The sequence below is a fragment of the Microcoleus sp. w1-18aA5 genome (genome assembly GCF_036701705.1).
In the GTDB taxonomy this organism is placed as follows: Bacteria; Cyanobacteriota; Cyanobacteriia; order Cyanobacteriales; family Microcoleaceae; genus Microcoleus.
Window position 1 is genome coordinate 1 of sequence record NZ_JAUPTE010000054.1, and the last position, 43,113, is coordinate 43,113.

Consider the following 43,113-nt stretch of genomic DNA (forward strand, 5'->3'; position numbering starts at 1 on the left):
GAGTTGGTTCTGGAATCGGAATCAGAGTTGGTTCTGGAATCGGAATCAGAGTTGGTTCTGGAATCGGAATCAGAGTTGGTTCTGGAATCGGAATCAGAGTTTGGGTTGGGGTTGGTTCTGGTAGAGCAGCATTCAAGATAAGAATGTAATCACCGAAAGTAGCTATAGTTTCTTGGGGACTCTCTTCCAGGAAAGGAGAATAAGGCTCGTTGCCACTAGCACTGACACTAATATAATAAGTATCAGTATATGGGGCACTAAACGAAATAAATTGTTCATCAAAGTATGTTGAGCTATCGCTAAAGGCAAGCTTTAATCCCTGTGAATCATAAATCCAGACTGAGGCATTCAAAAGTGAATTAATTTCATTCGTTACTAATTTGACGTTAAGAATGTCATCTTGGTTGAGTTGAATTTTATAAAAATCAACATCATGTTCTGGTAATTTACTTGGGTTATTGCCAATTTTACCAGCAATCTTAACACCACCTTTACTGAGCTCAATTAAATCTGTGTCCAAAGCTGTAGCAATTGTTTCACCTTCCTTATCGATATTTGTAACTGAAATTTCTGCTTTTTCAATTTCTTTACTGAAGGCTTTATTATCACCATCGCTGCTAATGTCAATTAATTGCCCAGCAGTACCAATTGTTTTATCCCAAGCACGAAAGCTGAGTGAGGCAGCCCCGACAAATTCAGGATTAGGAATAAACCGTATTTTACTATCGGAAGCTAATAATAAAGCTGTACTTGTAGAAATAGATGCTATGTCTTGCCAAGTATCACCATAGTCAAGTGAGTATTGCCATCTTCCATTGCTACTGTCTGCAGAAACAATAGCGATCGCTTTTTGGGGATTACCATCATCATCGATGATTGCATTGTCCGGAAGTATTTCAGCAATAGTATTTCCTAGTGGACTGATATTAGTGTTACTAATCGCATTAAGCTGACCAACTGGAGACTGAGACTGTAGAAAACGGGGATCTGCGTTAGTAATGTGGAATTCTACAGTTTCAGTATTAAAGCTAAATGGAGTTTGACCATCATTTTTGGTGACATCAGCAGTTAATCCAGCAGTACCACTACTACCATCCCAAGCCTTAAAGCTAAAACTTGATCGACCAACAAAGTTTAAGTTGGGAACAAAACGAATTTTATGACTGCTATCTAATAATAAAGCTTTTGTCTGGCTTACAGTACCAATGTTGCTCCACCCTTCTCCATCACTGAGCGAGTATTGCCATATTCCATTACTATTGTCTACCTGAGTAACTGCAATAGATTTGGTTGTTGCATCCTCATCATAGAAAATGTTAGGTAATAAGTCCGCTATGGTTTCACTACTATCATTAGAATTGTTGTGACTAATAGTTCGGAGAATGAGTGGCTCTTCTGAATATGATGCTATATAAGGTGCAGTATTGGTGGTTGTAATAGTTGCAGTACGAGTTTCTGAGCTAAATGGAGTTGTGCCATCATTTGCAGTTGCATCAAGGGTTTCTCCTGCGTTCCCATTTGTTTGATCCCAAGCTCGAAAAGTAAATGAGGAGTTTCCGATATAACCCTCATTTGGAACAAAGCGGATTTTGTAATCGGGGTTAAGAAGACGGGCAGCATTTTCAGTAACATTGCCGAAATCTATCCAATTATCAATTGTAGATGAAAATTGCCATTTTCCATTACTGTTATCTACTGATGTAACAGCAATAGCTTTTACAGCTTTATCAGGGGTGAGATATTCTACTTGATCCGCACTATTAATAAAGTTATAGGTTCCATCCTGAATTGCACCAGACGGAACTAAAGAGTCAACAGAAATGCCTGACGCATTAGTATTTTTATAGCTAATACTAGGCATCTCTGGGGAATAACTAGCGGTAAAAACTGGGGCAGAATTGGTAATATCAACAGTCGCTATACTTTCAATAGCACTGTAGGGGGTTTCTCCTCCATTTTGAGTAATAGAATTAGTAAACAAAGCTCCCCTTCTATCATCTCGATTTTCCTGATTTGTTTGATCCCAAAGTCGAAATTTGAAACTAGAAGAACCAACATAGCCCATATCTGGCGTGAAACGTAGCAGAATATCTGGACCAAGTAGGAGAGTAGAATTATCACCATCTAACTTATCAATGCTTTGCCAAGTTTGCCCATCATTGCTTGAAAACTGCCAAGTTCCGTTGGTTTGATCAACCTCCGTGATCGCAAGGCCTAAGATGTCATTATCTAAATCTCCCATTAAAGGGGGACGATCTAAATTAGACAGACTATTAGCACTAATTAATGAAGCAATTGAATAGGTGGGTAGTGGCTTTGAGTCAAGATAAATCGTATTACTTTGGTTATTGTTAAGAAAAATTAAATCTTTTGAGTTGACTAAAGTTGGTGCCTGGTTAATAGACTTAAGACCTGTACCCCAAACATAGTCTCCAGGTGCAGCAAAAACATTGTCAGGATTGTCAAACTTAGTGGCTCGACCTACTAAAGCCATTCCTAACTTGTTGCTAGGGTCGAATAGTAATTCATTAGGAAAATAATTGAAACCATTTGTAGCTGCACCTTGACCATTGGCTTTATGCCAAATAGCTGGAGCAACATCAAAGTTAAACTCTGGAGCGTTGTTGAGAGATTTTCCATACTTAGTAACCCAAGCAGTGCTGCCAACCTCAGAGGCAACTGTTTTGCCTAAAACATAGACATTCTTATTTTCATCAACTGACAGTCCTGTAACTGACTGCTCAGTCTTAAAAATTTTTGAAGACCATACTCCTAGCTGCTGTGGATTGTAAGCAATAGCAGCAGAGTTTGTTGTGATATACGTTATGCCATTAGCAGTTTCTAAATCAGTGACAATGTCATAGTTATTAATAGGAGCAGTTTTACCATCGACAATATCATAGTAATCTATGTTGGCTGGTGGTTCATATTGATTTGAACTTGATAGTTCAACGTTCGCTACCCAGATAGACTTTGTAGTGTTTGCACGATTACGTAGGACATCATATCCACCAACATCTATACCAAGCTGTCCATCAGTTGTTCTAAAACCAGCAACTGTAAAAGAGCCTGGCTTACTAACTGTAATTTTGTTTAAAACGCTGCTATATCCAATATCAATAGAATTAATGACTTTAAGGTTGCTATCATAAACAACTACTTTGTTATCTGGTATTCCATCATTAGAAATAGCGTTATTTATATTAAAAAGAGCATAAAGATTTCCATTGATATCCGTATCCATATCAACTGGATAGCGAAGCCCTACTGAAGAATCTGAAACATCGGTGGTGAGAAAGTCTCCAGTTGCGAAGTTATATTTGCCTAGCACACCAAATTCATCAAAAGTATCAGTATTGAAAGCTCTGAAGCTTACATAAACTGTATCAGAGTTTGTTTTCGCCCAAGCTATTTTAGCTCTTGTATCGGATACTGATGATGCTAGAAGAGTCTTTCTGTTAACAACTCCTGTTTTAACATCGACACTTGCCAGCCAGGTATCATTATATCCACCTTCAAATTTTTCTCCTTCTGATAGTATTCCCGTGGTGTTTCCAACTAAAAAAATGTTTTTATCGCCTAGAACAGCATCATGTAAAATCATACCAACATTATCAGGTGTTTTAGCTGGTGCTGAGGGCAATGTTGGATCTAAAAAGGTCGCTGGATAGTTTTTAATTTCCAGGCTCCAGGTGTTAATTGGAGGTTCGAGCAATAAAGAAACTTTAGCCGTTGCTGTTTCAGTACTGAAAGCAGAGTTACCGCCTGTTCTGGTAATGTTTGTGTAAGTTCCTGATTGAGCTTCATCGCTGAGATCCCATGCTCGAAAACTAAATTGAGATTTTTGCCAGCTATTGTCGCCAGGTACCTGAAGTAACTTAATTTTCTCAAGATCTGGATTAAACCGGACGCGATCGCTAGGCTTAAGCAATAAGGCATTACTATCACTGACTACTGCAAAATCCTGCCAAGTTTGTCCGTTATCCAGTGAATATTGCCAGGTGCCAATGCGGTTATTATCAATATCGGTGATTGCAATAGCATCCACAGCGATATCCGCATCGTCCAAACCTCCATCAGGAATGATTTCTGCAATTAAGTTGCCGTTGTTTGCGTTGGGGATAAGATCAACGCCATCTAAATCAAAATTATTGGTTACATTAATTTTTGGTGCAACGTTGAAATATTTGAGTAGAGCATCTCCAGTAATATGCTGATTTACTTTCTCAATGAGATAAAGCGATTCTCTTGTATTCTGATCTCGTAAGAAAAAGTTTTTAAGCGTTAGATCTAACGATGATGAAAAAGTTCCGTCTTGATTTAGATCAATAATTAAATCTTGACCTTGGCGAATAAAGTTTTTAACTGCTGAAGTGTCCAGTCTTGTTGCTAGCTCCTCGCTTAACTCAACAGGAAGTAATACCTGATCATTATCACTAGCAAATCCATCATAATCTTCAATGACCGTTCCCCCTGAAGATACAGAATCAATTATGTAAGTATCATTACCTGATGGATAATAAATGCTGGTATTTGAATAACCTCCATTTAGATAGTCTGCCTCTCCGTCTGCGTAAAGAAAATCATCACTGCCTTCTCCATAGAGAAAATCCTTATTCTCCCCACCATAAAGGGTATCGCTCTCTTCTCCACCATAGAGAGAGTCTATTCCTTGTTTACCATAGAGAAGATCCTCACCTGCATTACCATAAAGTGCATCATCCTGGTTTCCACCTTTTATTAGGTCGTTATTATCTCCACCGTACAGTGAGTCATTGCCCTCGTCTCCGTACAATTCATCATTACCGGCTTGGCCATAAAGGCGATCGTTACCTTCTTCGCCATATACATAATCGTTAGATGTATCGAAACCATCATTACCCGCGATGCCACCATAGAGGAAATCGTCCTTTAAGCCTCCGTATAAATAATCAGTAGCTTGCCCTCCATAAAGATAGTCAGCACCACGTGCACCATACAGAGTATCAACGTCTTCCTCGCCCCATAGCTCATCAGCGTCATCTCCTCCATCAAGCAGATCATTGTTTAGACCACCCTTTAGAACATCGTTCCCTCCGTCTCCATAAAGATTATCTGCACCCTCTCCACCAGAAAGGAAATCTCTATCGGAACTGCCATGAAGGGTATCACTATCATTTTCTCCACTAAGAGTATCTATGCCTATACCACCCTCTAAAACATCATTTCCGATATCACCACCCAAAAGATCATTTCCTGCTTCACCATAGAGAAAATCATTATCTTCTCCACCAGCAAGTTGATCGTCGTCCTCACCCCCATAAAGGGTATCGTTCCCTAATCTACCATTAAGCTTATCTTTATCTGTCTTATCAGGATTATTGCGATCTAGACTACTGCCATCTCCTCCTCGCAAGAGATCATTACCCTTGCCACCATCTATATAATCATCTCCGCTGCCACCGTAAAGACCATCGTTATCAGGTTCATTGGGATCATTCACTATTGCGAAGTAGAAGTCATCCGAATAACCATATAGATCATCACGTCCACTCCCCCCATGAAGCTGATCGTTGCCACTGTCACCAGTCAAATAATCTGAGCCATCACCTGCATTGAGGTAGTCGTTTCCACGACCACCAGATAGCTTATCAACTCCTCCCCCACTACTTAGATTGTCACTCCCACCATTACCCTTGAGGGTATCCTCCCCAGTGCTGCTGACAAAAACATCATCAGCATCTACGCCCTCTAACTTAATTCCCTTGGCCAAGAGTTCTTGTTTAATTAACTCCGACCAATTTTTGGTTTTAAGAAGTTTTAAAGCGTTCTTTGATTGAAATATACGATCTTCAATATCCCCTCTGTTTCTATTAAGGATTTCAAGCTTTTTTTGAGCAGTAGTTGTTTTGTTATTAGTTATATTTAATATCTCAGTGTTGAGTTGAAGTATTTCAGAGTTTCTTCTATCTAGTCCATTTAGAATATTATTGTATTGTTTGAGAACCGAAGTTTCAGTATTAGGATCATAGAGGGTTGGATTATCAACTAAACCTAAACCAAATACATCTTTGGCTTTGTTCAAAAGCTTTCCTGCTGTACTTCTAGAATTGGTGAAGTCAAGTTCAGCTACTGCGTTTTCAAGCTTTTTAAGTTCCTCAGCTACAGCAACCTTAGCCTTTGTTACAGCTTTTCCTACAGGACTATTAGAATTAAATGGATCAAGCTTAGCGAGTGCATCTTCTGCTGCCTTAATTACCTTGCCTGCTGCCCCATTAGGATTAGTAGGATCAAGTTCTGGTAATGCTCGACGTACAGGACTATTAGGGGTAGATGGGTCTAAATTGCGTGCTCCTTTTGCAGCCGCATCTTTAACTGCTTCAGCACCATCTCCAAGCACCTCACCTGCTTTTTCAGCAAGTTCTGCTGGGCTAAGAATTTTGATGTCTAAAGCCTTCTTAATATCATCAATTCCATCTGTGAAAGAATCTTTAATCTTTTCTATGCCCCGCGTTAACTCGGCTACTTTCGAGTCAACGACATCTCCTGAAATTTGTCCAAATTCTATAGGAAAACCCTTAAGATCAGGAGTTTGTGGTGAAAATACATTAGCTCCCAGAATTTTAATGGAGCCACCAACTGTAGGACTGCCAAGCCCAAAATTATAATTAAAAGATTTTAGTCCATCAAATTCATTTAAACTAAGTTTACCATCATTATTTGTATCATTAAGATCTATTCCCAGATTGAGCTTCATACCTGTGAATATATCAATTGATGCAACCGCTAGTTGGAGACCGGCTCCAACAACAGGACCAATGCCAAAATTAAATTCTGGTACATCCTTACCTTTTATAATATTGTCTGTGAAAGAAATTCCTTGCTTTATGTTATTACTCTTAAATCCAGAAGTGTCAAAGCCGAATCCCAAGTTTGTACTTATATCAAATGTTCCACCAATTGAAACTCCTAGAGGCCCAATGACTGGGACAATCTGAGTAATAGTGCCCTGAAGCTTAAACTCAGGAAGTCGATAATTAAAAAGATCTACAGGTTTTCCAAGTAACATATTTAAAACTGTGTCGCTTGGATTTTGTAATAAGGGTATTGACAAGCCTCCCTGCAAAGGTAGAGTGTTGCCAATTAAACTTATGTTAGGCAAGCCGCTTTTTACAAAACTACCATTAGCATCAAAATTTATTGTACCCAGAGGAATTCCAGCTTCAGGATTAATACTGTCTAGAAAATTAAATGTTTCTATTCCTTTAACAATTAATGAAGGATTAAAATCTATATCCTGAGTTTTGGCGACAAAGCCAATAACATCCAAAACAGAAATTTCACCTAGTTTTCCATCATAGCTACTAATAGCTCGAAGACCACCTCCAAGTTGTTCAGATAAGTCACTTAATAGTGGAACAGGCTTTAGGAGGATATCAACTATTGGTTGTATGGGTTTAATGATTTTCCCTAATGTATCTTTGATTTTCCCTAAAAAGCTTTCGGCTCCTAATAAACTCTTAGTGTCGAGAGTGATATCTTGTAGAGCAAATCCTCCTCCAGTAGGCTGAACGAAACCGGAGATACTTGGTAAGAAACCCTTAACATCATCAGGAACCTCTGTTCCTGGACTTAGTGTGAACTTAAATCGATTTGTAAGACTAGCATTTTCAAAACCTATATCAAATGTATCTTTTCCAAGATTCGTTTGGAGAATGCTCTTTATCTTAGCCTCAAGAGCACTAACTTCCATAGCCTGCTCAATTTGAATACGTTGTCCGTCAATTTGAATAAACGCCGTATCATCTTCTACCTGAATACCTTTCAAGTCTTGGGGTGTCAACTTAATTCCCTGGACAACTGCTGAGAAAATTGCCCCTTCATCACCTTGAGCATCAGATGTATTAATTCTGGAATCAAGAAAATGCCCAATCTCTTCTAGAAGCACTCTTGCGATCGCTTCAGAGTTACTGGCATTTGCTTCTAGATAGTTCTGGGAAAGGTAAATCTTATTCGTCTGAGCAGCGTAAGCCCCATTTGCGCCTTGTAGAACATTGCCGCTTTCAATCTGGATTGTGGGCAGTTGGGTAAAAGATCCCTCTGCCCAGGCTTGCCTGAGTGCTTCTGCTTGCTCCTGGTTGAAGCGATCACCAAACGATACTTCAAGCACATTTGAGAACTCGTCACCTTCAGCAAAGGCTCTCAGCCAGTCCTTTGTCAATAGAACAGCCTGGTCTAGTAGTGATGTTGTGGGAACCATAAATTTCTCCTGCTCAAAGATATAGATTTGTGGGGTGAGTTACAACTAACTCGGAAGAGGGCAAATATTTGTAACCATAATTGGTGTTTCGCAGGCTACTGATCGCTCTGGCAAGCTTGCACAGCGATAGGTTCGCTAATTCCGGTTCTCACGTTTTAGAGTTCCAAGTCGTAGCTAGCTTCCCGGTTGAGTGGGCTGCAATAGCTGTGAATGCAAATCAACCGTTGTTCATACATCAAGTTTTTGGCGTTGCTGAATTACAATATGAATCGCTGTGGGACTGGAACATCCTTAAATTTGAGGTAGTGGATCAACAATCTAACTGAATGTTCTAGCATTACTACAGATTTATAATAACAAAGTGTCTTGCGATGAAGCCTTCCCAAATAATGTCGTAGACGTGTGTTTTCTCCTTCCACTCGGATCATATAAGTCTTGCTCACAATCTGATCGCCATCTGGGATGAACATTGGATAGACTGGTCATCCATCCGTAACGTAAAAATAGCACTGCCATGTCTTCACAATTGCCCACAAAGGACGAAATGTTTCAGCACGCACGATCGCCTAAAACCCATGCTAAATTTCCTTCTGGGAAGTGATTAACTGCTGTCTGGAGCCAGATGCAAGTTTTTTAACAGCCGACAAAAGTTTCAAGTTCGTTCCTCAAGTTCACATACTTGCGGTATCACAGTAGGATTATAAGCATCCGGTAGTAGCTCTCCAACAATTTTACCCGTTTGATTATGGTAGTGTGATGCACTCCTTTAACCCTCTCAATAGCTCGCTCATCCCATACCATTGACATACATTTTTAGGCATTCCTGCCTCACATCATCACTATAACTCTATGCTTTGCATATTTGTCAAGAAATTGCCGACCGCAATCGACACAAATATGATGAGTGCTTATCTCTCTGGATTCCATTTTTGCGGATATGATTTGAGCGGCATTCAGGACATTTCATAAAAATTTACCTTATTATCCATCATGCTCTCGTATTGTAATTCAGCAACGCCCCTTTTTTGTGTAATGCTCTCCCCACTCGTTTGGGAAACTAAGTGAATGGGGAACAAGCCCTGCATAGCCTTACTGCCATCCCAGTCCACCAGGCTCTTCCTTACTCAAGGTGTTAAGGGTCAATTGCTCTGGCAAGACCACTAAACATCAGATTCGAGATGCCGATCGTCCAATGGAACTTCAATATTCGCATTTGCGCGTTGCCGTCGATCGCGGAGGCTGTGGCAACCGATGCACGTGCCGCATTTATTCCCAGCCAACAAGTGCCTGGAGACGAACGTACTGGAGATTTGAGAAAAGGATGCGATCGCTCTGGCTAAGCTCCTGAGCGTAGAGAATATAGATGACTTTGCCTGAATATTCAGACATCTAAACATTCAAACATCTAAATATTCAGATGTTTGTGCTGTAAAATCTAGTTGATGAACTCAGCAGGCTTACCTATGATTGTCACAATCGCCTCATTTAAAGGCGGAGTCGGAAAAACTACCACCGCGCTGCACTTAGCTGCTTACTTGCAAACGAAAGCACCCGCGTTGTTGGTAGATGGCGACCTCAACCGCAGTGCCTTAGATTGGGCTGCTCGCGGTTCTCTCCCCTTCAAAGTAGTCGATGAAAAGCAAGGCGTGCGCTATGCCAGGGATTACGAACATATCGTCATCGATACGCCTGCACGACCAACCCCAGAAGACTTAAAAACTCTAGCAGAAGGGTGCGACTTGCTGATACTGCCCAGCTCACCCGATGCTATGGCCCTGAGCGCTATGCTGCAAATGGTCGAGGCTCTCTATTCTCTGGAATCCAATTACCGCATTTTGCTTACGCTCATCCCGCCCGCTCCGAGTAAAGTCGGGGCTGAATCTCGGGCAACCATCGAAAAAGCAGGATTGCCCATTTTCCGGTCTGATATAAGGAGGCTGGCGGTATTTCAAAAAGCTGCCCTCGCCGGGGTTCCCGTAAACGCCATCAAAGACCCTTATGCTAAAGCTGCTTGGGGGTGCTACACCGCTGTTGGAAAGGAAATACTACCATGAGCCGCTTTGATGATTTGCTAAAAGCCAAGAAACTCAAGCCTGGGGAACCCGACGTTTCTCCCAGCACCGCGCTATCCAAAAGCAAAGACCCCAACTTTGTCCGCACTACCGTTTATCTGCCAAAAATTCTGCACCGCCAACTTAAATCCGCAGCAGCGCAGTCCGGCCAGGAAATGAGTGAGCTAGTGGAAAAGTCTGTAGCTAAATACCTCCAGCAGTTCAATCCCGACGATAACATTTAAGCATTTAGATGTTTGAATGTTTACATCTGAGAGTGCGATCAGCCCAGAAAAAGCCCGTAGATCAATCCCTGGAACTGTTTAATCACGACGAACAATACAAACATTTAGATGTTCAAATGCTCAAACATTTGAACATCTAAATAAATCCAAGTACAGACTAGCGTTCGAGTCCAGGCTAGTCAAAGGTTATAGGATTGCAGTCCAAAAATGAAGCTAACAAAAAAGCCCCAAGCATCGCTTGGGGCTAATAGATTATTCTTCGTCGTCGTCCTCATCATCAAGATTAATCATCCCTTCAACCAATTTGCTTCGGTCAAAGCTCCTGAGTTCTTTTTCAACAATGCGCTGGGTCAAATCGAGAGCGGGTTGCATGATTGTAATCTTTTCGCGTAAGTCGTAGAACTTCCTTTTAGTTTCAAGGCTGTGTCCCATTGCTAGAATCGAGCCTTGTTTTTCGGCGTCTGATAGACCAAGCTCTTGACTGTAAGTTTCAAACGAGTGACGCAATTTCTGGGGAGACATACAAATTCCGGCAAATCGCCAAAAAATATGTTTAACTTTTTTTCCAAAACTTGATGAATTCAGAAGTTTGCCATTTTTGTCCTGGAGAAAGAGAAAATTATGTTTCTGCTCTTTAACCAAAATCTTACGCCACTTATTAATCCACATTTCAAGATAGTCATAAAATCGGGTGCCATCTGGGAAAGTTATATTGTTGAGAGGAATGGCAAGTTCTCCGTATGTGTCCATTGTTTTGTAATCTTCAGGCCAGAGATAATACTGAGCCTGATTAGGGTTTTTCATCTTTTCTACTGACACAAATAACCCATCTTGAAATCCGCCCTTGAGCAAACTTTTACCGATTTCTGCCTCATAATATTCCTTGGCTCGTCGCGGAGGACAGGAAACCATCAGAGCAATAATGATAAATCTCTGAAAAGACCTCGCAATCCCTGTATCCATCCGGGGAATCTTGTCGATTTGAGGCCGTCCACCTCTGTAGCGGTTACTTCGTTGATAATGTTTCACCTCAAGAGTTGCTTCAAAGCGAGTTTTTTCTAAAACCTCTATAATTTGAGGATAAGGGACAACTAGAGAGCGCTTCTCACTTGTTGTTTTAGCTTGTTTTCGAGTCTCTCTTTCATGAACTCGACGACGAGCCTTAAGAACATTAATTAACGGAATTTTATCAAAAGTATCTCGACTCTTCAAATCCTCTGAGCTAACCTGACCATAATAAGTGAATTTGGCAAGGTTAATAATGGCGTTGTAGTTCTGGACTACCGACGCATGACTAACATTTCCCCACTCCACATATTTCTCAATTAAGTTCGCAGCTTCTTTACCCAGTTCCTCAGATGTCTCAGTGGCCACTGCTTCTTTGTACATCCTTACCCTGTGAGCTTGCAAATTTCCCTCCTCTAAACACTCGGTAAGCTTGAACTTCATTTGAATAAAAGGCACAACTTTGGCTAGCGTCACCTCTGCCAAAATGAGCTTCTTCTTCCGAAACATCCAGCCAAGTAATCGACAGACGTGTTGTACGTCTGCTTCCAATGTGGCGTGCTTAAGTCTTAGCTTTTTCTCCATGAACTCAGCGAATTCCATAATTTCTCGGTCAAATTCGGGATTGGCTAAATACCAATTTGGCTCCACCTGAGCAAAAGCAACCTGGAGCATGGATAAACCCACCGGAGATAAAACCAATCGCCAATCCAGCCAAATTTTGGCAACTTGCTTTTTAGGAACAGCGACAAAATCTGAGTCCAAATGTCCAAGCAGTACAGTTTCGCTATATTTTCGCAATCCGGCACTAAAATCTTTCATATCCTCCCGCTTTCTACCTCCAGGTGCTTCCTTGAGGCAGTAAATAAGTTCAAGGTTTTCCGGATCTGATTGGAACCACTTTCGCGAAGTGGCAAATTTTAGCATATTATTCAGGTGAAACTTGAGCTGTTTTCGCTTGTTAGCTTCTTTCCAACCTTGCTCGTCAAAGAAATGTTCCGCATTTTGCAACACAATTTTTAAATCGGAAATCGGTCGTTGTTTGAGAAAAGAGAGCGCATTTGCCCTTTCCCCTTCGGTAGCTCGCTCCTTCTGAGGAACTGGCCCGCCTAAATATGGAGCGATTACGCGGGTGATCACCGTGTAGCTCATCGGGATGTAGCTAGGAGACTTAGACTCTAGTTGCCCTAAAAACTTCTGCCAGAACTCGAATAAATTCTGGGGTACCGCTTCTGGTAATTCTTTCTCATCCACAGGAGTGGGAATTGGGTTAGAATTAGTGATAACTCTATGACCCTGATGAGGGAGAATTTTGTAGGATGCGTCTTGACCTGTTGGTAGCTTTTGTTTGTCCATATGAACTCCTTCGTTATGCTGTAAGGTTTGCAGATGATAAAGTCTTATATATATTATATAACTTTATCGACGTTTTGTGAAGTTCCTGATTTTGGTATGGACGGGGAAGAATGAGGTGCGAGCGAACTATTACTCTCTGATAATGACGTAGAAATCCTCTCTTTGATTGACTTGTAGAGATTTGAGACAAACAATTATTTTTGAAAAAGTTAGATGGTATCCGTTATATAACTATCTAACGTCGAAATTTAAAGCGTTTATACGTATAAACAAAAGTTATGTAAGTTAAGGAGTATAGCTTTTAATATCTTTCTCAATTAAGTGGTTATATAAAGGATTTGACTCGTTAATAATTTCAAAAAAATACAATATTTGTTTATACCTATAAACAAACAGGTTTATTAGCAAGGATTTGAGGAAATGAAAAAATCAAAAAAGAAGCAAAATACTGAGCGACCAAAATATTCAATAAAGCAAGCGCATCCGGGGCAGCAGTGCCTCCGTAATGTACCAATTTTTTACGACGAAAAGAAGCAACCAATATCCCTTACTCTGACTCCCACTGCGATTAAAAAACTCGCAGAGTTGGCATTAATGGTTGAAGATTCGCGCAGCCAAGTTATTGAGCAGTTGTTGAGGAATATTACGCCTACACAAGCAAAGAAAATTATTGCCAAAAATCAGGATATAACTGTTGAGTAACACTTGTGTCGTCATATAGATAATTGATATCTGTTTGTGTTCAGCAGTTATATTGAATCTACAACAATTAAGTGCGACTCTCTGCGTCAGCTATTGTTTATATCTTGCTGAAGCTGGACCAATTTCATGTCTTAGATGGAGAAATACCAATTTTTGGTTTGTGCTAGATAAGAAGGAGGCAAGTTGTCATCTACCACAGTAAATTCAGCATTTGAATGAGTTGAATTATTTAGGAAAAAGGTCGAGATCCTTTACTTCTCCCTGCCTTTACACTAAGCGAGCTAGTGAGTAAGATTGACAAAAATACAAAAGGGGTGGCTATGTTCGATCACTCTCAATGGTTTTTGGCTGGTATGTCGATCGCACTTTCGCTTCAGCTTCCGTCAGCCAGTTGCAGCAGTCGTGCCCGTTGGCAAAGCCCTACAAACAGCACAAACTAACAGTAGCAGCGTTAGCAGCGTTACAAAAAAACTATACGAAGAAGCTGAAAAACTTTACAAACAACGGACGCCGGAAGGTTTTAGAGGTGCGATAGCCAACTCGAAAGAAGCATTAAAGCTGTTTAGGGCAGAAGGTAATGGCAGAGGGGAAGGTATTCTCTACTTCATCGGTTTAGCCTATTCACAATTGGGAGAAAAACAGAAAGCGCTAGAGTATTATAGCCACTCCCTTTCCTTGGCACGGGGTGAGGGCTCTAGCATTGACGAAGCTACCAGCCTCACGGGCATCGGCTTAGTTTACCCGCAATTGGGAGAAAAACAGAAGGCGTTAGAGTATTACAGCCAGTCTTTTCCTCTTAGCCGAAGCGTAAGTGATCTCCACCAAGAAGGTATTACCCTTTACCACATCGCAACTAGGGCTTACTACAGGAATCGCAGTCAAGATATCTAGAGTCGGGTAAAACTGACCTGACTGCACCAATGCCAGAAACCGGGTTAGGAGCAAAGATTCTGCCTCTAAACCGATATTTAGCGAACCAAACCCGGTTTCTTGATGCTTGTTGAGAGTGGTGCAATATCTCAGGCGCTCGGGATAATTGAGAATGGTGCAATATCTCAGAGCGATCGCACTTTTGCCTCGCACTAGCTTTACGGGATTTCTTCAGCATTATCGCTGCTTGTACCTGCTGTTTTGTCTTTCTCTATCAGCCATTCTACAAGGATTAACGCAATACTGAACGCACAGCCCAGGTAAGGGTCGATACAAATTTGACCGATTTGCAGGAGAATTTTAGCAATTAGGATTAAGAATTTAGCGCTGGGAGGAGCATTTAGCATTTTTCGGTTCTCAAATTGTTTATATTAACTGTTTTAACAAGCGTCAAAATAGCTGAAAATGGAATATTTTTATCGTTAAATACCTGCCAAAAATCTAATAAATAAATCAAAATAATCAAAATATTGATAATTAGACGGTAAATAACCGTAAATAGCACTAAATAAGAAATGCGGCTTATCCCTGCCATTCTAAAAAACCAATGCTATGCTTTAAATAACAATATAGAAGATATTGGTTAAGGAACCTGGTTTCTTAAAGAAACCCGGTTCCTGGAGAACTTTATCGCTCGAACCCACTCGGAGGTATTTTATGAATGAGCAAAAATCATTTATAGATTTTCTTGAAGATATCGCGACAAATATTTTCCCCGAAACCGCTTCCGCTGAGCAAAAATTATGCTTTGGGCTGCGGTTTCATCCCGATAATCGCAAACTCGAACATACCAAGATTGCGGAATTAATCAAAACAGAACTCAACGGCGGTTTTTCGGAAAGTTCAATTAATCCAATTTTGGGCGATGTCATTAAAAAAATTAAGGATAAATTCGGCGCGCAAATGCAAGCGGATGGTATCGATATTGCCAAGCTGACACCGGGGAGAGGTAAACCAAAAGAAGCTCCTTGGAAAATTGTTTATGGCTGGTTTCGCATGAAGTGGATTTGGCAAAGTTTGGTAGAGAAAGCTAACAAGCATTGTGAGTGGATTGATTTTCTCAATCCGGAACTCAGGAATGGAATAGTCATCCCGCAGCCGCGCCAGCAACGACAGCTTCAAGTTAAGGCTCCTTATTTGATGCGAATTGAATTGCAGCATTCCAGTCGTAATTTACTGCTGCTGAATCAAGGAGGGGAAACTAAATATGTGTTGACACCTTCGATGGCTTTTGCACCTAAGTGTCAGCTTGATGGTAAAGCGATGTGGATACCTCAAGATGGATCGATTTTGCATGAGTATAACAAAGGGATTGAATTTGATACTCCGGGTAAAGAGGAATTTGTCGGGATTGTGTTGGATGAAACTTTAGATTTTGATTGGTTGGATTTGCGGGATGATAACCACGCTCCGACTTGGGATGAGACGCGGCTTTCTCAGTTGTGGAGTTATTTGGAAGGTAAGGAAAATTGGCAGGTTTTTTATCAGTGTTTTGAGGTTGTTGAATAGGACAACGGTTGCTACCGATGACCCGCCAGGTAATCAATTCCCTGGCTAATAGCTAAAGTCGGTTTAAACCGACTTAAAAGATTGAACAATTAGCTCTTTAGTGCTCTTGAGAGGACTTGCGCTATGAGCGAGAGATTTGAATGCTGGCGGGTGATGGGACAAATGAAAAATATCGATCTACCGTCGTTTCATCCGGGTACATCAAAAACTTTGTGTAAAAATTATAAACTCCAAATGAAACCCAGCATGGACGAACAACGGATACAAGCTTATCGCGAGCTAATTTTATCTCTCCTTAATTGCCCTGATGGACAGGAAAGCGAATTATTGCAGGCAAATCAGGATTTATTAGATGAGGGATTCGTGCAGGAATTGTTAGAAGTAGCAAACGATTTGAGAATAGAGGAAAATTTTAACAATGCTAATTGGTTGATGAATATTGCTGGGTTGTTGCTTGGGGTATATAGTATTCCCTCAAGTTCAGCGATGCGAGAAGAATATATTGCATTCCTGCAAGAGTTGTTAGATGCAGAATACGAAAGTAATGGTAATTCCCAAGCGGTCTATGAGGTCTTGCAACGGCATCTCAATAAACTAGATGCACATTTTGCCCAAATCTTACAGGAATATGCGACAGCCTGGATTTCCGAACAACCAGAAGATGCAGAAGTGATTGTCGCCTTAATTAAAAATATCAGTAATGACATTGAAAAATTCCCCCTGGGAAACATCGCCAACAATAAAGAAATTGCCATTGCTGGCTATACAGTTGGCCTGCAGAACTGTGAGAAAAATACCGAAAATTGGGCGCTGACGCAACATAATCTTGGGGTTGCCTACAGTAACAGAATAAAAGGGGACAAAGCTGACAATCTTGAGTTTGCGATCGCTGCTTGCACCCATGCTTTGGAAGTTCTCACCCCACAAGCCTTTTCTCACCATTGGGCGCTGACGCAAAATAATCTTGGGGTTGCCTACACTAACAGAATAAAAGGGGACAAAGCTGACAATCTTGAGTTTGCGATCGCTGCTTGCACCCATGCTTTGGAAGTTCTCACCCCACAAGCCTTTCCTCACCATTGGGCGATGACGCAACATAATCTTGGGCTTGCCTACACTAACAGAATAAAAGGGGACAAAGCTGAGAATATTGAGTTAGCGATCGCTGCTTGCACCCATGCTTTACAAGTTCTCACCCCACAAGCCTTTCCTCACCATTGGGCCGCGACGCAAAATGATCTTGGGGTTGCCTACACTAACAGAATAAAAGGGGATAAGGCTGAGAATATTGAGTTAGGTATCGCAGCGTTAAACCAAGCTTTGCGCGTCTACACAATCGAAGCATTTCCCATAGATTGGGCAAGAACTCAATACAATCTCGGTGTTATTTACTCGGCAAGACTCAAAGGAGATAAAGCAGAAAATATAGAAAAAGAGATTGCATCTTATAACCAAGCCTTGCGCGTCCGCACAATCGAAGCATTTCCCATAGATTGGGCAATAACTCAAAACAATCTCGGTGTTGCTTACAGAGACAGAATAAAAGGAGATAAAGCTGAAAATATTAAAAACGCGATCGCAGCGTTAAACCAAGCTTTGCGAGTCTGGACAATCGAAGCATTTCCCATAGATTGGGCAAGGACTCAATACAATCTCGGTCTTGCTTACCAAGACAGAATAATAGGAGATATAGCAGATAATATAGAAATTGCTATTGTCGCATATAACCAAGCTTTGCGCGTTTACACAATCGCAGCATTTCCTCTCGAATGGGCAAGGACTCAATACAATCTCGGTTTTGCTTATGTGAAGAGAAAAAAAGGAGATAAAGCTGAGAATATAGAAATTGCTATTGCCACTTTAAACCAAGCCTTGCGTGTCTGTACAATCGAAGCATTTCCCTCCGATTGGGCAATGACTCAAAACCATCTCGGGCTTGCTTATGTGGATAAAATAAAAGGAGATAAAGCTGAGAATATAGAAATTGCTATCACATCATATAATCAAGCTTTGCGCGTCTGTACAATCGAAGCATCCTCCAGACATTGGGCAATAACTCAAAACAATCTCGGTATTGCTTACGCAAAGAGAATAAAAGGAGAGGAAGCTGAGAATATAGAAATGGCGATAGCCAGTTTAAAGCAAGCTTTGACCGTTGACACAATCGAAGCATTCCCCATCAGTTGGGCAATAACTCAAAGCAATCTCGGTAATGCTTACGGAAATAGAATAAAAGGAGATACATCTGACAATATAGAACAGGCTATTGCATTATATAATCAAGCTTTGCGAGTCTGGACACTCGAAGCATTTCCCATAGATTGGGCAACAACTCAAAACAATCTCGGAACTGTTTACAGAAAAAGAATAAAAGGAGATACATCTAACAATATAGAACAGGCTATTGCATTATATAATCAGGCTTTGAGTGTTTGCACAATCGAAGCATTTCCCTTCAATTGGGCAATGGCTCAAAACAACCTCGGTTTTGCTTACGCAAAGAGAATAAAAGGAGATAAAGCTGAGAATATTGAACAGGCACTCAGTGCTTACCAAGCTGCTTTGCAAGTTTACACTTCCGATGCTTTTCCTATTGAATGCCTCAGAACAAGTCGCAGTTTAGCTAACCTAGCATTTGAGAGCGAGAATTGGCAACTTGCGATCGAAAGCTACGAAAAAGCCATTGCATCCGTTGAACGAAGCCGCAACTGGGCAACTACCGACAAACGTCGCAACGAAATCCTCGAAGAGGCTATCGACGTTTATGCAAAAATGGTGCAAGCCTGTATCAACAACGGTCAACTAGATAAAGCCCTTGAATATTCAGATCGCTCTCGTTCTAAAACTCTGGGCGATATCATGGCAAGCAACCGCTATTTCGAGCAGGGAAAAATTGACCCAGAAGTCGAACAAGCTTGGCAAAAATACGACGATATACAACAACAAATTAACTTTCTTGCTCTTGCCTATCAAGCCTCAGAAAAAGAACTGGCAAGTACGAGGCGTATCGCTACCCCAGAAAGCTTGCAAGCAGACGAGGAAGCCATCAAACAATTAGAAGCCCAAAAACAGCAAACCTGGCAAGAACTCCGCCGCCGCGATCCGGTTTTGGCGGGACAACTCCAAGTCGATCCGTTAAACTTATCCCAGATTCAGCAGTTAATTGATAGCGACAAAACTGCGCTGTTGAGTTTTTATACGACTGAAAATGACACCCATATTTTTATTTTGTTGAAAAATGGGTTGCCTCAACTCTTCACCTGCAAAGGACAAGGCTTAGAAGTGTTGCAAAATTGGTTGTGGAAAAACTGGTTGATTCCCTATGTGGAATTCAGAAATACAGGAAACTGGGAATGGAAAGACAAGATGGGGAGCGTTTTGGCAGAACTTTTTCGGCGGTTGCAACTCAATAAGTTGATTGCTAACTATTTGAATGGGATTGAAGAATTGATTTTAGTGCCGCATTTAATGTTGCATCAGATTCCCTTTGCGGCATTGCCCATTGCCGAGCCCCCCCAGCCCCCCTTACCAAAGGGGGTGCAAGAGGAAAGCGATACTTCTGAGCCCCTTTTGCCAAGCACAGAGGCAGCAGAAATAATTCCAGTCCCCCCCCTTCATAAGGGGGGGTTAGGGGGGGATCTTTCCGCGAAATCCAACACCACACGCGGTATCATCCTCCCAAATGCGGAAAAACCCAAAACCCAACCAACTTTGCCCCCAACTCAATATCTAGGCGATAAATTCCGTCTCCGCGTTGTCGCCAGTTGCCAAATTCTCAACTATTGCCACAATCGCCCGCCGCTGCACCCGCAACCGATAATGGGAATCGTCGAAGATGCCACCGAAGACTTGCCCTTTACCCGCTACGAATGCGAAATCCTGGCAAAAACCTACCAAATTCCCCCCACGCGGCGACTGCAAGGCAAAGATGCCAAAATCGACAGCGTGAAACACCTGTTGCGGCAAGTGCAAATCCTCCACACCAGCCACCATGCCGCCTCGCACCTCAACGAACCCCTAGAATCCGCACTGCAACTGGCTGATGGTGAATTGAAGCTGGGGCAATTGCTGTCCCCCGGTTGGCGAATGCCGGATTTGTCGGATGTGTTCACCTGCAACTGCGAAACCAATTTCTCTGTTACCGATGCTACCGATGAGATACTGACGCTTTCCACCGGATTTCTCTGTGCCGGTGCGAGGAGTGTAGTCAGTACGTTATGGTCGGTGGAAGATTTGGCAAGTGCGATGCTGTCTGTGTTCTACTACGAAGGGCGCGAGGCTGGGTTGTCGCGCAGTTTAGCGCTGCAAAAAGCACAGCAAAACTTGCGTAATTTAAGGGGTAAAGAATTTGCGAAGAAATATCAAAGTGCGTTGACACAGCATCTCAAAGAACTGCATGAAGCGATTATCGAAAAACATCGGGGCGCGGTGAATCAAGAAGAATCTCAAAAGTTACTTGAATCGGCGCGGAAAATAGAAGCGCAGCAGCAGCGATTAGAACGATGCAGTAAAGAGGATTTGCCGTTCGAGAATCCTTATTATTGGGCGGGTTTTGTATCGCAAGGATTGTCTTAAGGTGGGGTTCCTTTTTTAAAAATGCGATTGAAACAGTGCCATTGGAGTTAGTGGAAGCGTTGAAGAGTGATTTCACGTCAAACTCTTGCCCTGTATAGTTTTACCTGGTGTGACTATAATGTTTGTAGTTTAATGCTTATAGTTAAGTCTGCTGTGTTAACTTTTGAAAATACACTTCTGTACTCAAAAATCTAGCTTTTGTCTCGCAAGCTAGATTTTTGGGACTAATTTTGTTCCCAAGGTACTTGATTCGCCGTCGCCTGAAAATGACACCCCACTTCTAAAAGCTAGAGAGTCAAATAAAAATTAAAAATATTCTGTATCCTGACCTAGCCGTACCAGTTTAAAGTCCTAGATTGGGAAATTGATTTTTCTAAACTACCTACAACGAGTACAAACTTTCTCGTCTTTAAGGCACTTTAGAGACTCTGCATTTAACCTACCTTCATACCAATATATTTTGGGAGATTTCCGGACTTACTTATCCAAATTGGGGCAAGTCATGCCTACTTTTTTTCCCACGCTTCACTAATCCTTTCTAGACTTTCCATGCTGCAAAATCCTCCTCAATAGCTGAAGCTACGGCGCGAGATGGGTAGTTGATCGCCTGTTTGATTCTATGAGCTCCGTTGTGGGCGATCGAGCTGTCGCTCAAGCTGATCACTCGCTGCCCAGGTGTGACGGCAGCAATTGATGCCTGTGCTGCCACAAAAGCAGCCACAACAGCAGGAGCAATGTGAGTAACCGCCACAGCCGAAGAGCGGTTAAAAATCAAGCGCCTTGACACCTAGGATTCCCCATTCATCAGGGTGCATTATTTTTTGTTTACACGTAAAAGTCAGGTTTGTGATCACAAAAACATTGCTTGCTACCGAGAGAGAACAGCGATAACCGACCTCAACAAACAAATGCACGCTCCACACCAAAAAGCAGTAATTTGGCAAGAAATTGCAGACGGAAAGCAGGATATTTTCGGGTAAATACAGGTAGAGTGCAGCCCCTGCAAATACCTGGATCTCACTGATTTTGTACAGCTTTCCGCCTGATTTTATACTGCAAATGGCTGACTTTAGGGCACACAAAAATTAGCTAATTTTCCTGGTGGTGGCTTCGATCGACGGTGCGGAGAGTTCGCTAAAATATTTTGGGCAACGCGCGACCAATTCCTGAAAATCTAGGAAGTGCCGATCGCCGACAACCTCCACCAAATCCGCCGCCACCAATTCGCCACGGTCGATCGCCCTTTCCAAATCAGTCTCAACCGCACCAGCAACCGCCGGGGACTGGTAGCCAATAGTCTCCCTAATGCGACGGGCAAATATCGCGGGCAAGGGGCGGCGGTGCTAGTAATTCCTTAAATTGGTGCTGTTCGGTTCGGGTAAGTGCAGCCCAGATGGCGTCTGGATCGGCGTACCCGTTCTGGCAAACTTCAGCTAATACCTTTTTGATGTTGATCGCTGTTTGCTGATCGTTTGCAGCAAACAGCGATCGGACAAATCCTAGGCATTCGGCGTGGGTGGCGGGGTCTGTCTGTGCGGGCGCGGGCGATCAGACAGCGACTAAATTATTCGACATCTCCAACCACCTCCGGCTGCTCAAGCTTCTCTAAATCCTCCTTATCCATGTCGGCGGTGTAGCTTCCGTCAGGCTTCCGGCAGGTAATTCCGTTCCGGTCTCGCAAATCTTCAACCGTTAATTCGATACCCGCATACTGTTCCGCAAATTTCGTTCCGGTGTACCGTACCTGCGTACCCTTGAGCCAGCCAGTATTTAGCAGCAGCCGGAAATTCAGATTTTCATCAGGCTCCAGATCTGCTTTTACCGCTTCCTTCTGAGTTGCCGAGTTTTTGATTTTCTGCCAAGTAATCTTTGCAGCAGCTTGGTCAATGTTGGCGATGGCTTCTCGAATGTTTTTGATGATTGTCGGTGACGGCAACTCATCTGCGATGGGTGCGACTGTTGGTACAGTTGGTGCTGTTGGTGCTGTTTCTGGCTCCGGCGGCGCGATCAGCGATGCTGGCGGTACTGTTTCTGGTTCTGTGCTGGCTGTAGTTACTGTAGTCAAAGGTTTTGGCGTACTGTAGTCAACCTCAATCCTTTCTGGCTCTACGTTTGAGACTACTGTAGTCACTGTAGGTGTAGTTGGAGATTGATTTTGTGAATCCAGTAATTGATTGTTTGATTTTCCTGAAGGTGGGTAATCACTGACTACAGTGACTACAGTAGGTATTAAACCCTTGTGGTGTAAGGATTCCAACTGTAGTTTCTCTTTATCTACAGTCTGACTACAGTTGACTACAGTAGCGTCATTGTCCGTAGCCAGAGTAAATAAAACCGATTTTTTAACTGTGGTCACTTTCCCGTACTTCATTGCCTCAAGCTGGGCAAACCACTCTTTTACTTGCTGCGACTTAATCTTGAGCTTGTGATCAAAACTATTTTGAGCGTCGCGAGCACTAACCGTCCCCCCTTTCTTCTTTGCTAAAGAAATAATCTTGTCTAGATTTGGGGCAAGTGCTGTGGCATCGCAAATTTCTAGATTTACGCTCAAAGCTTGGCTTGTGGTGTATGTGACCCACTTGATAGCAGCTTGTACGATTTCAACGGGAATGCTTTCTGAAACCTCAACACATCTGAACGCACTATCAATGCAATGTAGGATAGTGGCAACTTTGCCCACTTTCTCAGGAGCCTTACCCAGCATTGCTCGCATCCCCTGCTTAGGATGGTTGATTCGTTCGCGCTCGCATTGATTGTTGTATGCAATAAATGCTTTCCGAGCTTCTTTATCTAGCTTGAATTTTTGCGCGGGTAACGGGTCTAGGCGTTTGTACAGGTCTGCCAGCATAGGAGAGATATTCACGTTTGGCGCGTCCTCGAATAGCTCTGTAGCAGCTAATGGTTGCTGTACAAAGTCAAACCGTGCAAACTTGCCGTTATCGTCGTTGCCGTCTTTGAGGAATTGCGCTAATACTTTTGGCTGAATATTTCCAAAGATTGATAACCCAATTCTGCGAGCGTTGACCGTTAACCCTTCAGCCCGTAGCACAGCAGCCCCGCCGCCACTCCAATATTCGAGTAAATCTTCCTCGTCTGAGCCCTTCCCGCCTCGGTATTGGTTGGCAGATTTGAATGTTCCGGCAAGTTCATCAGCTACCCATAGCAATGATTGGTCTGGCATCCTTGCGGCTTGCTTTGGTATGGATTCACCTGTTGCAGTTGTTATGTGGTAAATCCGTTGTGCTGGTGGCTTAGGCATCAAGCCTTTATCAGCTTCCGTGTTCTTTTTCCAAAGGTTGAATTCTTCCTCATAAGCAATTTTTGCAGCTTCAAAGGATTGTATACCAGCGTCAATTAATTGCTCCATTGGTTCGCTAATTACAGCCACCTTGATCGGAGTTTTCTTCTGTGAGCTTTCCCCTATTGTTGCACCAAAATAATTAGGGCAAACTTTGAAGTTAGTTTGAGGGTAAAGCATTGTGCTAGTACCCGGTTTCAAGAGTGCAGAAACTTGGGTGAGTAGAGCCAGCGCGTAGCATTCAGCCTTGATATTGAGTGTTTTAGCTAATCGTGTAATTCCTTCTGCTAATCCTTGAGGAAAGATTTCTAGCAGGTTTATTTTTACAGATTTTGAAGCAAGTAATTGAGCAAGCTCGGATGCTATAGAATCCTGATTGTTTTGCTGTTGTAATTCCTCTTCTTTTTCCTGATAAATCTTCCAAATTATTGCAGGAGATTGTCGATACTTTTCAGAAAGTGTAGCGACTTTAAGGGTTAGCTCGGATTTCCTCAAATTGGCTTCTATGAGCGCGTCAATGTCGCCGCCTAGCTCTGAAATTTCCGGGAACAGAGGGACAACATTTGATGCTGCCTGTGGAGTCGGAGTCTTGAAAACTTTCTTCTCGCCGATCGCCCCTTTGATGTCCTCTGCCGTTATCTGGTGTTGTTCAATCCAGTCAGCCATGTCTAGCCCTTTACTTTTGGGCAAGTTTTCCCAAGCTTTAGAGTTTGGGTATGGATAAAGCCAAAGGGCATCGGGGAATTCCTGGTGCAAAAGTTCGGCGTGTTTGATGCCCGGTTCATCGCGATCGGGAATAATCACAACCTTTGCACCCTGTAAATCGTTTGTGTCAGAGGTTCGCCATTTTCCAGAGCCGCCAAGATTGCAGGTAGCAGCAAAGCCTAGCGCCCACAATCGATCGACATTATCCTCACCCTCAGCAATGAAAATTAGTTCATTATTTGCGATCGCCTCTCTGACTTCGGCGTAGCGGTAAACAGGAATATTCTCACGCTCAACTCCTTCGGTGCCACCTATCCAACCCATCTCCCGCGTATTCTTGCACTTACCCCAGCTTTGTTGAGTCCAGTCAGCGTCACCCTTGCCATTCTTGCCACCTTTCCCGTCATCAAATCGCACAACGCGGATGAGTGGGGAACCGTTGCGGTCGTTGTATACCCAGTAACGAGTTCCACGGGGACGGATTGCTTTTTTTTCTTGCGGGCGGGCATAGTAAACGTGACCGTCTTTGTCTGCCTTGCTTGTGGCTTCCCAGCCAGTAGCGGGCGGCTGCTCGCGTTTGCAGACTGAAAGCTCGCCGATCGAGTAGCACCAGTCTGGTTTACCACAGTGCGGGCAAGGGTTTGCTTTAGTTACAGGGATTAAGCTGCCTGATTTTTTAGAAAAATTGGCTACCATTACGCTACTCCCCCGATCGCTTCAAAACCGATAGCAGAGAAATCCCGGTTAAGTGCTGTAGTTAGGAAGGATTGCGTTATGATTGAGTCATAGAGGGAATCGAAAGGGATTTTTACGCTATGGGTAGCGCTAAACTTCACAATTTGCTTGATAGTACCGCTACAGCTAGCGGTATCATCTATAGCATCAACCGTCAAAACAGCGCCCAAGAAGCGCTTTATTCTTTTTTCAAAGTATGGCATGATGAGAGTAACTATTAGCGAGGTGTACATGACAAATTTGCTGTCGACATGACTGATTTGCTAACGTTTGTCGTCTCTCCGGCAAGTTTGATAGACAAACGTTAAAGGTTTATTTAATCTAACAATAGAAGCACTGAAAGCCTTATGCTGTCAGTGCTTCTTTGTTATGAGATTGTACTTTGGCGCCCGAATTGGCGTATTTATCTAGGTGATCTAGGTAAAGCCACATTGCCTCCTCTACAAAGGCAGATCGAGACACTTCAAAAGGCACTGCATATTCATGAATTGCCTTGGTTAATTCCGGCGAGAGCGCGAGAGTCACTCTCAATTGCCTGATCCATGGAAGCATAAGCACCTTCTTAACTTTACTTTCTACCAATTCTCACATCATATTCTATACCCTTAGCAGGTATGAGCGGCAGATAATAAGCTCAATTTAGCAGGTTTTTTTCAAAAAACCAACAGAGCGAACATTGAACTTTTTCAGGTTTATTTACTAAGTTTTGTGACAAATACAGACAAACAGGTAATTGGCTAAGAAAACATACTGGTAGGTAAAAAAGAGAGCTAAGATTTAGACATAATCTGAGTTACAGCCCTCATCTCTCTTGATAAAAGTGGCGCTTATTCGGGGTTAATTTCATTAAGTCTTGAACTGCTCCGGTATATTTGTTTAGGTATGTAACCCCTTGTTGGCTATCTAGACCGCTGCCAAAGGCACTCCGTCTCTGATACTTTTTTTTGATTCTTTAGAATGAACACTATACTTTTTGACCGATTTAAATTTAGCGTTTTCCCTTGAACGGCAGCATTATTATAAGCGAGTGCTATTAATAAAATGAGAGCCATCAGTCGCTTACCTTTTAAGCCTGTTTACTCTAAAAAATAACCTCTCCTTCTCTAATCAAGGAAACTGTTTTCACTTCCCATATGATGAAGGATAGGCACCGATTGCAATCGCTTAAAGAGCCTAAACTGGTCAGGATAAATCAACCCTCGTTAACCGATATTCCTAAATAATTTTCTTTATTTACAAGCCCATCAAATCCCCCTGTCGGTTGACTCTTTCTGACTTAGACTCTAAGGAAATAGACAAAATTTTTGGAAACTAATTCTACCTCCTTCAACGGCTGCTACATTTTAGATTGGGTTTCGATACAAACAGAGCATTTAAGCCGTAAACAAAAACATACACCTGCCTTCCTGAGCCAGCTAGCCAGCTCAACAAAGCAAAATTCAGGCGTTTCTTAAAACCACTATTTTATAACCTTTTAAGAGGGGTAAAATTTCTTAGCTCGCATCCCTTTGTTCTGTTGAATTACTACTTCAAGGCTTGGGTAACAGTGGCTAGGATAAAGAGATAGCTCTCTTCTTTCCCACCAGGCAAACCAAGAGTATGTTTATATATTCCCATTGGGTGCGATCGATGACCATTGATAAAGTCTGACTCATTTGGCAATAGGGCGTAAATTAATAAGTTATCAGGAGATACCCAATCGGGCGTTCCGGTTAATTGAGGTAAATTCAAGAACCTTTGTAATTTCCGATGTCGGCTTTCGGCGGTAATCGGGTAGGGAAACCAGAGGGCTAATTGCTCCAACTTAACTTGTCTGGACGATTGCAGTAGATTGAGGAGGATACGTAAGACTAAAAACTGAGTACGAGTTAAGTGTTGTTGGAAATGCGTCTGATAAAATAGAAGTAACATAATTTATAATAAGTCGTCGCTCCTTTGAAGGGGCTTATTTTAAAAAAGTACAAGTGGCCCAACGCCTTACCTTGTCTAGCCTCTAATGGGGTTGTTACCTCCAGAAAAAAATATGGACTAAGTAGTGAAAAAGTCCGATTGAGCGTTGCAATATAGAGTTAATTATTCAAAGTAAGTTTTTAAGCTGTTCAAAAATATAGTGAAAAAGTTGAGAAGCCGATCACTTCCAACATCCCCCACCCTCCCACGCTTGATCAGCAAACGCTTCATTTTTGGCTTATTTGTGATATGGGCGTGAATTGCGGGTTAACCTGCCTTGCTACGCTTGGTTTTTGCTGCTGTTGCTGGCAAAGCGGGAGTTTCATATTGTTCTAGCCCTCTGTTTATTAGCTCTTCTAATACTTCTCATGTCGCGTCTCTGTAAACCACACGCTGCTTTAAAGCGCGCTCTCACTGACTCATGGACGCGACCCCTAACAAATACTGGTTTTTCGGTTTCAGACACAGACTAAATCTATGGAGAAAAAACCGTGCTACGTAAGGGTTTTCAGGACTTGTAGTCATGTAAAAGATTTTCCAAAACCCGGAAAGTCTCACCCCCTATTGGTTTGGGCCGGAACGATAGCGAGCAGGCGGGGGAAGTTCTGTTTAAAAGAAAATTATCAGGCTTTACTAACGCCGAGTCTGCAATGTTCAGGTGACGGAATTGTGACCAATGTTTATTTAACAGCTTCAAAGCTTCGTGGCGATTTAACGCGGAGATCGATCGCACAAGCTGAGAACATCGACCTCAACATTACTCAAAGTTTTGGGCTTCATTTCATACAAATCTTGCAGCACGACCTTGACGAACGGAAAGGCAAAATACTCCGTCAGCTTGCCAATCCGGTAGTTAAAAGGTTGATACCGATGTTTGAAGTACAGTTCCACATTCCCCCGATGTTCCCAAAGTCCCAGCAAATTAACAACCACATCCGAGTAATGCGCTTTCACATCCCGCTGCACCTCGGCGATGCGTTCCTCGATCGATCGAGTTGTCACCCCAATTTTATAGAATATGTTGCCGTCAGCTTTGATCTCAAGAAAATAGAGCGAATTCACCAGAATCCGACGAAGCTGCGCTCGATAAATCAGCAAGTCAGCCCGCCGTTCATCCAAACAGGATAACCCCGCAGATAAAGCAATCTCTACAGAACCTTCCAACGAAGCCAGCTCCGACACCAGCAAAGGTTCTTGGACTTGGTTGAACAACACCAGGGGAAGCGCGCCGACGGGGATTTTACCGAGGTTAGTGAATTGATAAGAGCCATCGCCCTCTGATTCCAACAATCCTTTCAACTGCCACCGAAAGTTTACCAAGTCTTTGGGAATCGATCGCTTTTGGGCCCCGTACTCTGGTTGAGTCGATGTGGGGTATTATCCCCAGCACCTCTCAGTTAATTAGAGTCGATGCCTGTGTTACCACAGGACACCTCTCCTTCAGAACGCGGACGTGCAGCTTTCACTGCATCCGGCTCCTAGTCTGACACCTAATAAGTCGGGTTTAACCCGCTGTTCGGACTCTCACCTGACCATGAACGGTCTGATGCTGGTGACATTCACGATGTAGAACTTCCAAATTTATAGGTTTCCAATTGTTATGGTTGCCGTCGATATGGTGTAGTTCCGCAATATCACCTGACATGAACGATAGATTACATTCTGTACATTTGTGGTTCTGTTTCTTGAGAAGTCGTGCCGTTATTCCATCGTAGTTAGCATTCTCTCGTTTTGACCAATAAACAAAATCGCCATCATAGGGTGATTTATGTCCCTTGACAATGACAAACTTGCAGGCTGACCAACTAACCGCAGGAATTGCTCTTTTTATAACCTTATTGGTTTGATAACGGTTGTATCTTCCTTGTTTCCGAATGAATTTCCATAACCAATAGTGCAGTGGCCACAGGTCGTGTTGACTCATATCGCAGAATCTATGGTAATTTCTCCACCCTCTTACCACCGAACCACACTTGTTGATTCGATGCTCGAGAGTGAAACGACTATCTTTTATCACTTCTTTAACTTTTGCCTTAATGCTAATTGTAGCTTTTTGACTTGGTGTTGAAATGAATTTACCATTGGGCTTAACTGAGAAGTTCCACCCAAGGAAGTCGAAACCATCTGTACTATGTACGACTTTGGTTTTGGCTTCTTTAGCTTTTAATCCTCTTGTTTCCAAGAATTTATCAATGTATCCTCGGAGGGGCTCAGGGTCGTCTTCTGGTTTCAGAATAAACACAACGTCATCCGCATAACGAAATCCAGTAATAGTGTCTATGTATCTGCCACCATTTCTGATTTTTAATCTAACCTCATGACCAACATTTTCTAATCCGTGAAGGACTATATTTGCTAGTAATGGGCTGAAAACTCCCCCTTGGGGCGTACCGGATTCTGATGAAGGAAATTCTCCTCTGACTCCAGCTTTTATTGCCCTAAATACCCCTTGTTTTGCTGCCTTTGGTAGTTGGACTGATTGCATTAAGAATTTGTGGTCAATCTTGTCGAAACATTTTTCAATATCCAATTCCAAAATTCTTTTTTCTAACCCATTACTGCTAGAGTTTAGATTATTGAATAATTGTCTCTGGATATCATGGCAGCTTCTGCTAGGTCTAAACCCATAAGAATGAGCGTTGAACGTAGCTTCTGCTGCGGGTTCCAAGGCATATTTGATGAGACATTGATATGCTCTGTCGCTAATGGTCGGGATTCCTAGTCCTCTTTTATTTCCGTCTACTTTGGGAATATACACTCGCTTTAGGGGCTGATGTTTCCATTGCTTCCAGTTCTTAACTAACACTTCAAATAGTGCCAGTCTTTGTGAGGGTTCGAGGGCTTTCTTTCCGTCCACCCCTGCGGTTTTCCGTCCAGTATTTAACTGTGTCACTTGCCGAATAGCAAGCAATTTCGCTGCTCTGGAGCTTAATAAAAGTTTCTGAAGCTTACGCACTAGGAGCACGTTACCGTTCTTTTGAGCCTTGAATATTCTCACTTGTAGGCGAAACACAATTTTCCGCAGCTTGCGCCAAGGAATTGATTTCCATTTATCAACTGGATTTAACTCCGTTGCCATAACATTCTCTACGCCTGAATGAACATTTTCTATGTAAACCGTACCCAGTTGTCCAAGAGTCCTGATTTCTTGAATTTTTGAGTACATCTTACCAACTCTACCCGCTAACCCTTATTTAAGGAGTCCACAATTTGAGGAAGTAATTTTCTCAACTTGAAGGTTGAAAGAGCCGTTTTATTCGTTCCTCGGTTTAGTTGTTTTGTAGTTTTAGGTTCTCTCATTTCGCCCACGATTTCCCAGAATTGCATTTATCCAGTTCAAAATAATGCGGGTATTTTCACACTTGAAGTGTTATGTTGTGTCGTTGTTCGACCTTGATTTCGGTCGTTCACGTTCAGACGCTTTTTCCGAGAGTTCAACTAATGTTTAACCTTGACTACTTACCTATACGAGTTGCTACCATCTCAGGTTTGTTATTCTCGTTCTGTCCCCAGCTTCATTTTTAGAGTTTGTTCTCTATCCATGTGGGCAGTTTTGGCATCACGCCATTCCTAGCGGGTAAGACTTGTCAAATTTGAGTTTGACGCACTCACACTAAACTAAAGTTATCTCTACTATATTTCTGAGTTTGCACTCAAGGCGGTGTAGAGACGATTTTCCTCCTAAGTTTTATGAGACTTTGGTTTCAATCAACGAACCGCACGAACTGGACGTGCCCGTTTCCGTGCATCCAGCTCCCGATATTCTTAGGGAGTGACCCTTTTGCTCATGTGTGAGTAGTCATGACAGGATTCGTGGATTGCTAGAAGATTTTTAGGTTTCCAGTTATCATGATTCTCGTCGATGTGATGTAGATTTACTCGCTCGTCGCTCATAAATTTCATCCCACAATGACCGCATGAATGGTTTTGCTTTTTAAGGGCTTTAGAGGTCAAATCATCGTATAACTTACTATTGCGTTCGCTCCAATAAGTTAAATCTCCGTCATAGGGCGATTTATCCCCTTTGACGGAGATGTGTTTGTTTTCGGAGTAAGGAACCGTTGGAAATGCCTTCTTAACAAGCTTAACGCTTGATTCTCTGGTATTTTTGGATTCCTTGTTAAATACCGTGTATGTTCTGTGATTTAAGAACCAAAGTGAAAACCTTGCTCCTGACATATCACAGAACCTATGGTAATTTCTCCATCCTCTAACTATTGGTGCTAGCTTTTCGGCTTTTACCTTAGAACCATAATTCGAGCAATTAACGATGTTCTTTACCTTCAAACGGAACTTTTTAAAATTATCCACTGAGGGGTAGCTTTTAAATCTTCCGTCGCTTAACACTTTGAAGTGCCAGCCGAGAAAGTCGAATCCATCTGTCGTAGCGGTAATCTTGGTCTTCTTAGCACTTACCATCATTCCTCTTGCTGCTAAAAAATTATCAATTTCGGCAAGTATTTTGACTGCATCGTCTTGAGGTCTAAGCATTATCACCATATCATCCGCATAACGGATTGATGTTTCGACAATGTTTGACGCTGGGGTTTTGCCAGTTATTCTAAATCCATCCTTATGGTATCTGTGAATACTTTCAATCCCGTTAAGAGCGATGTTGGCTAATAGGGGACTCACCACCCCACCTTGAGGAGTTCCTTGTTCCGGGAAATCGGGGTTGACCCCAGCTTTTAGGCATCGGAAGATTCCGAGCTTGATACCTTTGGGCGCAATTAAGTTGTCCATTATGGTGGTGTGACTAATCCTGTCGAAGCATTTTTCTATGTCGAGTTCGATCACTCGTTTTTCCATTCCATTACAGTAGCTTCTTAGATTGTTGAACAGGATTTTCTGTGCATCGTGCGCGGAGCGTCCGGCTCTGAACCCGTAGCTGTAAGCATGGAATGTTGCTTCGTGTGCTGGTTCTAAAGCGTATTTAGCGAGGCATTGCCAAGCTCTATCCGCGATAGTTGGGATTTTTAGCATTCTGGTTGTCCCGTCCTTTTTTGGGATTGGGATTTCCCGTAGTCCTTGATGATGCCAATTACCTGCCGACTCTTTAAGTATTGTTTCTAGGTAGAAACGTCCTGTAAAGCCGAGAGATTTTACACCGTCAACACCTGCTGTTTTCTTGCCAGCGTTTAGCTGTGTTACTTGTCGAATTGCTAGGAATCTAGCAGCTTTGGATTTCAGAATAAGTCTTTGCAGAGACTGCGCTTTCCGCTTGTTTCCTGCTTGAACCGCTTTGAACACTCTCTTTTGTAGGCGAAATAAATCTTTGCGGAACTTCTTCCACGGTAGATTCTTCCAAGATTCACTGGTATTACTACTGTGTCTAATCATGCTCTGCTCTGTTGAGTGTTTTCTGAATACCTTGCGAAAATTACTTCGCATCCTACCCGTCTTGAGAGAGTTCCGTATCTCATCTTACCTACATGGAAATCGACGTATCCATGACTCTCAAGTCGTTTTTATTCGTTCCCTCAGATGATTGATTGTTCCGTTAGGTGTAGCCAATTTAACTATCAGAAACCCAAGATTCTGGACGCTATTGTGGAAATGATGCGTCGGGCTTTAGCTCTGATGAGGTCAGGGTTTTTTAAGTTATGCCCTGCCTAAGTGTAAGTTACTTTTTTAGGCTCGGTTTCACCGTAGGAACTCCCTGTTAGCACCAGTGTCAGCCCATAACAGCCGTCTGATTGTGCCCTGTTCCCAGCTTCACTCTCCAAGAATTGAGCTTGGTCGGTGTGAGCAGATAAGGAGTCACGCATGAATCTTGCGGGAAGGACTTGCACCTTCATCAATCTGAGAGTTCAGTGCTCAACCTAGGGGTCAAGTTTCACTGGATTAGTTATTTACGGATTGATTACCGAGATTCACTAATCAACGAATCGCACTTCCACAGCACCTTTAACTGTTCCAATTCCTCACCCTTAAGCTGGATGGTGAAATTATCGTAAAGGGGCAGCGATGGAAACGCTTTGCTTTTCATCCGCTGCGAAACTGGTTTACAAGTTTCCCCGGTGTGCGCGAAGTGATGTTCTTTCACCGAACCCTTTTTTGCTGTCAGTCCGCCGCCACAGTAGAGACAAGTTAGTTGAGTTTTTCCGCGCACAACTTCATCAATGCTCGCCAGTTCGCCACTGAGAGCAACACCAAATTTAAGCCACATTGTCAATAATTCTCCTTTGAGCCGGTTTTGTAGGTGCACCCGCTCCACACGATTGAGGATTGTAACACATCCTCTTATCGTGCATATCACTGCCTAAGCATCATTCATTCACACCTTTTATTCTGGAGTCATGCTGCATCATCTCAGTAATTATAACCCTCGCAATCAAAGGCTTTTTCTGCATATATTTCTGAATGTTAGCCATTTTTTCTTTAAATTCTTCAGAGTCTTTGCCTGGATAACCAGCTATTATTATTTCAAATTCAGAGTTGAATTCAAAGTATAATTTCTCTAAATTAATATGTTCATCTTCAGTAAATATGCTTTTAGTGTCCATTTCGTGTCGCCCTTGCACAATCTTTGTCAAAACCTGAATTGATGTTCTATAAGAATCATAAATTTTTTCTCGATACCATTTTTGTCGCTCGCTTTCTTGTTGCCGAATGCCTTGCTGTTTTTCTCGCTCCAGTTGAAAGTTATTATTAATCGAAGTTACTACTAAATTGTTAATTATTAGCAAGGTACTGGAAATTAGAGCAGCTAAGACAATATAAATGCCAGGTGCTTGGGAAAGCATATTATTCCTATTGTTTTAAAAAAGAACTCATTAACGCTAGCCTTTTGCTTGGAAAGTCAGCAACTGTGAATCAGTGCGGATTTCCGATCTCATCATCTCAAACCCCTCGGCGCACCCGCAGATCGCAACCGCTTCAAGCTGCTGTGGTGTAAATACTGCGCCCAGCCTCAGAATAAGATTCGTAGACGTGCTGGTAAACCTCTTGGCACTTGCGCTGATACACTTCGGTTGAGTAGCTTTCGGGCAATTGGTCTAAAGCTTCTTCGATCGCCAATTTAACTGCTGCCTTGCTTTGCTGTCGCCTGCGCCAATCTAACACTAATTTTTCTTGCTTTAGGGTTGACAAAAGTTCCTTTGCTACTTTCTTAATTTCCAGCTTTTCTTTCTCGGTTAAAGTAATATCGGGTTTAGTCAACAAATCAAAAATTGCTAATTCTTCTTCTGCCAAATTCTCGGATATTGCACGTTTATCCTCAACGTTGAGTTCTTGGGCAAATTCCACCAAATCGGCAAAAAATATCTCGACATTGCGGGAACCAGCATTATATTCATCAATCATTTGCTGGAACTTGTCTAAGTAATTCATCCGGCTTTTATTGAGGCGTAGCATCTGGGTTAATTGGCTGCTAATTATGCCTTTGAGTTTCTCTGTTTCGGTGTGCTTGTAACCCGATGCAAACTGGGCTTTGAGGGCGTCAAAGTCAATTTTGCTGAGGTCGATGAGTTGGTTTGATTCGGGGATGACATATGTTAAAGTACCGATCGACAGATCGAGGATTTCTTCAACAGCGGCTTTGACTTCGGTAATGTCCGACTGTGGGGTTAACTGTTTGATGCGCTTGGTAATTTCCGCAAAAGCATATAAAGTAGGATTGAACTCCCCCGCTGCTGGGTCTGGGAGTATGGCTTTGTAGAGTTTGTTAACGTTCTGAGATAGTGCTAGATATCGCTGTTTGGAATCGTCGTTGATGAGGATGGCTTCGACAGCATCATCCCATAGCTTAATACGGGCGAAAGATTCTGTGGTGGTTTGGATTTCATCGAAATTGATGCCGCGTTCAGTACAGAATTGTAGCGTAAGGTCGATCGCACTTCTCAATTCATCGACTAGGGCGGCTTTCGCTTGTACCGGAGTGTCGCCTTCTCTGACATCGCCACCGGATGCGGAACCGTAAATTGCTAGGGCTTTTTGCAAGTCGCGGAAAACGCCGATATAGTCTACAATCAGCCCGTTGACTTTATCCCCAAACACGCGATTCGCCCTGGCGATAGTTTGCATCAGGGTGTGGTTTCGCATCGGTTTGTCGAGGTAGATGGTAGAACAACTGGGCGCGTCAAATCCTGTCATCCACATCGCGCAGACAAAGACGATTCGCAGGGGGTTGTTGGCGTCTTTGAATTTATCGTCTAATCCGGGTTTTTCTTTGGCGAGGCGCTGGCGGTGGGGTTTGATAGTTAAGCCTTTTTTGTTAAAGATTTCTTCCTCATTTTGGGAGGAGGAAATGATAACGGCCATGTCAGTTTCGGCGATGTATTGAATCTGGGCGGTTAGGTGTTCGTGTTCGGTGGTGTTGGCGGTGATGAGTTGGTTTTGTAAATCAGTTAATTGCTGTTGCCAATACTGCTGGACTTTGTTATACATTTTAACAGCGGTGAAGCGATCGATCGAGACAATCATTGCTTTACCTTGGTAGCCGCGTCCTAAAAAGTGACTGACTATATCTTTGGCGATTTCGTCTAAGCGTTCCTCTCGCGTGATCAGGTGTAATTCCCGCGCAAATTCCCGTTCGAGTTTTTTCTCTTCGGCTTCATCTAAGTCTGCTGATTCTATAACATCGGCTATCTCTTCATTAAGTTCGCTGTTGGTGAGTTCGAGTTTGGGGATGCGGTTTTCGTAGTAAAGAGGAACTGTGGCGCCGTCTTCGATGGACTGGCGGAAGTTGTAGGTGCTGATGTAGTCGCCAAATACGCGCTTGGTGGCTTCTTCTCCCACGAGTAAGGGAGTTCCGGTGAAGCCGATAAATCCGGCGTTGGGTAATGCGGTTCTCATGTTGGCGGCCCAACTATCGTATTGCGAACGGTGGGCTTCGTCGGCGATGATTATGATATTATCTCGATCGGAAAGTTTCGGGTAGGTTTCGCCTTTGTCGGTGCGAAATTTTTGAATTAATGTGAATATATAGCGGTGGTCTTCTGTCAATAGTTGTTTGAGGTGTTCGCCACTGTTGGCGCGGACATTTTCTTTAGGTTCGGTGATGGCGCCAGTTTTGGCAAAGTTTTTGTAGATTTGGTTGTCTAAGTCGTCGCGATCGGTGATAATTACAAATGTCCAGTTTCCGGTAATTGTGCGGTGGACTTTCTGGGAAAAGAACTGCATGGAGAAGCTTTTACCGCTGCCTTGGGTGTGCCAGAAAACGCCGAGTTTGCCTTGATTTTCGCGGATGTTTTGTACGGCTTCTAGGCAATTGTTCACGCCGAGATACTGATGATTTTTGGCAACGAGTTTGATTAAATGGTCTTTTTCTTCGCTAAATAAGGTGAAGTTTTCGACAATATCTAAGAGTTTGGTTTTGTCGCAGGTTCCGCGAATTAGGGTTTCCAGGGAGATGATGCCTTGTTCGCCTTCGTTATTGATTTTTTTCCAGTCTGAGAAATACTCCCAGGTGGCGGTGAGGCTAGCGATTTTGCTGATGCTACCGTTGGAGAGAATAACGATGCTGTTGTACCAAAATAATTGCGGGATTTCTTTTCGGTAGTCGCAGAAGTTGTTTTGATAGGCGAGTTCGACTCGTTCTCCAGAGGCTTTCAGTTCGATAAATATCAGGGGAATGCCATTTATGAAGCCGATTAAATCGGGGCGGCGGGGGTACAGTTCCCCGGTAATCCAGAATTGGGAGGCGAGGAAAAAGTCGTTGTTGGTGGGGTTTTTCCAGTCGATGACGGTGACGTTTTCCGTGATTTCTTCGCCGTCGTCGTTGCGGTAGGTGACTGTTACTCTGTCTTTGAGGAGGTTGTAAATTTCGCGGTTGGCGTTGGCGAGGGTGAGGGCGTTTCTGTCGCGGATCAGTTCGTCAATGGCGAGGGTAATTGCTGGTTTGGGGAGGTGAGGGTTGAGTTTTTCTAGGGCTGGTTGTAGTTTGGAGATGAGGATAACTTCGCTTCTGGTTTCTCGCCCTAAGTTGCTGGTTCCGCTAATCCATTCGTTGTAGCAGTTGGCTGTGGTGTAGCCGAGTTTTTCAAATAGGGCGATGGTTTCGAGTTCTAATGCTTCTTCTGAGTCGGGGTGGGGTGAAGTCATGCGGCTATTTCTCCGGTGTTGATGTCGAGGTTTTCTACGTCGATTTCGCCTGAGATGAGTCTGGGGAGGAGTAAGTCGCGAGTTTTGCGGAGGTTATCGTTCTTTACTTGCAACGTTTCTATAGCGTTAAAAAAATTATTTAACATCCTTGCCGCAGATAGTTGTAACTCCATCAGAGGTACTATTACAGCAACCTTTCGCAATTCTGTTTGCCTAATCCCTAGAACTGTTGTACCGCTTTGACGAGCATAAATTTGTTCCTGAATTAAAGGTGAATAGAGAGCGCTAAATAAAATTGGTGGATGAATAATATCGGGATTAGCTCTGATACTATAAACTCTTTGGCTTAAGCAAAATTTATGGTGTTTGACTAAATAATATAGCTCGCCCAGTGGAGCTTCAGATGTCATCAGTATATCGCCTTGCTTTAATTCCGACTTCATCCATTTTTTATACAAAGCTTCGTCTACACAATTTGATTTATCTAAATTAATGAGCTTACCTTGCTTGATATTTTTAGCAGAAATAGCCAGGATTCCCGATTCTGACCAATCACCACCTAGTTTTTTAGGTGTTTTACCTCGATAGTCGATAATTTCTAAAACAATATCGTCTAACTGTTTAACCTCCCAACCTTCAGGAATTAGCCCTAATTCTGAATCAACCATCTGCACCTGTTCGTGTCCTGGGAAGCGGAATTTGACGAACCACTCGCAGTAGATCGATCGCGCCATCTCTTCCAATATCTCAATCCGCCGCGTGTTATTCTCGATTAGGTCATCATACGCTGAGAGAATCGCAGCAATTTTGCGCTGGATGAGGAGAGGTGGATGTGGTACTCTTAACTGCACTAAGTTGCTGCCAGTAATTCCTGACACCGCTGTCTGCGTTGCTATAGACGACATTAACGCACGACCCAAGGGAGAACGAAATAAGTAGTAGTAGAACTTGGGTTCGGCTTCGTTTTTGTTTAGCCTTGTACGAATAATTGATGATTCAAAAGTCGTGTCTTCAGATGGACGAACTACAAGCGAACATTTCCCCGAACCTTCAAGGACAAGAGAACGACGAGCAAATAATAAATCGCCATCTTTTACTAAAGATTTCTCAAGTTCTTTAGGAGTAAGTTCTACCCGCTTCATCTCCTGGCCCGAAATAAAGTCGTAACCGAATAGTTCACCCATGTTGATAATTTTTTGACCTCGCCCGTGGAATTCCTTTGTCTTGTAGATTCCATTCCGTTGAGGTTCAGCAAATAGTTCTTCAAATCTCTTGATAGTCCATCCTTTGTTTAAATCATCAATTGCTGTCATACTGCACCACCGCCTCTGCCATTACTTTATCTCGAAAATAAACACTTAGCTCATTCGGAGTTCTTAAATCTATCTTTCTCCCCTCCAGTAGCTCGGAAAGTTCCATTTCCATACTGACTATCTTAAAGAAACCCGGAGTTTTCCCCAGCTCAAATTCCACTAAAAAATCAATATCGCTATCCCCTGTAAAATCATCTCTTAACACCGAACCAAATAAAGACAGTTTGCGGATATGGTGACGCTGACAAAATTGCTCTATTTGTTCCTTGGGGATTGTGATTGGTAACGTTCTAAGTTCACTCATTTTTTCCCTCCTGCGACACCCCTAGATTAAACTTTATTTTCAGGTCTGAGACATTTTCTTTTCACATATTCCCGAAAATCCTTACTATAAAGCTTTCCGTTCGTTTCCCAATACTTCGCTACTCCTGGATACTCCAGTTTAATTCTCAGGTAATTAGACCAACCTTCCCATAAAACTTCATCTAATAAATTGTTTTTATATTGATAATGGAGATTTTCATAGAAATTAAAAATGCTACAAACAAGTTCCCTAAACCTTAGCGCTTCATCTTTTTCTAGCGCTTCAGGCTCGTCACAGCCTAGCCGATAGATGCGTGCTGCTTCTGAGTCTTGGCTAATCCGGGCTTCAATTTCTGCATACACACTAATAATTGATTGATAAGTAGCCCCTTTTATAGCTTTCGTACTAGCTCGAACCTGTATACCCACATAGATGAGAGATACAATCACTCCAACCGCCTGGATAATTCCAGAAATGTCATCTATAGATAGTGAAAAATTGCCTGTAGTCATATAGTTTCTGATTTCATTCTCCTTATTTCCTGCAATGCCTTATCTCTAAAAGTTTGGTTCTAAAATCATTGCTACATTCTCAGCAATTGTTTCCTCCAACCCCCGCGCCTCAACATTCAATATCTCCAATTCCTCATTCAACTCCTCCAACCGTGCGGCAAAATCAAAATCCTCCGCCTCCTTGCGTTGGGCCACCCCCACATAACGCCCAGGATTGAGACTCCATCCCTGCGCCTCAATCTCATCCAATGTTGCTATTTTACACAACCCCGCCACATCCCGATAAACCTTGTCTGGGAATGTCTCAGTCAGCATTTCGGAACCACCAACGGTCAACTCTGCCTTTTCCCCTCGGTACAGCCGCACAATATTTGAGATAAACTCAATCTGTGCTTCGCTAAACTCCCGATGGGCCCGATCGACCTGACGGTAAATATGCCGCGCATCAATAAACAATACTTTATCCTCGCGAGGAGTTTTTAGCTTCCGCCTGTCGAAAAACCACAGCGTACAGGGTAGCGTCACCGTATAAAAGAAATTAGAACCGATCGCAATCATCACATCCACCGCCCTTTTTTCAATCAACTGGCGGCGAATATCTAACTCTGAACCCCGCGCATCCGACGCCGAGTTTGCCATCACAAACCCCGCCCGTCCCTTCGGATTCAAAGCAGTATAAAATAACTGAATCCAGAGATAGTTTGCATTGTCAGTTTTCGGCGCGCCAAAGGGATAATGAGGGTTGTCCTTAATCTTTTCTCTATCTACCCCATTAACATTAAACGGCGGATTCGCCATCACAAAATCAAATTCACCGACGCTGTTGTGAATATCTTGATAATAAGTGTTACCTTCCCGGATATTTCGCAAACCAGAAACGCCGTGAACTGCCAAATTCATCTGACAGAGTTTCACAGTTCCGTCTACCTTTTCTTGACCGTAAACACTAATTACTTGATTCGGGTCAAATCCTAACTTATTGCGAACCCGAATCGCACTCTGCACCAGCATCCCCCCAGCACCACAAGCCGGGTCTAAAATTCGCCCGTAATTCGGCTCTATTACATCGACAATCAGCTTTACCAGTGAAATAGGAGTAAAAAACTCTCCGCCTTTCTGCCCTTCTTTCTGAGCGAAATTCCCCAGAAAATACTGATAAATTTCCCCAAACGCATCCTCATTAATATCCTTCCGGGGAATCCGATTTAAGATTTTCAACAACTCCCGCAAAATCGGTTTTTCCAAGCTGTTGTAATTTCTAGGCAAAGCCCCGCCGAGTTCCTCATTCTCATCTGCGATCGCCTTCATCGCCGCATTAATCGCCCCGCCAATATCCTCTGCTTCCGGGCGATCGATTAAATAATCAAAACGGGCCGTTTCCGGCAAATAAAGCGCGCCTTTTGCCTGGTAATCTGTCTTACCCACGGTGCGCCGCCTGCTGCTTCCCGCTGCAATTTCCTGTGAAACCAAGCCAAACTTATAGTCAGCGTACAGCAGAAAAACCAACCCCAAAACGGGGACGGAATATTCCGAAGGCTTGAGTTTAGAATTAGCCCTGAGTTCATCGGCTGCTTCCCAAAGGCGTTTTTCGAGTTCGGTGTAGTTGGCTGGCATCTTCGCGTTAAATTCCTACGTCCTTGATTGATTCTCTAGTCTTCGGCAACAAACAGCACCGCCTCGTACAAGCTCTTATTTTACGCGAGATCGTCCGAATGACGAACAATTGTAACCAGCTCAGGATTGAGAGCTTCAGGCGCAGGTTCAAGCGATCGTCACCAATCAGGAATTTCTTCAGACGAGGAGTCTGCTTCGGGTTGTGACAGTTGTGACAGTTGCTCCCTTGATAACGGCATAGCCGACAATTCATCCTCTACAGGGGGAAATACATATTTCCCCCTGTAGGACAGCATGGAAAGAGAGGCGATCGCTCCTTTGACTTGATCCGGCTTCACATCTAAGTAGCGCTGTAACTGTTCGAGGTTGCTGTGACCGCTGATTTTTTGAATAATCCGCAGCGGAATTCCGGCGTTGCTCATCTGAGTCAGGGCGGTGCGACGGAAGCTGTGCGTGGAGGCTCCCTCGATGCCAACTCGATCGCAGGCTTCTCTCAAAATCTGATCCGCTGAGTTGGTGTGCAGGTGCTTCCAATGGTGGGAAGAATGCCGACCGGGGAATAAATAAGTCTCGCCGGCGTGGGAACGCCAAGATATTAGGAGACTTCGCAAGTCTTCAATGACCGGAATTGTCCTGGTTTGAAGTTTTCCTTTGGTGTTGGCTTTGCGGAAGTTGATTGTAGAACGGACAGCGCCAGAGTTTGTGTAGATATCCTTGACCATCAGGGAACAAGCTTCGGCAATCCGACAAGCGGTGTAGAGACACACCCCGAAGAGCGTGCGATCTCGTGAGGTTTGCAAACCTTCGTTGAACAAGAGTTCGATTTCCTCTTGGGTGAGGATTTTCGCCTGCCCGTGGCCTTCTATTTTCATGCTTGGTGTATACTCGACCCGATGCTCCAAAGTCTTGCATACTTACTGCATTGCTGCACCAGTAGGCGGGGATTTCTTAACGCGGCGGTTGGGGGCGAATTAGAGGTTTGCTTGTATAGAGCGATCGCCCGAAGGATGAAAATACAGGCGATCGTGACCCTTATATCTTATCGTTTTACCCGACTTCAGTGTTTTTTTAGCTTAATCTAAAAGAGTGCCTTTTTTTCTTTTTTTTAGCTAGGATTTCACTTACTTTTTTCGCTTCTGTGCTTTGTTGCGAGCGATGTGGAAAGCGTGAGAGTGATCGAGAGATATTGTCGAGTTCCCGGGCGTGTTTTCAAACTACAACTCTGGGGGTGAAGTCTTTTTTCGCCGTCATAAAGGGGGTAAGTAACCCGATTTTGGTATCAGTCAACGCTATTTATGTCCCAACAAAGGTAAATGCAGCAGAAGTAATAGAACTAGCTGGCACATTAGACAGAATGGTCAGTAATTCTTGATTAGCAGCGATGCGAACGAAGGTATCTCGTGCAGAGATGCCAGTACCTGGAGTGATCGCTAACTGCTCAAACCTCAAACCGCCGGACAATCCCAGCCGATCTTGACCTACCTGGAAGTCAGCGATCGCGTCTACTACGGTAGCAGGACCCAGAACAAACAAATCGTTACCAGGACCCAGAACAAACAAATCGTTACCAGCACCACCGATAAGAGAATCATTGCCTTGACCGCCAATTAATGTGTCATTGCCCCAATCCCCGAAAAGGTTATCATCTCCCAAGTTGCCCAAAATCAGGTCATCGTTTTTGCGACCGCGGACAATATCATTGCCTTTGCCACCGTACACGGTATCGTTACCATGATTCCCATTGAGAATGTCTTCGCCTTGATTGCCAGAGAGTAAGTCATTACCCAGTCCCCCAAAAAGACTGTCATTTCCCAACTTACCGATTAAGACATCATCACTTTGACGACCGATGATGAGGTCGTTACTGTTAGTGCCAATTAGGGTGTCACCCCTGTTGTTTTCCTCAATGGTTGTAGTTTCCTCTGGAGTTGGTTCTGGAATCGGAATCAGAGTTGGTTCTGGAATCGGAATCAGAGTTGGTTCTGGAATCGGAATCAGAGTTGGTTCTGGAATCGGAATCAGAGTT

Annotated in this window: 29 protein-coding genes and 2 pseudogenes; 9 read left to right on the forward strand and 22 right to left on the reverse strand. The window is 43.1% G+C overall.

Going from position 1 to position 43,113, the window contains the following annotated elements; all coding sequences use genetic code 11:
* Window positions 1–8,239 (reverse strand): annotated as a pseudogene (locus tag Q5691_RS18745) (hypothetical protein); the annotation flags it as partial.
* An 83-nt stretch (window positions 8,240–8,322) separates the two neighbouring features.
* Here Q5691_RS18745 and Q5691_RS18750 point away from each other — a divergent pair.
* On the forward strand, window positions 8,323–8,565 hold the full coding sequence (locus Q5691_RS18750) for a hypothetical protein (RefSeq protein ID WP_333346316.1): 243 nt from the start codon (window positions 8,323–8,325) through the stop codon (window positions 8,563–8,565).
* On the opposite strand, the pseudogene Q5691_RS18755 reads toward Q5691_RS18750, so the two are convergent.
* A pseudogene (locus Q5691_RS18755) lies at window positions 8,497–9,206 on the reverse strand (IS1 family transposase). The gene Q5691_RS18750 and the pseudogene Q5691_RS18755 sit on opposite strands and share 69 nt — an antisense overlap.
* Before the next feature lie 211 nt (window positions 9,207–9,417).
* Here Q5691_RS18755 and Q5691_RS18760 point away from each other — a divergent pair.
* The 3 genes from Q5691_RS18760 to Q5691_RS18770 all read left to right on the forward strand — a co-directional run bounded on the left by Q5691_RS18760 (window position 9,418) and on the right by Q5691_RS18770 (window position 10,535).
* Window positions 9,418–9,579, forward strand: a complete 162-nt coding sequence (locus tag Q5691_RS18760) for a hypothetical protein (protein ID WP_333346248.1) — start codon at window positions 9,418–9,420, stop codon at window positions 9,577–9,579.
* 123 nt (window positions 9,580–9,702) lie between these two features.
* A complete protein-coding gene (locus Q5691_RS18765) occupies window positions 9,703–10,293 on the forward strand; it encodes a ParA family protein (RefSeq protein ID WP_333346250.1) in 591 nt (196 codons plus the stop codon).
* Entirely contained in the window at window positions 10,290–10,535 is a 246-nt protein-coding gene (locus tag Q5691_RS18770; RefSeq protein WP_333346253.1) for a CopG family transcriptional regulator, read from the forward strand. The genes Q5691_RS18765 and Q5691_RS18770 overlap by 4 nt, the downstream gene beginning before the upstream one ends.
* Window positions 10,536–10,787: 252 nt before the next feature.
* Here Q5691_RS18770 and Q5691_RS18775 read toward each other — a convergent pair whose 3' ends face one another.
* Window positions 10,788–12,794, reverse strand: a complete 2,007-nt coding sequence (locus Q5691_RS18775; RefSeq protein ID WP_333346256.1) for a hypothetical protein — start codon at window positions 12,792–12,794, stop codon at window positions 10,788–10,790.
* A 522-nt stretch (window positions 12,795–13,316) separates the two neighbouring features.
* Here Q5691_RS18775 and Q5691_RS18780 point away from each other — a divergent pair.
* The 5 genes from Q5691_RS18780 (at window position 13,317) to Q5691_RS18800 (ending at window position 20,612) form a co-directional block, all read left to right on the forward strand.
* Complete coding sequence (locus tag Q5691_RS18780; RefSeq protein WP_333346258.1) at window positions 13,317–13,598, forward strand: ribbon-helix-helix protein, CopG family; 282 nt, start codon at window positions 13,317–13,319, stop codon at window positions 13,596–13,598.
* 294 nt (window positions 13,599–13,892) lie between these two features.
* Complete coding sequence (locus tag Q5691_RS18785; RefSeq protein WP_333346261.1) at window positions 13,893–14,489, forward strand: tetratricopeptide repeat protein; 597 nt, start codon at window positions 13,893–13,895, stop codon at window positions 14,487–14,489.
* A 218-nt stretch (window positions 14,490–14,707) separates the two neighbouring features.
* The gene (locus Q5691_RS27755; RefSeq protein WP_445305838.1) at window positions 14,708–14,764 is read left to right on the forward strand and encodes an AgrD family cyclic lactone autoinducer peptide; all 57 of its coding nucleotides are present in this window, start codon (window positions 14,708–14,710) and stop codon (window positions 14,762–14,764) included.
* A 421-nt stretch (window positions 14,765–15,185) separates the two neighbouring features.
* The gene (locus Q5691_RS18795) at window positions 15,186–16,037 is read left to right on the forward strand and encodes a hypothetical protein (RefSeq protein WP_333346267.1); all 852 of its coding nucleotides are present in this window, start codon (window positions 15,186–15,188) and stop codon (window positions 16,035–16,037) included.
* A gap of 123 nt (window positions 16,038–16,160) precedes the next feature.
* Entirely contained in the window at window positions 16,161–20,612 is a 4,452-nt protein-coding gene (locus Q5691_RS18800; protein WP_333346270.1) for a CHAT domain-containing protein, read from the forward strand.
* A gap of 538 nt (window positions 20,613–21,150) precedes the next feature.
* Here the strand turns inward: Q5691_RS18800 and Q5691_RS18805 are convergent.
* The 19 genes from Q5691_RS18805 to Q5691_RS18895 form a co-directional block, all read right to left on the reverse strand.
* Window positions 21,151–21,399, reverse strand: a complete 249-nt coding sequence (locus Q5691_RS18805; RefSeq protein WP_333346271.1) for a hypothetical protein — start codon at window positions 21,397–21,399, stop codon at window positions 21,151–21,153.
* A gap of 298 nt (window positions 21,400–21,697) precedes the next feature.
* Window positions 21,698–21,943 carry a hypothetical protein gene (locus Q5691_RS18810; RefSeq protein WP_333346273.1) on the reverse strand — a complete coding sequence of 82 codons (246 nt, stop codon included), beginning with the start codon at window positions 21,941–21,943 and terminating at the stop codon, window positions 21,698–21,700.
* Window positions 21,944–22,176: 233 nt separating this feature from the next.
* Window positions 22,177–25,311 carry a DUF3987 domain-containing protein gene (locus Q5691_RS18815; protein ID WP_333346275.1) on the reverse strand — a complete coding sequence of 1,045 codons (3,135 nt, stop codon included), beginning with the start codon at window positions 25,309–25,311 and terminating at the stop codon, window positions 22,177–22,179.
* The gene (locus Q5691_RS18820; protein WP_333346278.1) at window positions 25,311–25,583 is read right to left on the reverse strand and encodes a hypothetical protein; all 273 of its coding nucleotides are present in this window, start codon (window positions 25,581–25,583) and stop codon (window positions 25,311–25,313) included. Before Q5691_RS18820 ends, Q5691_RS18815 begins: the two co-directional genes overlap by 1 nt.
* Window positions 25,584–25,695: 112 nt before the next feature.
* Entirely contained in the window at window positions 25,696–25,902 is a 207-nt protein-coding gene (locus Q5691_RS18825) for a CopG family transcriptional regulator (RefSeq protein ID WP_333346281.1), read from the reverse strand.
* A 972-nt stretch (window positions 25,903–26,874) separates the two neighbouring features.
* The gene (locus Q5691_RS18830) at window positions 26,875–27,261 is read right to left on the reverse strand and encodes a hypothetical protein (RefSeq protein ID WP_333346284.1); all 387 of its coding nucleotides are present in this window, start codon (window positions 27,259–27,261) and stop codon (window positions 26,875–26,877) included.
* Between the two features lie 750 nt (window positions 27,262–28,011).
* A complete protein-coding gene (locus tag Q5691_RS18835; protein ID WP_333346287.1) occupies window positions 28,012–28,620 on the reverse strand; it encodes a GIY-YIG nuclease family protein in 609 nt (202 codons plus the stop codon).
* 184 nt (window positions 28,621–28,804) lie between these two features.
* Window positions 28,805–30,466 (reverse strand): group II intron reverse transcriptase/maturase, encoded by a 1,662-nt coding sequence (ltrA, locus tag Q5691_RS18840; protein WP_333346289.1) that lies wholly within the window; start codon window positions 30,464–30,466, stop codon window positions 28,805–28,807.
* A 599-nt stretch (window positions 30,467–31,065) separates the two neighbouring features.
* Window positions 31,066–32,640, reverse strand: a complete 1,575-nt coding sequence (locus Q5691_RS18845) for a reverse transcriptase domain-containing protein (RefSeq protein WP_333312373.1) — start codon at window positions 32,638–32,640, stop codon at window positions 31,066–31,068.
* A 272-nt stretch (window positions 32,641–32,912) separates the two neighbouring features.
* A complete protein-coding gene (locus tag Q5691_RS18850; protein ID WP_333050788.1) occupies window positions 32,913–33,068 on the reverse strand; it encodes a hypothetical protein in 156 nt (51 codons plus the stop codon).
* Window positions 33,069–33,163: 95 nt separating this feature from the next.
* Window positions 33,164–33,469 carry a competence protein CoiA family protein gene (locus Q5691_RS18855; protein WP_333346292.1) on the reverse strand — a complete coding sequence of 102 codons (306 nt, stop codon included), beginning with the start codon at window positions 33,467–33,469 and terminating at the stop codon, window positions 33,164–33,166.
* Window positions 33,470–33,569: 100 nt separating this feature from the next.
* Window positions 33,570–34,046, reverse strand: coding sequence for a hypothetical protein (locus Q5691_RS18860; RefSeq protein WP_333346295.1), 477 nt, complete (start codon window positions 34,044–34,046; stop codon window positions 33,570–33,572).
* A 133-nt stretch (window positions 34,047–34,179) separates the two neighbouring features.
* Window positions 34,180–37,344, reverse strand: coding sequence for a type I restriction endonuclease subunit R (locus Q5691_RS18865; protein ID WP_333346298.1), 3,165 nt, complete (start codon window positions 37,342–37,344; stop codon window positions 34,180–34,182).
* Window positions 37,341–38,657 carry a restriction endonuclease subunit S gene (locus Q5691_RS18870; RefSeq protein ID WP_333346301.1) on the reverse strand — a complete coding sequence of 439 codons (1,317 nt, stop codon included), beginning with the start codon at window positions 38,655–38,657 and terminating at the stop codon, window positions 37,341–37,343. Before Q5691_RS18870 ends, Q5691_RS18865 begins: the two co-directional genes overlap by 4 nt.
* Entirely contained in the window at window positions 38,644–38,961 is a 318-nt protein-coding gene (locus Q5691_RS18875) for a nucleotidyltransferase family protein (protein WP_333346303.1), read from the reverse strand. The genes Q5691_RS18870 and Q5691_RS18875 overlap by 14 nt, the downstream gene beginning before the upstream one ends.
* Window positions 38,962–38,987: 26 nt before the next feature.
* Window positions 38,988–39,473, reverse strand: coding sequence for a hypothetical protein (locus Q5691_RS18880; RefSeq protein ID WP_333346306.1), 486 nt, complete (start codon window positions 39,471–39,473; stop codon window positions 38,988–38,990).
* 45 nt (window positions 39,474–39,518) lie between these two features.
* Window positions 39,519–41,087, reverse strand: coding sequence for a class I SAM-dependent DNA methyltransferase (locus Q5691_RS18885; RefSeq protein ID WP_333346309.1), 1,569 nt, complete (start codon window positions 41,085–41,087; stop codon window positions 39,519–39,521).
* Between the two features lie 158 nt (window positions 41,088–41,245).
* On the reverse strand, window positions 41,246–41,959 hold the full coding sequence (locus tag Q5691_RS18890) for a tyrosine-type recombinase/integrase (protein WP_333346312.1): 714 nt from the start codon (window positions 41,957–41,959) through the stop codon (window positions 41,246–41,248).
* Between the two features lie 421 nt (window positions 41,960–42,380).
* Window positions 42,381–43,113, reverse strand: a 733-nt coding sequence (locus Q5691_RS18895) for a M10 family metallopeptidase C-terminal domain-containing protein (RefSeq protein WP_445305837.1), incomplete at its 5' end; no start/stop codon positions are given.

Coding starts and splice junctions, on each gene's coding strand:
- Q5691_RS18770 (WP_333346253.1), top strand. CDS start 10,290: ATGAGCCGCTTTGATGATTTGCTAAAAGCCAAGAAACTCAAGCCTGGG.
- Q5691_RS18820 (WP_333346278.1), bottom strand. CDS start 25,583: ATGTACACCTCGCTAATAGTTACTCTCATCATGCCATACTTTGAAAAA.
- Q5691_RS18870 (WP_333346301.1), bottom strand. CDS start 38,657: ATGACAGCAATTGATGATTTAAACAAAGGATGGACTATCAAGAGATTT.
- Q5691_RS18865 (WP_333346298.1), bottom strand. CDS start 37,344: ATGACTTCACCCCACCCCGACTCAGAAGAAGCATTAGAACTCGAAACC.
- Q5691_RS18890 (WP_333346312.1), bottom strand. CDS start 41,959: ATGAAAATAGAAGGCCACGGGCAGGCGAAAATCCTCACCCAAGAGGAA.
- Q5691_RS18815 (WP_333346275.1), bottom strand. CDS start 25,311: ATGGTAGCCAATTTTTCTAAAAAATCAGGCAGCTTAATCCCTGTAACT.
- Q5691_RS18780 (WP_333346258.1), top strand. CDS start 13,317: ATGAAAAAATCAAAAAAGAAGCAAAATACTGAGCGACCAAAATATTCA.
- Q5691_RS18885 (WP_333346309.1), bottom strand. CDS start 41,087: ATGCCAGCCAACTACACCGAACTCGAAAAACGCCTTTGGGAAGCAGCC.
- Q5691_RS18860 (WP_333346295.1), bottom strand. CDS start 34,046: ATGCTTTCCCAAGCACCTGGCATTTATATTGTCTTAGCTGCTCTAATT.
- Q5691_RS18825 (WP_333346281.1), bottom strand. CDS start 25,902: ATGCTTCCATGGATCAGGCAATTGAGAGTGACTCTCGCGCTCTCGCCG.
- Q5691_RS18850 (WP_333050788.1), bottom strand. CDS start 33,068: ATGCGTGACTCCTTATCTGCTCACACCGACCAAGCTCAATTCTTGGAG.
- Q5691_RS18830 (WP_333346284.1), bottom strand. CDS start 27,261: ATGTTACTTCTATTTTATCAGACGCATTTCCAACAACACTTAACTCGT.
- Q5691_RS18760 (WP_333346248.1), top strand. CDS start 9,418: ATGCCGATCGTCCAATGGAACTTCAATATTCGCATTTGCGCGTTGCCG.
- Q5691_RS18875 (WP_333346303.1), bottom strand. CDS start 38,961: ATGAGTGAACTTAGAACGTTACCAATCACAATCCCCAAGGAACAAATA.
- Q5691_RS18855 (WP_333346292.1), bottom strand. CDS start 33,469: ATGTGGCTTAAATTTGGTGTTGCTCTCAGTGGCGAACTGGCGAGCATT.
- Q5691_RS18800 (WP_333346270.1), top strand. CDS start 16,161: ATGAGCGAGAGATTTGAATGCTGGCGGGTGATGGGACAAATGAAAAAT.
- Q5691_RS18880 (WP_333346306.1), bottom strand. CDS start 39,473: ATGACTACAGGCAATTTTTCACTATCTATAGATGACATTTCTGGAATT.
- Q5691_RS18845 (WP_333312373.1), bottom strand. CDS start 32,640: ATGATTAGACACAGTAGTAATACCAGTGAATCTTGGAAGAATCTACCG.
- ltrA (WP_333346289.1), bottom strand. CDS start 30,466: ATGTACTCAAAAATTCAAGAAATCAGGACTCTTGGACAACTGGGTACG.
- Q5691_RS18795 (WP_333346267.1), top strand. CDS start 15,186: ATGAATGAGCAAAAATCATTTATAGATTTTCTTGAAGATATCGCGACA.
- Q5691_RS18765 (WP_333346250.1), top strand. CDS start 9,703: ATGATTGTCACAATCGCCTCATTTAAAGGCGGAGTCGGAAAAACTACC.